The sequence below is a fragment of the Endozoicomonas sp. ALD040 genome, assembly GCF_049275945.1.
Taxonomy (GTDB): Bacteria; Pseudomonadota; Gammaproteobacteria; order Pseudomonadales; family Endozoicomonadaceae; genus Endozoicomonas_A.
In genome coordinates, this window is record NZ_CP184829.1 from 1,038,088 (window position 1) to 1,095,758 (window position 57,671).

The following is a 57,671-nucleotide window of genomic DNA, read 5'->3' on the forward strand; positions in this document are numbered from 1 at the left end:
TGGCAAGATGTGTTCGTCAGGCTTACCTCTGTGGAGAGAACCACCTGACTGGCAAGAACTACGAGCATCGCCGCCAATGGGTGGTGGATAAACTTCAGGAACTGGTTGCAGTCTTTGCTATCGAAGTTTGCGCTTACGCTGTCATGTCGAATCATTATCATGTGGTTTTGCACATCAATCAGTCATCTGCCAGGAGCTGGTCACGGAATGAAGTGCTGCATCGTTGGACGACCTTGTTCAGAGGTCCACCTCTGGTGCAAAGGCATCTGGCCGCTGACAAACTGGGCAGCGCTGAATTGGCCCGTATTGATGAATATGCTGAGGAATACCGGCGTCGTTTAACGGATATCAGCTGGTTTATGCGCTGCCTGAATGAACATCTTGCTCGTGAGGCCAATAAAGAAGACGAGTGTAAAGGACGCTTCTGGGAAGGTCGTTTTAAAAGCCAGGCATTGCTGGACGAAGCAGCCTTACTGACCTGCATGACCTATGTTGACTTGAATCCGATTCGGGCTGGAAAGGTGGAAACACCGGAAGCATCAGACTACACGTCGATTCAGGAACGCGTGGAGCAGGTTACACATTCTGAGACTAAAAAGCAGCCGCTGACCCTGAAACCTTTTTGTTCGCAGGGCCAGAATACGGACGTTGCCCTTCCCTACCTTCTTCACGACTATCTGGAACTGGTTGACTGGAGTGGTCGCATTGTCAGAACAGATAAGAAAGGTTCCATTCCGTCGCATATCCCTCGTATTCTTGAAAGACTGGAAATTGATCCGGATGAGTGGCTGAAAACCATGCAATGGAATAATCGTTTTTATCGGGCAGTTGGCCGTCTGGAGGCGATGAAGGCTTATGCAATTGAAGCCGGACAGAAGTGGCTTCGAGGTTTAAATGTCTGTAGTCGTTTGTATATGATAGGTTAGCGTAGAAGTCAGTTAAGACGTCAAAGACCCTCTCTTTATCTCTCTTCGACTCATGTCGGAATGAATTTGCATTGTCTGAATTATGGCTTGAACAGCCTCTTTTCGTTGGATGGCGATGTGTAGTTCGATGATACGCTACTTGAAGATAGATTTTCTGATCCTTTTTGGGAATACAATTTTTGAATGTCTTGTTTTTATTTTTATGGGTGTCTTATTTTTTCTGCGTGTTTTTATTTTTATGGGTGTCTTATTTTTTTCTGCGGGAACGTGCCGGGATGGTTCCTGCTGATCTGGCGAGAAAGCTAAAACAGAAGCCCGAAAAACTGCTTGAGTGGTAGCAGGGCAAAAGTCGGCCCAGTTTTGCCCAGGCTCAGAAGCTGGCGTGACAGCTCCGGGTAACTACTTATCGATATATGTCCATGCCCCGTAGTACGGCCCATGTCCATCATCACAACCAGCTGTACTGCGATGCGCCTCCGGATAATAATGATTCCACCAGAAGACTGCATCAAGATTCGCACTTATTTCAGTTTTCACAGCACATTTAAAAACTTTGTCGTGCCACTTATAATTAGAGAATACTTTTAACTTAATCTCTTTTTTAATATTTCTATTTTTGCATTCTGACAGTAAAAATACAGCATTTTGTTTTTCAGCTATATTGCCAAGAATGGCATATCCTTCGTTGTCAAGACGATAGGGCCAAACATCGTACCAGCGCAGTTTTTCTGAAGTTATGTCCCACACAGGAAGGAAATTGATAACCCTGTGTGAATCTCCAAGTTTGATATCTCTTCTTCCATTGACAACAACATAATACTCATTCTCAAATTGCTTAGAAAGCATTCTTTGCACTGCCATACGACCACAGTCGTACTGCCATTTTTTATCAGGCATCAAGCCACAATAATCAACAACACCAGGGATAATTTCATTCAATAAAAGTTTATCACCCACCGATTCCTTGCCAGCTCTGATGCCACCTACAACCTGCAGCAGTTGCTTTGTTGTCATTTGAGATAGCAGGTAGTACCTGGCATGAGCTAATATAACCTTGCTTCCCTTCTGTATTTTTTGTGCTCTTTGGTTCTCGAAGAAAGTTTTTTTATTCATAAATTCAAAAGCTGCTTTTTTACGAATGAACGAGAAAATCTGATAATCAACAACTCTGTAATTTTTATCGAGATCGCACAATGTCTGCAGTATATACCTATTTAATCCTGTGTAATCATCTAAATTAAGGCAAGGATTTTCTATGCCATCACTACCGGACTCCTGCATGTATTGTCGCGCCACGTAACCGCTTAGCTTGTAGCCTATAAAAACTGAAATACCTACCAAAAAAGCTCTGAGCCATGACCTTTTAGTCGGTTCATACTCATATCGTTCTGAGCTTTTTAATTTAGCTTTACGTCTGTTTTTTTTGCCGGTTAGCTTATTATTCTGGTCTAGTCGGTGGCTAACATTATTAATTGGATTTTTTAAATTTTTCGAGGTTTCATTATCGACTTCAAGGCATTTTTCATGTGTTTTTTTATACTCTGAAACTTCTTTTTTAAGCCTTTCATTATCTGCCTGCAATTCGTCACACCTGATATTTGATACTTCCAACTTTTTTTTAATATTGAGCACTTCAAGATCAAGCTGACTGATTTTTTCTTTATACCTATCAATCCCCTTTCTTTTATCTTGAGCTTGAACCAGATCTTGCTTTATTTTTTTTAGTTGTTGCTCAAGACTTTTTATTTCTTTATCAAGATTTACATTTTTTTCCTCATAGCTTTTATTCAGTTTATTTAATAACAATATTTTTTCACCCATTTTCTTATTAGCAGACTTCCTGTCAGCTATCTCTTTACCTTCCTTCGCCAGCTTCTGCTGAAATTCATGAAATAATTGCTTTCGCTCCTCTTCCTTTTTGGCAAGACTGATTTCATTAGCTTTTAAAGCATCCAAAACTTTTTGTTTCAAAATTTTTAATTGTTGTTCCTTATTATTTAATTCACAGGTCAGTTCATCAATGCGCTCCTTCATCACTTCAATCGTGGCTGACTTGGAATGAGTACTCCTGTGAGTTGGCTGTAATGGTAATTCACCTGTCTGCCGATCTATGTCGTCTAAAAGCATACTGAAGAAATAATTCTGTGAAAAAACCGATTTCAAATAGAGGGCACGGTCCCAATGCTTGCCCTGCTTACGAACAGAGGTATTGCGAACCAAGGCATCAGCGTTTAGCCCCCTGACGATGCTCTCATAAATAACCAGTTCCTCTGACTGAAAAGTCGCCTTTGATCCAGGAATCGCCATAGCGACATCCAGGCTTGGGAGGAAGGCGTTGATTGACCCGCTATCAACCTCGAAATCAAACACATACAGGTTATAGGCTTCAGGATCAGGCCTCTGTCCGGGAAAAGAAAACAACATTTTTTTACGGGGTTCTGATACTTTAAAACCAACCAGTTTTGTGTCCAGCCACTGTTTTAAATCGTCTACTTTGTCGTACCCAAGCAGCACATCAATATCATCCGTAACAGGCTCGTTATCCTTGAATTTAAGCTGATGTCCAAACCCGTATTTGGTTATGTACGCTCTTACAGACTCTCCTCCATACAAGCAGCTACCCGTTTCTTTCTCTACACAAAAGGCTTCGATAATATCCTTGAGGCCATCGCGCAGATTAATAATAGTCTGAGCAAACTGGTCATATTTATCAAGGCTATCAACGACACGATTAAACATATCTTGCGTCATGGGTACAACATACTCATCATAACGACTACGACTGTGATCAGAAAAAGCAGGCTGATCTGTATCACCTGCTGGACTTATGGGGTGATTGATATAACGAGCAAGACGCTTACTCACAACCATTGCCCAGTCTTTCATCGGCTGACCTTCAACAGGTAAAACCTGCAGCATGCCTGCATGGCTCATCTTGCGCATTAAGTCGTAGGCATCCTGAAGATCGACTTCGGGTGACTGCCCCACACTCAATCCACTGTTTAAAAAAAACTGCTCTGTCGCCTGCCACAGAAGACTCTCAGGTAACGCGACGGGTGACAAACGTGGCTTTTCAGAAAATGGGGAGCCTTCACCTTTGTCCTTATCTTTTCCACCTTCGGCTCCCTCACCCTCACCCACCCCGGAACCCTCTGGCTCCCTTTCTTCAGGTTTGTTGAGAGTGAAGCTTTCTCCGCTGCTGGAAAAACTATTTTCCTCTGCAGGTGCATCCATCATATGTGACTGTGGAACAACACCAGCAGAAAAACCTTGCGTGGTCATCCAGCCAAAACAATGCTGATTGTCGGAGTAGCAGGCAGGAACCACAGGAGACAGCCCTTGCAAGCCTGGTTTTTGATGTCGCCGGGACATCATAGCCTTCACCGGTTCAGACATTAAATAAGCCGACCAATACCAATTCAGAAACAACCGGCTGAACTTAGCTATAGTCTTTTCAGTGCTGACCGCCAGAAGCCGGTGAGTCAGCCAGGATGGCACCCTTAGTGCGAGTTGCAAGCCAGACTCATTTGCTTTCTCTGGAGCAATAAGCTGGGCGGTTAAACAAGCAGTAGTACTTCCTTCTTTCGGTTCGCTCCAAACAACCTGTTGATACCGCTCTACATTGATGTCATTAAATTTTTTTATCCAGAAAATGCCCTGATTACTCCCCACCTGATAAGTGCTGGTCGTGTTGTCACTGTTGGGTAGAATGATCGAAAATACAGTTGCAGTGGTATCCTGTTGCACAACCTGCAGTTGGGCTTTTCCATCACGACTTTTCACGACCGACTGACCGGGTGTGATCTGCTTATTAAGCTCGGTAACATAGGCCACAAGGCTGTGCAGGCTGGCAAAATTATCGTGCCGTAGCTGATAGTTTGGATCAGCTTCTGCCAGAGTCGAGTAGCCAAGCACCGGATTCAAGGTGCCAGCCTCAGCAGTGGCAGAATCGGGTATTCTCACGGGGTTCCACTGCGAACCAGAAAATACAAGCCACGAAGCCCATTGCCTGAAAGCATCAATCAAAAGAAAACGGTGCAGCAGACCAGCCGAAATAATGTAAACCTGCAAAAGAGGATAGATAACCGAACTACAGGGCACGGCATGACCCTGACAAACTAACGCTGATAACACGATTGCAGACGATACCGCCAGCTGCACAACCGCCGCAGCCCCGACATCTTCGAGGTTAAACGAAAAACTTACAGAGACACCGGGAACAGAAAACTGTGTACAATAAGATGAGCTATCTGGAATGGTATCACCGTACAAATCAGTAGAATACGCACAGAACACGGCCAGAAATAGCCAGGCCAAGCACAAGAAAGATATACCGGTTTTTATACTCAACAACTTCCACTCCATGACCCATTAAAAGATACCCAATATAAGTACCTAACCAGTTGGTTTCGCATATTCTGGACGGCGGCTTTCTCCATCCTTTTGCGTTCCAACTCTGGTTGCATAGCTATGGCTACGCGCCCGTCGTTACGCCTTGAAGGATGAAAAAATCCACTCGCCAGAATATGCGAGACCAACAGGCCTGGTACTTAGATACTGGGAAGCTGTCGTACTTAAAATGGTCCTGCTGCGGTTACGATAATTGAACACCAGGTATGCCCAGACATTCCCGGATCGCATTAACTGGCGCAGGGGAGAGCTTAGAATAAAATGCCAATCATTACTTGAATGTGGTGGCTGTACTCCAAAAAAAGCTAACATTTCGCATTATCAGGAAGCTTGCATAGAGGTTAGGGCTGCGAGAGGATGACCAGCTTCGATTAGCAACAAGTAAAAACAGGGAGTATCAACAACCACAGGCTCTCTTGTCATTAATCGGTCACCCAGTGTGTATCGAAACCATCGCACGGGTCGAGCCGATAATAACTGCGCTGGGCTATCAAACCCGCCATTTTATGATCACATATCCTTGGATACTTTATTCAGAAAGCTTTGATAGTCAGCGGGGTTCAGTCCCAGTTTTTGCAAGTATTCAACAGTATGATGAAGAACTTCTTCAGGAGTGTAATCTTTGCTGGCTTTAATGTCGTCAGGTACAGACTCAATCGGCTCATTTCGCATTCGACGCTCATGGATATATTCGAACAAGGCTTTTAAAAACTGATTAATCAATTTTAATTCCTGCATACTTTCTGGACAACGGAAAAAGCGAAACTCTATTGTGCCATAAGGATCAATTATCTCAGTTCCTGGAATGTGCAACAAAGATACAGCCATATATTTATCTAAAAACACATTACCAACTGCACCAAACATTTTTTGCAAAGGCGCCAATTGCACAAAATGACTGTATAATTTTGAGAACTGTTTAAGCTTTTCCAATTTCTCTGAATCCGTTAGCCAATAAGCACTCCCCTCTCCATAATTTACACCAGCCAACTTCTCATTGTACGTAGCAATCATCCAATTCATCCGTTCAATTGCCAGGCTTCTCAAAGCAGCATAGTCAGAAAACAATTTGTACCATTGACCCTCATCTTTTTTAACAATTCGGTCATTATTACCGAATGCTCTGGTTAGATAAGGATTGCTCTCAATCTCCCTCTGTAATTCCAGTAGAACGCCGGGGTTGCCATGGGTAGCAGAGAGTGCATCTACATGCTTGTGACCGGAGGCATGATCTATAAAGCCATCTTTAATCATTAAGTCAACGACTTTAAATACTTTTTTAAAGCATTTTTCCGCACCAGCGTCACCATCATGGTAAGGCGTACAATTCACCTCAAGCCATTTTTTAAAATCTACAAAAGGGGCTACATAGAAATGACCATCAAAAGTGTACCTCTTAGGATCATAAGCAGTTTCCTTATTGGCTCCTAATTTTTTCATATATTTATCTACTTTCGTAAGATAATAGTAACTTGGCCCGCCCCATTGATCTTCTTCTTTAGAAACCAAATCATATTCCAACTCTTCACCAAATTTGAGATTAATGGGATTATCAGGTAGAAGAGCCTGTCCGACTGAGTCTGGTTTTTCTTGAAACATATCATCAAGAATATCTAACCAGCGTCTATTAAACTCCCCCGCCATGACCTCTTCATTAAAAGCCATTCTGAGTTTGTCATTACCTCTAAGGACAGCGATAATTTCATTCTTGCAATCTATAAAGCTGAAACTCTTATTTAACTCTGTAATAATTTCTACCTTATATTGATCAGTAAAACTCATAAAACCAGCAAATTCTGAAAAATAGCCTTCCCCAAAAAGCATCTTTTCAAAGAATGGAAATATCGCATGCCCAACTGCCTGATAGCCATCAACATCACCAAAGCCTCTGTAATTCTCATAAAGGTAATCGGATAGTAATTCACGAAGATAATAGCGACGATATGAATGATTTCTATCTGACAACTGTTTATCTTTCCGAGCAAACATTTCTGAAAAAGTTGAATCTATTAGTTCAACTTGGTTATTAGTAATCTTTTGACCGGAACGATATTTATCGGCATCATCACTATAAACAAACTTCTGATCTCTTAACAACCCTTCCGTAAATAATATAAAATCTACAAATATCTCTTCAACATTCGCACTGCTAGTAATGTAACTACCATCGCTGAAATATATATAACCAGAACCCTTACACTTATTATTCCCGATTATTCTTTTGATGGATATATTATGTTCCCTCGCAAGTTGATTAACGGTATTCAGGAAGTGCTTGGCTGCATCTCGAGGTGATAAGTCCAGCACCTCAAAATCAAGTTCTTTTTCCTTTTTCCTCTTGCGCTTGCCTGGTTTAAATTGCATTGATGCTTCTTGGCTTTGATCCTTGGCCGATCTTCCGTTTTTTTCAGGCAACCGATCACCTTTGCCACCCGCTGCTCCGTTTTCATTTGAATTACCGAGGCTGACAATTCCGTGTATATCATCTGTATTACCTCTCAAAGAAACATTGTTAGCAGTATCAATTAATAAAGATAAAAAAGCACTCAAGACATGAGCACTATTGCCAGCCTCATTTTTGTCATAGACCAACTGGTAAAAGTTATCCTTTTCTTTTTTAGAAAGACCTGTACTTTTTTTGCGATCAAGTTCCTGGTACTCTTTTGTCACTTTATTTGTCTTGCTTTCAAGAAAGGGGTCTTTCCAGTCTTTAAGATTCGCTATAACTTTTTTCTTAAAAGCATTCAATAGCGTTTTTTCAGCGCTATCTCTTTCAAGAGGAAGTATTGGAGAAAATAATTTTCCAGTAAAACCCGGAATAAGAGCTGCCTGATAATGAAGAGAAGTAGAACCAAAAGCTTGAAAGTGCAAAGCAACCAAGAATAAGGATGAGAAAAATACTAATGATTTCATAGCCAGTTATAAAATTGAGTGTTAATCCATTTTCCATACTATAAAATTCGAATAATTTTTGTTCAGTTTTTCCTGATGCCATGCTGCTAAAAGTGCATTTTCAATACCCGAAATTTAACGTTCTAAGAGTCATTAATCCTTCAATATCCCAGTACTAAAAAGATATCCACTGTAAGTACTACTGTTCTTTTTTACGTTCAATTGTACAAACATTCAATCAATATGCACTCTAAAGTAGTTGCGATTTATTTATTAATCAACTGCACTGAAGAAATATTATTTAACCAAGAACAAAGCTTACAAGACCGTTTTCCCACTTCTCACAAAGAATCCGGAAACCGGTGACATTCACGTTTTGAGTCACCGCTCCGGCATCTTCAATAGCCAAGACTAAATTTCCGAATGAAACTTTCGTCCACTTCGAAGGTCATATCATAAGTACTCAACCATACGAAATCATATTTTCTGACTCATTGTTCAGGCACTCGCGGCAACTGCTCCTGCGTTGCTCTAGCTCCTGCATCCATGCAGTCGTGCTGTGTTGCAACTCTGGTCACATAGCTTGCTAGGAGGCTGACCGAGAATAGCGCCCGTAGCGAGGAGGGCAGAAAATTGAGGATGAAAATTCGGTTTTGTGAGGAGAATAGCGAGCTATTTGACGAACAAAAGCGGATTTTCAGACCAATTTGCTGCCGCCACACGACTGCATGGATGCAGGAGCTAGAGCAACGCAGGAGCAGTTGCCGCGTAGGGCAGACTATTCTCGGTCAGCCTCCTATCCCGTCGTTGCGCCTTGCAGAGCACCTGCCCAATAAGCCAGAAATATTCGATTCCGTATGCCTGAGTACTTAAAACATTTTAAATACAATCTTTCAGATGTCAGGAGAGAGATGGACTATGGATGCCCGGATTGATGGGAAACTACCCAAACCGGTTCTTGAGAGTCAAGAGCCTGATAGTCGTGTAACAGCCAAGAGAGCAACGCGGGATTTGTCGTCGAAGGAAAAGGGTGTAGGAATCTGCTCCGAAATAGAATCCAAACTGAAGATATCGCCATCTTCGGAGATATTGCCTGACAAAGCAAGAACTGTATCCTTAACGGACTCCTCGCTGCTAAAGTCCCCTTATTCCTTCGATTTTCGTTTTGTCGCCAATGATGATGAGGTTCGACAGCTTTTAATCACCCAGACCTGTGATGAAGGCCGGGATGTCTCTCTTATTTCCCATCCTGATGACCTCTTACAGGCTAATCTGGTGAGCCGGTTGAGCCTGTCCGGTGATGGTCGCCACACTCTGCATTCAGGCAAGCTTTTTGAAGGCTCGCAGCCATTGACCCTGGTGATCGATATCCGAAAGCTTACCGGCGTAGAACTGCCCAAATTGAACGATCTGCTGGACCCGGATAATCCCTGTCTATACGACAAAGTCAGCCAGAAAAAACGTCCTCTGGGCAAGCATGTTGCTCTGCTGGTTCTGGCAGATCGCGCACAGTTGGCATCGGTTGGCCAGCATGAAGAGGCACCGGCGGTCGGCGCTCCGGCGGCCGACGCACCGGGCGCTGATTTCTGGCGGCGAATTAATCGACCGGGCAATACCTGGCAGCTCAACGAAAAGACCGGCAATGCCTCATTGATGGATATCAACGAGGTTCAGGTATTGGCTGAACTCCCGGCTGCTGAAGGTGCTACGGATGACGAAAATACCCTTCTTATTAACTGCCACTTGCACAGCAACTGCCGGCAGTTGCTGCTGGGTGGCCCTGGAGTGGACCAACAAGGGCGAATCCGACACATCCCCGGCAAGCTTGAGTTATTGAAGGCCGGACAACGGGTGATTCTGAAAGGGGCCGACTGGCAGGATCTGGCCTTCGAGCAGACGGTTCGACAGATGCTCCAGCAACAGTGCTTTGAGAGCAACGGGAAGATCTGTCCATTACCCGACGATGTTCAGTTTTATCGGATGCCGTTAGGGAATGAAGAGCTTCATTCACTGTTCCAAAGTCTGTCTCATTCGAACAATAAAGAAGATGATAAAGAGCAAACACCAGGAAACCCGATCATCATTAACCAGAATAATATCAGGGAGTGGCTTAGCCCGATTGCCATTACCCCTGGAGGCTATTCAGTCCCAAATACCTGTCTGTTGGAACAAATTCGGGCAGGTGGTGTAGTCACCGTAACGTCCCCCCTCACTGAGGCACTCTGGTTTCGTTTGCTGGGTTCACTGCAGACGATTTGCGAGACGACAGATCTGGAGCCCCGACTTCAGGTGGCTGATTCAAGACGGCAGCCAAAAGCACTTGGATTGGCAGAAAGCGATGAACATCCAATCACAGATCACGCTACCTTCAATGCCGTCACTTATCGGCGACATGCCCAAACAAGTCATTGGCTAAATAATCAGCAGAGATCCCCTTTGGTCATTCAGGTCAGCGAACAGACCGGCTTCAGCCAGCTATTTGATAATACCCATATCACCTCGGAACAACAGGCGCATTTTGGACGATGTCAGAGTAAATTGCAGGAGGCATTGACCGCTGGCAAACCGGCTGTATTCCGGGGACTCGAGAGTAATCCAAGGCTTCAGCAGCTTCTGGAGCCACTGGTTATTGGGCAACCTCTGTTGGTGAACGGTCAATTGCAAGCCTACCCACAGGCTGATGTCACCTTACTCTGGCCTGAGTCTGCGAAAAGTACGTCTCCGGTCTTGCATTCGCTGGTCGCCAAGGGTAAACCCTGTCCTGAGGTTGATCTCTGGGCTATCAATGCCGACAGGCATGAAATCCCCCGGGCTGAGCTGCCTAAACAAGCGCTTAATAAACTTTACCAAGCGTTTAAAACCGTCCCTGCCGGCCTTTGTAATCCTTTGCCTGAAATAACCGAAGAGTTGTTGAATAACCTGATACTGGCTGCCCGTCGGGCACAACAGGTTGATCAGTCCTCAACGCTTTTACCCCGCCACTGGCGCAGGGCCGTTAATAGCGTCATCACCCATGGCACCCGGCAGAATCCGCTCGTCAGGGACTTTATGAAAGTGGCTTGCTGGTATTTGTTACCGGATAAGAAGCCGAATAAGGATCACCCTCCCTCGGTAGACCCGGATCAGATAACGGCCATCATCAACAGTGCCCCGCAGTTAGATAGAGCGTTTTTGGAGCAGAACCTGTGGCCACTGGCCAGAGCCACTGACCCGACAATTTTCAAGGGCACTAAATCTAAAGGGTTACTACTATCCTATGAAAATCCACTTCCAAGGTGGGGTAAAAAAGAAGCTCTCGACAAACTCTGCGCCCTGATCGTGGCCCACGGGCCTGAGGAGCATCGTCAGGCCATGGCGTATCAGTTGAAAGTCGATCCGGAGACAGCGAAACAACATCCACCGTTGGCCATCAGGCCATCAAGACAAATTAGACGTTTGCAAGATGCACTGGCTTCTGGCTGGCAGTTACTTTTGCCATTAGTGCAGACGCGATCCGATGTCATTCACGCGCTAGCCAGCGATTGTTTTCATATAGCCAGAACAGCGAATTCTGAGGCAGAAGGCATTGAACGCATTGAACATCGGCTGGCTGAATCACTGAAATGGCGAGGTTCCGCTGATACGTTCTGGTCAGCACTGGCCCTGGATCTTTATCACGGCGAGATGAGTCAGCGGGATCGTGAAAGCCGTCGATTGTCCCGACTCCACGACCGGCTTAAGGATTCTCCCGTTATATTCCTGCAGGGAGAAACCGGCACCGGGAAAAGTTACTTTTCTGCCAAAATGGCCAGGGCTTCGGGACAAGCTTCAGTCATTTCCCTTGGACCTTCTGATAGCGAACAGACCCTGATGAAACGCTGGCAGTGGCAACAACACGCCGACGGCGACCGCTCTATGGTGCAGCAAAACCGGGCGTTGATGGAATGGGCCAATACCGAACCTGACAAAAAAGACGGAGAATACATCACCCTGGTTCTGGATGAGGCTAACCTCACCAAAACCGGATTACTGGCATCATTGAACGGCTTATGGGAACCGCAACCCTGCATCTATGTGAATGGTCATCCTGTCAGGGTCAGCGAAAAACACCGGGTGATTCTCACCGGCAACCCGGATCATTACACCGGGCGCCAAATGGACCCGGCCCTGAAAGAGAAACTGCCCAGAGCTTATTACCCACGCCTGGATCAGGCTTTCCTTCGAGACAGAGTAGTGGAACCAGCTTTGCTCAATCAGTTGCAACGGCATCAAATAAACGACATTGCCCACAGTGCCACCAAGAGTGTGATGGCACTCTGGCAATATTATCAGGAGCTGTTGCCAGACCATGATTTTACCCCCAGGGATTTAACCGACATCTGCAGCTGGGTGGGTTGGTATCTGGATCGTGCGTTATCCGAAGACGACAGTGCCAGCTGCGAGCAAGTGAACAGTTTGATCCAACAAAGTTTTCGGGATGTGTTGGGTCCCGAAATCAACGAGACTCAGCAGGATGCCCTCTCGGCACTGGAAATCTGGTTTGCTGCCCGCTACCACCCGGACCATACCCTACGCGACAGGGTTCATAACCACACCCTGCCAGATATGCTGCAGGGCTTCAGAACACTGACCAAAGAAATCCGACCTGAGTTTGATACCTGCGGATCGGCAGTCATTGATCTGGTGCAACGGCTTTGGCAGGATTTAAGCCGCTGTCAGCAAGCTTATCATCACGACAGAAAACACGACGGCCGTCAGGCGACCCTGATTCAAGGCCCGGCGGGTCGGGGCAAGGATGTCACTCTCAACCTAGTGATTGAAAGCGTCAAACGGCAGGCTAAACAACAGCAAGAATCCATGCCGGAAGTCTTGCTCCTGAATGCCTGTGATTGTTCCTGGGAGAAACTGTGTGAAAAGATCCAGACGGCAAGAATCCAGGGCGCCATCGTGGTGATTTCGGAAATGAATCTGATCGATAGCCAGCATCTGGAAGGCGAGTTAAACGATATTCTGGCTGGTGACGCCTATCCGGGTTTCCACCTGTTTGCCACCATCAACCCACCTGAGTACAGCGGGCGAAAACCCTTATCACCAGCGCTGAAAGGACGTTTTCGACATTTGCCGATCCGACAGTATAACCCGACCGAATTGCAGACCATTGCCGAAAAAGTGTTGCCAAAGTCCTCAGAAGGGACATTCGTCGCCAACAAGCTAACAGAAAAACATTGTCTTTTAAGGGCTCACCTGCAACAGAAAAACCTGCCCTTGCAGCCCACCAGCCTTGATTTACAGAATGTTGCCAGGGCTGTCTTCAGAGGAGGCGATTTTACCGAAAAAGCCGTTCATCAATGTCTTAATCAGCACTACCGGCTTTATCTGATGGCCGTCAACCTGGCGCTGGAGGAACTGCCCGAGTCTTCGGCTATTGCCATGGGGAAAAGTGAATTTGATTCCGGACTTTGCCATTGGTTCAATGAAACGGTATCGGGCATTGATCGGCCGTGGTTAATAAGACGCAGTGATCGCAGCGCTATTGATGAAAAACACCATGAAATTCGTTTTAAGGCTTGTCCAACTGAAGAGCAAGCAAAAACGGAGATCATCAGGGAGGTGGCTCAGGCCAGGTGGCAGGCATCCGGTCTTTCCCTGAAGCCGGACGAGTCGGACGATATTCTCACCGGGGCACTTTACCGGCACTGGCAGCAACGCTGGTTTGCTGGTGATTTTGGCCGGACGGGCGTGGACGCTAACAGCGTATTTCCCCTGACGGAAGAACAGCAACAAACGTTGAAAATGTTGACTAACCAGCCCTATCTTCAGGCGGTTGATCAACGGATAAAGGCGTGGAAAGCCGATAAAGTCCAATGGTGGCCGGCGTTCTGGCATCAGATCAGTGATCTGCTGAACCATCTGGTAGGCGATTTTATCAACCAGACATCCGTTTTTACTGGCAGTGATAAGGCACCTGAAAAGTACATACCGGAAGCCCACGAGAAAAAGGCTCCGGCATTGGACCAGATAACGAACTACGAGAACGAGGGGGAGCCACAACGTGAATATCAAATTATTTTTGACAGGCCGAACCATTTCCCCGGGATTTATCGATGGTGGGCAGAAGATATTTGCGTGTCTGCTGAGGGCGATGTCAAAAAGATCAGTATTAATGATCAACAATTGCAGGGGGCCGAAGTCCTTTTACCGGCGCGTTTACCAGGGCGTGACCAGCCAGTGACATTAGCCAGAAACCAAACGCTGGCAACCTTTGAGATGTCATCAAACAATAGTCGATATGCCTTACCCAGCCTGACGCCTGACGACTATATCGTGGCCCTGCGCACAGAGCCCGAATTACGATTTACCCTGGTCAGGGACCGATATACCGGGCTTCATACGCTGTCTGTTGCAGAGGCCGAAGCCAGTCAGAACATTCAATTTGCTTATATCGTAGAACACCGGGAACCGGGCGAAAAAACATCTGCTGCAGAAGCACGGTCAGAAGCATCAGGACGTTTTGACGCCCGCTGTTCAGAAGGTATGGAACAAGTACTGAAGGAAGTGTTAACGCATATTAATCAACAACCATCCAAAGTACAGGTACCTTTGCAGAGAATAAAAAACGCTACAAAAACAACGCAACGCATTGAGGCGATCAGAGACTATTGTCTGGAGTTTTCCGGTACTGCAATACCAGAAGAGAATGAAAACTTCTTTCAATTCCTGGTAACAGAGCGGCAGGGTAGCTGTCGTCATCGTGTGCCTGTTTTTATCGCTTTTTGTCGTTACTTCGGGATTCCATGTCGGCAAATCACTAACCGTATCCACGCCTTTGCAGAGTGCTCCATGGATGGAGGCCAAACCTGGAAGTCAGTGGATTTGGGCGGGGCACCCTTCGAGGCAAAAGAAGTCTCCTCTGGTTTTCAGCTGACAAAAAGGGTCGGTGGTTCTGGCACTGAGTTAAGAAAGACCAGGGATATCTTGCAGGGGCTCCTGGAGGGTGCTGATTTAGCACAACAGCAAACTCTGGCTGAAGCCTTTGGTATGAATCTTGAGGAACTGAATCAAACCCTCAAGACAGACTGTGAATTGCCAGAAATCCATCTAAGCACTCTCGAGATGGTAAAGAACCTTTGGGGAAGAAAAGATTTAACAGGATTTTTCATGGGTGTCTCAATATTGGAATCACTGGAGACAAAAGCATTGGGCGCTGGTGAGATGCAAATGGTGGGTGATGTCTATGACGACAGTGGACAGAAATATAAACCGATGTCGGAGGCTGTCCGACAAATCCTGTCTGACAGTGATGGAGGTCAGGTCACTGAACAACTCAAGTTATTGCACTCAAGAGCGGTTGTTCAGGGTGGCGCAAACCCTCTCGAGTGGTTGAGTTCAATAGTGCATATTCTGCAAAACAGTAACCTGGCCAAACCTTCGGTGATTCACTTTGCCCGGGAAGCCCTGTCACTGGGTTGGCTGGACCCACTGCCAGCCTATGCAGGCCATATCATAGAGGCCCATGAACACCATCAGCTGTTGGCGCTTCTGAACAGTGTTGATGAACTCAAGGTTAAAGCCAGCCACTGCCTGAAAAAGTGGTATAAGCAATTTTTGTCCAGAGGAAACAATAGCCAGATATGGCGGATGCCTTATAGAAGCTTCCAGGCAGTCAATGCTAATAGTTTTTTTGTCACTCATGGCCATGATGGTTTCTCGCCATCTCTGGAAAAGAACATTCTCAGCTTATCTATGCAGAAAGCCTGGACAGACGAACCTGAGGGCATTCCGAATATAGAACGAATGCTGGTGCATCATCCTGCATTCCCAAAGTTCATCCCGGGCAAGGCTAACCACCTTCCGGTGATTATCGTCGGGGCGCCTGAGTGGAACATAAAAGTGAGAAATTTAAAAAACAAATGCAGGGAAGCTCTTCGGCAAGCCTTCAGTCATTATCTTTATGGAATAACACACTCGAAAGGCGGTTGCTTAACCTATTGCTGGGGTAATGCCCGAGTATATGGATACTCGGAGGAAAACAACTACGGCGCTCATGACCCATCCTCACCGGAAGAGCTCCATGCCATGATGACTGTCATTGAAAGCTCTTGCCAGTTTCAGAAATCTCTTCAGGCTGACTACTTGCAGGAGGCATGTTACGCCAGTCATGCGCTGGTGCTCAAATCCGATGAGCTGACAACCATTGCCAGAGAGTTTTTGAGCAGCGTGAATTTGAATTCGATTTACGAGTCACTGGATACCTGATCATGGTTTGGTCATGGTGATTTTTTCGAGGTTCGTGACTTCCCTCAATGGCAACGAATAATTCTCCAAATGGAACTTTAAGCCCGTTCTAAAGTCCAATCATCAAACAATTAATTTCAATGCAGTCCTTCAAATAGCAGTAGGGAGAGAGATTGACTATGGATGGTCGGATTGATGGGAAAATAAAGAGGCCCTTTTTTAAGAGCGCAGAGCCTGATCGCAGCGTGCCAGCCAAAAAAGCAAGACAGGATTCACCTTCGGTAGCAGAGGTCTGTGACGTAACAGCCCAACTCAGCCTATCGTCACCTGCCATTGCTTTGCCTGACAAGGCGAGAAGGGTATCCTCAACAGATTCCCCGCTCCAAAAGGCCGCTCATGCCTTCGATTTTCGTTTTGTCACCAGTGATGATGAGATTCGACAACTTTTAGTTGCCCAGACCTGCGATGAAAATCGCGATGTTACCCTTATTTCCCACCCCAATGACCTCTCACAAGCTAACCTGGTGAGCCGCTTGAGCATTTCCGGCGATGGTCGCCACACTTTGCGCTCAGGCAAGCTCTTTGAAGGGTCGCAGCCATTGACCCTGGTGATGGATATCCGAAAACTCACCAGCGAGGATCTGCCAAAATTTAACGATCTGCTGGACCCGGATAACCCCTGCCTTTATGACAAAGTCAGCCGGAAGAAACGCCCCCTGGGAGCGCATGTTTCTCTGCTGGTCCTGGCGGCCCCTGGACAATTGGCCTCGGTTGGCCAACATGACGAGGCACCTGCGGTCGGCGCTCCGGGCGCTGATTTCTGGCGGCGAATCAATCGACCGGGCAATACCTGGCAGTTCGACGCACAGACCGGCGACGACCCAGCGGAGATCGACAAGGTTCCTCCGTTATTGGCTGAACTCCCCTCTGCCGAAAGTGCTATGGATGACGACAATACCGTTCTTATCGACTGCCACTTACACAGTCACTGGCGACAGTTGCTACTGGGCGGTCCTGGCGTGAATCAACAAGGGCAAATCCAGCACATCCCCGGCAAACTTGAGTCTCTGCGAGCCGGACAACGTGTGATTTTGAAAGGAGCCAACTGGCAGGACCTGGCCTTTGAACAGACGATTCGTCAGATGCTGGCGCAACAATGTTTTGAAAGCAACGGGAAGATCTGTCAGTTACCCAACAATGTTCAGTTTTATCAGACGCCGGTAGGGAAGGACGAGCTTTATTCACTGTTCCAAAGTCTGTCCAGCTCTGGTGATGCACCAGGAAATCCGATCATCATCAACCAGAGTAATATCAGCGATTGGCTGAACCCGATTGCCATTGCCCCGGAAGGCTATGCAGTCCCTAATACCTCCCTGTTGGAACAAGTTCAGGCAGGTGATACGGTCACCGTAACCTCTCCACTCACTGAAGTTCTTTGGTTCCGTTTGCTGGGTTCGTTGCAGACTATTCGCGAGACCACAGACCTGAAGCCGCAACTTCAGGTAGCTCATCCAATCAAGCAGCCAAAAGCCCTGGGATTGACAAAAAAAGATGAGCACACATCACTGTCCGGACTACAAGAAAAAATTAGTCATCACGCCACCCTTAATACCATCAATACCGTCGCTTATCAGCAACCTGCTGAGGCAAGTTATTGGCTCAATCATCAAGAGGAAGCTCCTTTGGTCATTCAGGTCAATGGGCAGACCCGTTGCAGCCAGTTGTTTGATAATATCCGTATCACCTCGGAACAAAAGGCGTATTTTGGACGTCACCAAAGTGAATTGCAGGAGGCATTAATCGCTGGCAAGCCGGTTGTCTTCCGGGGGCTGGAAAGCAATCCAACACTTCAGCAACAGTTGGAATCCCTGTTTGTCGGGCAAACTCTGCTGGTCAATGGCCAATTACAGGAGTACCCAAAGGCTCACATCACAATTCTCTGGCCTGAGTCTGTGGAAAGCCCATCTCCCATATTTCGTTCAATGGTTGCCACGGGCAGTCCGTGTCCTGAAGTCGATCTTTGGACTATCACTGCCTCCAAACATGGTATCCCCCGGACTGAGCTACCAGAAAAAGCGCTTCATGAACTCTACAAAGCGTTTAAAACCGTACCTGACGACCTTTGTAACCCTTTGCCTGAAATGACCGAAGGGCTGTTAAATAACCTGATACAGGCTGCCCGGCGGGCACAGCAGGTTGACCGGTCTCCACAGCTCCTGCCTCGGCACTGGCGCAAAGCCATCGACAGCGTCATCACCCATGGTGCCAGACAGAATCCGTCAGTGCGTGATTTTGTCAAGGTAGCCTGTTGGCAGCTACTGCCGGATGCTCATGAGAAACCGGATAAGCATCAAGCCGCCTGGGTAGACCCGGACCGGTTAAATGCCATCATCAATAGCTCCCAGCGCTTGGATAGAGCATTTTTGCAGCAGAACCTGTGGCAACTGGCCAGAGCCTTTGACCCGGCATTCTTTAACGACGGGCAATTTTCGTTCTCTGCGGAACAACCATTTGAAGGACTACAACTGTCCTATAAAAGACCATTTCCAAAACATAGTGAAAAAGAAGCCCTGGACAGGCTCTGTAACATGATTCTGGCCCATACGCCTGAAAAACAACGACCTGCAATGGCGTATCAGTTGGAAGTCACAGAGTCGAAAGTCAGGCCATATCATCCGTTAACCATAAGACCAACACGGCAGATTAAACGTTTGCAGGATGCACTGACGTCTGGCTGGCAGTTATATGTGCCATCAGAGCAGACCCGATCCGATGTCATTCACTCTCTGGCCAGCGATTGTTTTCATAGTGCCAGAACAGCGAATTCTGACGCAGAGGGTATCGAGCGCATAGAACATCGACTGTCTGAATCACTGCAATGGCAAGGTTCCTCTGATAAGCCCCTGTCAGCACTGGCCCGGGATCTTTATCACGGCGAGATGAGTCAGCAGGATCGTGAAAGCCGTCGATTATCCCGACTCCATGAACGCTTTGCGGACTCTCCCGTCCTATTCCTGCAGGGGGAAACCGGCACCGGGAAAAGCTATTTTTCCGCCCGGATGGCAGAGGCTTCCGGACAGGCTTCAATCATTTCTCTTGGACCTTCTGACAGTGAACAGACACTGATGAAACGCTGGCAGTGGCAAAAACACGCCGATGGCGACCGTTCTATGGAGCAGCAAAACCGGGCGCTGATGGAATGGGCCAGTACCCCTTCCGACAATGTTGGAGGAAAATATATCACCCTGATTCTGGATGAAGCCAACCTGACCCAAGCCGGATTGCTGGCGTCATTGAATGGCTTATGGGAGCCGCAACCCTGCATCTATGTGAATGGACATCCTGTCAGGGTCAGCGAAAAACACCGGGTGATTCTCACCGGCAACCCCGATCATTACGCCGGGCGCCAAATGGACCCGGCCCTGAAAGAGAAATTGCCCAGGGCTTACTACCCACGTCTGGATCAGGCTTTCCTTCGGGACAGAGTGGTCGAACCAGCCCTACTCAATCAGTTACAACGGCATCAAATAAACGACATTGCACACATTGCCACCAAGAGTGTGATGGCACTCTGGCAATATTACCAGGAGCTGTTGCCCGAGCATGAGTTTACTCCCAGGGATTTAACCGATATCTGCAGTTGGGTGGGCTGGTATCTTGGTCGTGCGCAGCCCGCAGTTGGCAGTGTGACTCCTGAGCAAATCAACAGTTTGATCCAGCAAAGTTTCCGGGATCTACTGGGTCCCGAAATCAGCGAGACTCACCAGGATGCCCTCTTGGCATTGGAAATCTGGTTTGCAGCCCGTTACCACCCGGACAACACCCTGCGCGACAGAGTTCATAACCACACCCTGCCCGATATGCTGCAGGACTTTAGAACATTGACCAAAGAAATCCGACCTGAGTTTGATACCTCCGGATTGGCAGTCATTGAACTGGTGCAAGGGCTGGGACAGGATTTAAGCCGCGCTCAGCAGGCTTATCATCACGACATAAAACACGGCGGTCGTCAGGCAACGCTGATTGAAGGTCCGGCCGGGCGGGGTAAAGATGCCACGCTGAACCTGATGATTGAAAGTGTCAGACAGCAGGCCAGGCAACGGGGAGAATCCATGCCGGAAGTCTTTCCCCTGAATGCCTGTGACTGTTCCTGGGACAGACTGTGTGAGGCTATCCAGAAGGCAAAAATAGAGGGCGGCATCGTAGTTATTTCGGAAATGAATCTGATCGACAGCCAGCATCTGGAAGGTGAGTTAAACGATATTCTGGCCGGTGACGCCCATCCGGGTTTCCACCTGTTTGCTACCGTCAACCCGCCTGAATACAGCGGGCGAAAAACCTTGTCACCGGCGCTGAAAGGACGTTTCCGACATTTGCCGATCCGGCAGTATAACCAGAAAGAATTGCAGACCATTGCCGAAAAAGTGTTGCCTCAGACCCCGCAAGGAAAAAACACGGCTAAACAGCTGACTGAGAAACATTGTCGTTTAAGGGCTTACCTGCAACGGAAAAACCTGCCGTTGCAGCCCACCAGCCTTGACTTACAGAATGTCGCCAGGGCGGTTGACAGAGGGGGTGATTTTACCGAAAAAACACTTCATCAATACCTCAATCAGCACTACCGGCTTTATCTGATGGCAGCCAAAATATCGTTGCAGAAACTGCCAAAGTCATCCGGTTCCGCCATGGGCGAAGGAGTCCTTGCTGATAAACTGAGCCGTTGGTTCAACGAAACGTTACCGGACATTGGTCGTCCCTGGTTGATACGAAGCAGTGATAACAACAGCATTGATGAAAAAAACCATGAAATTTGTTTTAAGGCTGACCCGAGTAAAGAGGATGCCAAAACAGAAATCATCAAAAGGGTCGCTCAGGCCCAATGGCAGGCGTCCGGACTTTCCCTAAGGCCGGATGAGTCTGACAATGTTCTCACCCGGGCACTGTACCGACACTGGCAGAAAAGCTGGTTTAATCGTGAGTTTGGCCAGACAGGCGTGGACGCCAATAGTGTATTCTCCATGACGAAAGAAGAGGAGCAGGCACTGAAGACGCCGGCTTCCCTGCCTTATCTTCAGGAGGCCGATAAGCGAATAAGGTTATGGAACGCCAAGGCAGTTCAATGGTGGCCAGCGTTCTGGCATGAGATAAGTAATCTGCCGAACCATTCGCTGTACGAATTTATTAAGGAAGCATCAGCTGATAGTGCTTTTGAACAATACGATCCGGAAGTCGAAGAGAAAAAGACCAGGGCATTGGACCAGATAACGAACTACGACTCTCTGGCGGGGTCAAAACTTAGGGATTATAAAGTTTTTAAAACGGAGAAACTTCCTTCCCAGATGTATCGACTTAGAGTACAGGATATATTTGTAACGGCTGGGGGCAATATCAAGAGGATCGAAATTGGTGATAAGTACCTTCAGGGGATGGAACTGCTCACACCTGAGCTGTTACCAGAGCATGACCAGCCAGTGACATTAGCTAAAAATCAAACCCTGGCAACCTTTGAGATGCAATTAAAGTACGGTCAATGTGCATTGCCAAGCCTGACGCCTGACGACTATATCGTGGCCTTGCGCATAGAACCTGATTGGCCATACACCCTGGTCAGGGATCGATATACCGGGCTGCACAAACTGTTTATTACCGGGGACAGAACCAACCAGAGTATAAAGGTTGCCTATGTCGTAGAGTCCAGGGAACCGGGCCAAAAAGTCCAACCAGCAGGTTTTGACACCCGCTGTTCAGAAGGGATGAAAGCCGTACTGGACAAACTGTTTGAAAACATCGAGCAGCAGCCAACGGAAATACAGGTGCCTTTGCTGAAAATCATAAAGGCTGAAAACAGGTCGCAACGCATTGAGGCGATCAAGGACTATTGCAAACAGTTTTCCGGTAAAACCAAACCAGAGAGAGACGAAAATTTCTTTCACTTTCTGGTAACACAGCGGCAAGGTTACTGTAAACATCGTACACCTGTTTTTGTCGCTTTTTGTCGTTATTTTGGGATTCCATGTCGGAGCATTACAAACTTTATCCACAGCTTTGCTGAGTATTCCGAAGATGGGGGCCAAACCTGGAAGTCAGCAAATTTGGGCGGGGGGCCTGCACGGGTAACAGAAATCAAATCTGAATTCCAGCCCATCAGCAGGGGCATTGATCTTAATACTCAGTCAAACAAGATTAAGAAACTCCTGAAGAGTCTTCTGAAAGAAGCTGATTTAACACAACAGCAAGCTCTGTCTAAAGCCATTGGCATCAACCTTGAAGCACTGAACAAAGCCATTGAGACATTCGGGGCATTGGCAAACAAAGATCTACATCCTTTCAACATTGTAAAGAACCTTTGGAAAGAAAAAGATTTAGCCAGTTTTTCCATGGGCGTCTCAGTTATAACGTCGAGACAGGCACATCAGTATCAAATGAGGGAGTTGGTTCGTACTGAGCGCTCTGGCAACCACCCTCACCGCAATTCGATGTCAGAGGCAGTCGTGCAAATATTGTCCAACAGCGATGAAGATCAGGTCACCAAACAACTTAAGTTACTCCATCCAATAATGATTAATCATACCAATGCAAGCCATCTCGAATGGTCGTGTTCAATGGTAAAAATACTGAAAAACAGTCACTTGGCCAAACCATCGGTTATTCACTTTGCCCGTGAGGCCCTGGCATCGGGTTGGCTGGACCCAGTGCCGGTTTATGATAACGCGATTATGGGAGCCGATGAACATTATCAGTTATTAATGCGCCTGAGAGACATCGATGAACTGAAGGCTCAAGCCACTAATTGCCTGAAAAAGTGGTATCGGACTGTGTTGTCCGGGGAAAAAATCAGCCAGAGATGGCAGTTAAGTTATGAGCTTTTCATGAGGGAAGAAAATAGTGCCCTGTTAGTCACTCATTCTCATGGTGGGTTTTCGCGATTCCTTGAAGATAAAATTGCCCGCTCAATCCTGGACTACAACTGGACAGACGTACCTGAGGGAGTTCCGAATATAGAACGAATGTTGCTGCAAGAACCTGCATTTATGCAGTTAACCTCGGTCAACGCAAACCACCGTCCGGTGATTACCCTGGGGCGGCCTTCGTGGGGAGTCACAGTCTTCAATAAAAAACACAGAGCCCTGATGGAAGTAAAAGCAGAGAATAGCCCGGACTTGAAGCGGTTATGGGAACAATACAAGCAATATGAGGCGATGGAAAAACAACTCCGGGACGCTCTGAAGGCATTGGATGAGCAATGCCTGACTCAAGAAGAACGTAAGCAAAAAAAGCATGATATCGAAAGCAAGTACCAGCCCATTATAAAGTCCCTTAAGTTGTCACCGAGGGACTATTTGTCTTTCTGTGATTTACATATGAAATGCTGCGAGGCGATTGAGCAGGCCTTCAGTCATTACCTGTATGGAGTGACACACTCAAAAGGTGGTCGTTTAACACATTGTTGGGGCAATATTTCCATACATGCTAACCCTCATAAGGACTATGGCGCTCATGATCCATCTTCACCCCATGAACTGTATGCAATGATGTCCAGAATCATAGGTCCTGATAGTTTTGAGAAATCTATTGAGAATTCTTACTTACGGCAGGCACTCAATGCCAGTGACGCTCTGGTGCTCAAATCCGACGAGCTGACAACCATTGCCGAAGAGTTTTTGAACACTGTGAATTTGAATTCGTTGTGTGAATCATTGGATACCTGATAAACGTTTGTTTTCGAGACCGTTGACTTCCCACAATAGCAACCAGCCAGTATCCAAATTGAACTTTCCCGGCCTTTGAAAGTCCCATCATACTTGAATGGCATCGTAATAGCTTTTCACAGGGTGAGTTATAAAATTTGGGGAACTTCTTTGCCGGTTTTTTATCTCATTATTAACTATTAACAAGGGTGGAGTTTACTTTATGACAATAGGTGTTGTGGATGAGTGTCTAATCTGTTACAGATCTTTTGATGATAATGAAGCTCTTCGATGTAATGATAAAGTAGTTCTCCCGTGTCATGAAACTCATGTCTTTGGAAGAAAATGTATTGTCAGATGGTTTGAGCAATCCATGACCTGTCCTGTTTGCAGGTCTAAAATGCCGTTATCTTTTTCTGCTCCTTTTTTGCGTGATCGGGTAGTCAGAATCGTTACTAATACTATTGTCGGTGCTGCTGCCTCTGCTCTAACTGCGGCAACTCTTATTGGTTCCTATGGCATTATTAATGTTGGCCGTGGCTTGGCTGGGACTGATAATGTCATGACTGCTTTGGCTGCTGGTGTACATACAGCTATTGTATCTGGAGCTTTTTTTGGATTGGGAAATAGCCTGGCTGACTTAAGACCTCTCGCGTTCTTTGGTGGGGCTATTTGCTTTTACGGTGTGCCTATAGCTTTTGAAACTTATGGCTACATTGCTGCTTCTCATGTTGCTGGTTTTTTGGCTAGTTCATTCGTTGGCTTTGGTTGTCCTTTCATGAATATTGATGGTGAGTTTACGATTTGAACTGTATTCAGGCTCTGTGCCATGATCGTGGCCCATGCACCTGAAGTCTGACTCATTGGACAGCTGATAACCGTTAGCTCCTGATGAGTTTTTCGAGACCGTTGACTCCCCACAATGGCAACGGACCAATATCCAAATTGAACTTTCCCGGGCTCTGAAAGTCTCATTACAAAAGAGTTTCAATTCAGTCCTTCAGATGCTAATAGGGAGATTAACAGTGGATGGTCAGATGGTTGGAGAAATTAACAAACCCGTTCCGGCTGGTAGCATGCCTGATCGTGGCGCGCGTGATAGTAACCCGTCTTATACTGGCATGCCAGCCAAGAGGCCAAGGCTGGATTTAGATTTACCGCCAAAAGTTGAAGCTGTCTGCTCTGGTTTCGCTTACCAACTGAATCTATCGTCATCTCAGATTATGACACCTGACAGGGCGAGAGCCGTATCCTTAACGGATTCCCCGCTCCAAAATAACCCTCACGCCTTCGATTTCCGTTTTGTCGCCAGTGATGATGAGGTTCGACAGCTTTTGGCTGACCAGACCCGCGATAAAAATCGCGATGTCACGCTTATTTCCCAACCCGATGACCTTGCACAGGCTAACCTGGTGAGCCGGTTGACCATTGCCGACAATGGTCGCCACGCTTTGCGCCCAGGCAAGCTCTTTGAAGGTTCACTGCCATTGACCCTGGTGATAGATATCCGAAAACTCACCAGTGAGGATCTGCCAAAATTTAACGATCTGCTGGACCCGGATAACCCCTGTCTATACGACAAGGTCAGCCAGAAGAAACGCCCTCTGGGAGAGCATGTTTCTCTGCTGGTTCTGGCAGCCCCTGCACAGCTGGCAGCGGTAGGCCAGTGTGACGACGCGCCTGCGGTCGGCGCTCCGGGCGCTGATTTCTGGCGGCGAATTAACCGACCGGGCAATAGCTGGCAGTTCCAGGCTGAGACTGGCAACGACCCATCGATGGACATTGACGGGGCTCCCCCGCTATTGCCTGAATTCCCCAGTGCCGAAAATGCTATGGACGACGACACTACTGTTGTTATTGACTGCCACTTGCACAACAACTGGCGGCAGTTACTGCTGGGTGGTCCCGGTGTCGATCAACAGGGGCGAATCCAGCACATTCCTGGCAGGCTTGAACAGTTGACATCCGGACAACGGGTGATACTGAAAGGCGCCGACTGGCAGAATCTGACCTTTGAACAGACCATACGACAGATGCTGGCGCAACAGTGCTTTGAGAGCAATGGGGAAGTCTGTCCGTTACCCGACGATGTTCAGTTTTATCAGATGCCGGTGGGGAAGGACGAGCTTCATTCGCTGTTCCAAAGCCAGCCTAAAGAGCACGCCGCAGAAAACCCGATCATCATTAACCAGGGGAATATCACAGAATGGCTGAGCCCCATTGCCATTACGCCTGAAGGCTATGCAATCCCTAACACCTGCCTGTTGGAACAGATCAGGGCGGGGGGGGTCGTCACCGTAACGTCTCCACTTACTGAAGCTCTCTGGTTTCATTTGCTGGGTTCATTGCAAACCCTTCGCGAGACCACCGGTCTGGAGCCCCGACTCCAGGTGGCCCATTCAAGACGGCAGCCGAAAGCCCTGGGATTGGCAGAAAACGATGGGCGCTTTCTGTCCAACCCACATAAAAAAGTCACAGGTTACGCCACCTTTAATACCTTCACTTATCAGCAACATGCCCAGGCCAGTCATTGGATTAATCATCAGCCACAAACCCCTCTGGTCATTCGGGTTAACGAACAGACTGGCTTCAGCCAGCTATTTGATAATATCCATATTACCTCGGAACAAAAGGCGCATTTCGGACGAAGTCTGAGTCAGTTGCAGGAGGCATTGATCGCTGGCAAACCGGTGGTATTTCGGGGGCTGGAAACTAATCCAGGTCTTCAGCAGCTCCTGGAACCCCTGGTTGTCGGGCAACCGCTGTTGGTCAATGGCCAGTTACAGGCCTTCCCGCACGCTCATGTCACAATGCTCTGGCCTGGGTCTGCGAAAACCCCATCTTCAGTATTCACTTCATTGGTTGCTGCGGGTAAGCCGTGCCCTGTAATCAACCTCTGGGACATCAATGCCCGCAGACATGAAATCCCTCGGAATGAACTACCAAAACGAGCACTTAATGAACTTTACGAGGCATTTAAAACCGTACCTGAAGACCTTTGTAACCCTCTGCCTGAAGTGACCGAAGGTTTGTTGAATAACCTGATACTGGCCGCCCGGCGGGCACAAAAGGTGGACCAGTCCCCACAAATCCTGCCCTGCCACTGGCGCAAGGCCATTGATAGCGTTATCACTCATGGCACCCGTCAGCATCGGCCCGTGCGGGATTTTATGAAAGTGGCTTGTTGGCACTTGTTACCGGATAAAACACCTGATGCTCACAGGAAGCCGGATCAAGCCGCCTCGGTAGACTCGGATCACTTGAATGGCATCCTCAATAGTGTCTCGCAGTTGGATAGAACGGTTGTAGAACACAACTTTTGGGCACTGGCCCGAGCCTTTGACCCGGCAGTATTTAATGGAGAATTACAACTGTCCTATGGAAGCCCATTTCCACTATGGGGTAACGAAGACCTTCTCAACAGGTTCTGTGCCATGATCGTGGCCCATGCAGCTGAAGAACAACGAGATGCTATAGCGTACCAGTTGAAAGTCGATCTGGCGGCAGCAGAGCCCTGGCAATCCTTAGCCATCAGACCAGCAAGACAGATTAAACGTTTGCAGGATGCACTGGCTTCTGGCTGGCAGTTAGCTTTGTCATCAGGGCAGACCCGAGCCGATGCCATCCACGGCCTCGCCAGCGATTGTTTTCATATTGCCAGAACAGCGAATTCTGAGGCAGAACGCATAGAACATCGACTGTCTGAATCACTCAAATGGGCGGGTTCCGCTGATGAGCCCCTGTCAGCACTGGCCCGGGATCTTTATCACGGTGAGATGAATCAAAAGGATCGTGAAAGCCGTCGCTTATCCCGACTCCATCACCGGCTTAGCGACTCTCCCGTTATCTTTCTGCAGGGAGAAACCGGCACCGGAAAAAGTTACTTTTCTGCCAAAATAGCCAGGGCTTCAGGACAAGCTTCAGTCATTTCCATCGGACCTTCTGACAGCGAACAGACCCTGATGAAACGCTGGCAGTGGCAACAACACGCCGATGGCGACCGCTCTATGGCGCAACAAAACCGGACATTGATGGAATGGGCCAAGACCGAACCCGATAAAGACAGTGGCTATGTTGGAGGTAACTACATCACTCTGGTGCTGGATGAGGCTAATCTGGCCCAGGCCGGACTGCTGGCATCACTGAACGGCTTGTGGGAACCGGAACCCTGCATCTATGTGAATGGTCATCCTGTCAAGGTCAGCGAAAAACACCGGGTGATTCTCACCGGCAACCCCGATCATTACTCCGGACGCCAAATGGACCCGGCCCTGAAAGAGAAATTGCCCGGGGCTTACTACCCTCGGTTAGACCGGGCATTCCTTCGAGACAGAGTGGTGGAACCGGCTCTGGTCAATCAGTTACAACGGCATCTGTCAGGGCAACCAATAAACGACATTGTAAAAAGTGCTACCGAGAGTGTGATGACACTCTGGCAATATTATCCGGAACTCTTGCCAGACCATGAGTTTACCCCCAGGGATTTAACGGATATCTGCAGCTGGGTGGGCTGGTATCTGGATCGTGCGCTGCCCGAAGGTGACAATGTTACCCCTCAGCAAATAAACAGTTTGATCCAGCAAAGTTTTCGGGATGTACTAGGTCCCGAAATCACCGAGACTCATCAGGATGCACAGCTGGCACTGGAAATCTGGTTTGTTGCCCGTTACCACCCGGACAACACTCTGCGCGACAGAGTTCACAACTACACCCTGCCAGCTATTCAGCAGGCCTTCAGTACATTCAGCAAAGAAATCCGGCCTGAGTTTGATACCTCCGGATCGGCAGTCTGTGAACTGGTGCAGCAGCTTGGGCAGGATTTAAGCCGCAGTCAGCAGGCTTATCATCACAACAGAAAACACGGCGGTCGTCAGGCAACGCTGATTGAAGGCCCGGCTGGACGGGGTAAAGATGCCACGCTGAACCTGGTGATTGAAAGCGTCAGAAAGCAGGCTAAGCAACAGGGAGAGTCCATGCCGGAAGTTTTTCTCCTGAATGCCTGTGATTGTTCCTGGGACAAAGTGTGTGAAGCGATCCAGAAGGCAAAAGTCGATGGCGGTATCCTGGTCATTTCGGAAATGAATCTGATCGACAGCCAGCATCTGGAAGGTGAGTTAAACGATATTCTGGCCGGTGACGCTCATCCGGGTTTTCACCTTTTCGCCACCATCAACCCACCTGAATACAGCGGGCGAAAACCCTTATCACCGGCGCTGAAAGGTCGTTTCAGACATTTGCCGATCCGCCAGTATAACCCAACCGAATTGCAGACCATTGCCGAAAAAGTGTTGCCACAGACCACGGAAGGGAAATTTGCGGCTGAAAAGCTGGCTCAGCTACATTGTCGATTGAGGGCTGACCTGAAACGGAAAAACCTGCCGTTACAGCCCACCAGCCTTGATTTACAGAATGTCGCAAAAGCTGTTACCAGAGGGCGCGATTTTTCTGAAGACAGCCTTCATCAATGCCTCAATCAGCACTACCGGCTTTATCTGATGGCTGCCAGCCTGTCGCTGGAGGAACTGCCCGGGTTATCAAGGCTTGCCATGGGTGAAGGGGCGCTGGCTCCTGATTTGTGCCACTGGCTCAACGAAACAGTACCTAAGATAGGACGCCCGTGGTTGATACGACTCAGTCATCGCAACAGTACAGATGAAAAAAACCATGAAATTTGTATTAACACTCAATTAAGCGAAGAGGCAGCCAAAACAGAAATCATCAGGCAGGTGGCCCAGGCCCGGTGGCAGGCATCCGGTCTTTCCCTGAAGCCAGACAGGTCGGACAATATGCTCACCCAGTCAATATACCGACGCTGGCAGCATTGCTGGTTTGCTCGTGAGTTTCACAAGACGGGCGTGGACGCCAACCAAGTATTTCATCTTTGGCAAGCACAGGAACAAATGCTGAAATTATCGGCTCACGAGCCTTGTCTCAGGGAAGCTGATCGGCAAATAGCGGCATGGAACGCCAATGCAGTTCAATGTTGGCCTGCGTTCTGGCACCGGTTGAAGGATACGCTGGACCATATTAACGAAGCCTTGGCTGTTGACCCTGATAACAAAGCCGGACAGTACAATCCGGAAGTCATCGAGAAAGAGACAGAGGCATTAGACCGGAACACTGACGAAGACCATCAGGAAGTACAACACCATTACGATTATATAGTTTTTAATACCAGGAATGTTCCTTGCCACATGTATCGTTATTGGGCCAAAGATATTCATGTGACCGTCGAGGGTGATGTCAAACGAATCGATCTTAGTGATAACCGCACGCTGGGGGTCGAAATACTCAGGCCGACCCTGTTAAAGCAGAACCAGCCAGTGACAGTAGCCAAGGGTCAGACGATGGGGGCCCTCGACTTAAAACCGGGCAACAGTCATCATGCATTGCCCAGCATGACGCCAGACGACTATATTGTGGCACTGCGTCTGGAACCCGAGTTACCCTTTGCCCTGGTCAGAGACAAATATACCGGGCTTCACACACTCTCTATTCCTGAGGCCGAAGCCAAACAGAATATTAAAGTGGATTATGTCGTAGAACCCAGGAAAACGGAGCCCCGTGCAAAAGAATTAACATGGTTTGACACCCATTGTTCAGAAGGTATGAAAGCAGTACTGAACGAAGTGTTTAATAACATTGGCAAACAACCAGCCGAAATACGCTTTCCTTTGTGGAAAATAAAACACTCTGAAAACACCAGCCAACGAATTGAGGCGATCACGGAGTATTGCCGACGGTTTTCCGGCCAGAGCAAACCAGAGCCCGGTAAAAATTTCTTTGAATTCCTCGTAACACAGCGGCAAGGTAGCTGTCGTCATCGTAGTTCTGTTTTTGTGGCTTTTTGTCGTTATTTTGGGATTCCATCCCGGCAAATCAGAAGCCTTTTACACAGCTTTGTTGAATATTGCCCGGATGGAGACCAGACTTGGAAGTCGGTGGATTTGGGTGGGTCATATCTTCCGTTCACAGTAATTGCCCCTGACTTCCAGGGGAATGACTGTCAGCCCACCTTGGAAGAAAGCGTTTACAACATTGAGATCAGGGGACTCCTGAAGGATCTTTTTAAAGGGGCTGATTTAGCACAACAACAAGCTCTTGCTAAAGCCTGTGGTATAAGCCTTGAGGAGTTGAACAAAGCCGTTGAGACAGACAGTGCATTGCCAGAAGCCAATATAAGTCTTTTTGAAGCAGTACAGAAACTTTGGCAGGAAAAAGATTTGCCCGGTTTTTCCATGGGCGTGTCAACGTTAAAGGCCTCGGGGACGAGAGCCCTGAGACATTGTGAGAAGCGATTGATCGGAGTTATCTATGACCATGAGGGGAATGCCTGTAAACCGATGTCGGAAGCAGTAAGGGCAATATTGTCCAACGGTCATTCCGATCAGGCCATTGAACAACTCAGGTTATTGCACTCAAAAATGATTGTTCAGGGCGGAGCAAGCCCTCTTGAGTGGTTGAGTTCTATAGTGGAAATAATCGAGAACAGTGACTTGGCCAACCCTTCGGTTATTCACTTTGTCCACGAAGCCCTGAAATTGGGTTGGCTGGAGCCACTGCCGACCTATAAGAGCCCTATTATGAAGGCCGATCATCATTATAAGCTATTGGTGCGTCTCGCAGGTGTCCACAAACTCAGGGCTGAAGCCACCCATCAGCTGAAAAAGTGGTATCAGACACTCTTGTCCAGGGAAAAAAATAGCCAGGTATGGCGGGTGGCTTATAGAGACCTTCAGGGAAGAAAAAGTGATGCCATGTTCGTCACTCATTGTCATGATGGGGTTTCGTCATCCCTTGAAAAAAATATGCTCAATCCATCTGTACAGATCGACTGGGTGCACGAACCTGAGGGTGTTCCGAATATAGAACGAATGCTGGTGCATCAGCCGGCATTTGTGAAGTTAAACTCGGGCAAGGCTGGCTATCGTCCGGTGATTACCATGGGGCAACCTTCCTGGGACAGCGAGGTGTTTAATGAAAAAGTTGAAGCCCTGTTGCAACGAAAAATTGAGAACAGCCCGGAATTGAAGGCGCTGTTGGAAGACATTAAACAATATAAGAAAAGACGTTTTGCTACCACAGGCAGTCACGAACCCATTTTAAAGTGCCTTGAGCTGTCATGGGATGACGAAAGCTTTTTGGGTACTTTAAAAAACCAATGCAGGCAGGCGATTCAGCAGGCGTTCAGTCATTACCTTTATGAAGTGACGCACTTAAAAGGCAGTCGTTTAACCTATTGTTGGGCTGACGCTTCCATCGCAGACTCCATGAATTCAGACTACTACGGCGCTCATGATCCATCTTCACCAGAAGAGCTGCATGCAATGATATGTAAAATTGAGAGCTCTTTCTGTTTTCAGCAGCCAGTGAAGGATGCCCGCCTGCTGCAGCAGGCACACAACGCCAGCAACGCACTGGTGCTCAAATCCGATGAGCTGACAACCATCGCCGAAGAGTTTTTGAACAGTGTGAATTTGAACTCGCTGTGTGAGTCATTGGATACGTGATAAACGTTTGGTTTCAAGACCGTTGACTTCCCACTATAGCAACGGACCAGTACCCAAATTGAACTTTCCCGGCCTCTGAAGGTCTTATCATTAAAGGGATTCAATTCAGTCCTTCAGATGGTTGTAGGGAGATTGACTATGGATGGTCAGATTGGTGGAGAAATTAACAAACCTGTTCCGGCTAGTGGCTTGCCAGCCAAGAGGTCAGGGCAGGATTCAGATTTAATATCAAACGTCAAAGCTGTCTGCTCTGGTCTCAATTACCAACTGAATCTATCGTCATCTCAGATTATGACACCTGACAGGGCGAGAACCGTATCCTCAACGGACTCCCTGCTCCAAAAAAAACCTCATGCCTTCGATTTCCGTTTTGTCGCCAGTGATGATGAAGTTCGACAGCTTTTGGCTGACCAGACCCGCGATAAAAATCGCGATGTCACGCTTATTTCCCACCCCGATGACCTCTCACAGGCTAACCTGGTGAGCCGTCTGAGCATTGCCGACAATGGTCGTCACACTTTGCGCTCAGGCAAGCTCTTTGAAGGTTCACAGCCATTGACCCTGGTGATAGATATCCGAAAACTCACCAATGAGGATCTGCCAAAATTTAACGATCTGCTGGACCCGGATAACCCCTGTCTATACGACAAGGTCAGCCAGAAGAAACGCCCTCTGGGAGAGCATGTTTCTCTGCTGGTTCTGGCAGCCCCTGAACAATTGACATCGGTTGGCCAGCATGGCGGCGCGCCTGCGGCCAGCGCACCGGCGGCCGACGCTCCGGGCGCTGATTTCTGGCGGCGAATTAACCGACCGGGCAATACATGGCAGTTCGAGGCTGAGACTGGCAATGAACCATTGATGGACATTGACGGGGCTCCCCCGCTATTGCCTGAATTTCCCAGTGACGAAAATGCTATGGACGACGACACTATCCTGGTTATTGACTGCCACTTGCACAACAACTGGCGACAGTTACTGCTGGGTGGTCCCGGTGTCGATCAACAGGGGCGAATCCAGCACATCCCTGGCAGGCTTGAACGATTGACGTCGGGACAACGGGTGGTACTGAAAGGCGCCGACTGGCAGGACCTGACCTTTGAACAGACCATTCGACAGATGCTGGCGCAACAGTGCTTTGAGAGCAATGGGGAAGTCTGTCCGTTACCCGACGATGTTCAGTTTTATCAGATGCCGGCGGGGAAGGACGAGCTTCATTCGCTGTTCCAAAGCCAGTCTAAAGAGCACGCCGCAGAACACCCAATCATCATTAACCAGGGGAATATCACAGAATGGCTGAGCCCCATTGCCATTACGCCTGAAGGCTATGCAATCCCTAACACCTGCCTGTTGGAACAGATCAGGGCGGGGGGTGTCGTCACCGTAACGTCTCCACTCACTGAAGCCCTCTGGTTTCGTTTGCTGGGTTCATTGCAAACCCTTCGCGAGACCACCGGCCTGGAGCCCCGACTCCAGGTGGCTCATACAAGACAGCAGCCGAAAGCCCTGGGATTGGCAGAAGACGATGGGCGCTTTCTGTCCAGCCCACAAAGTAAAGTCACTGGTCACGCCACCTTTAATACCATCACTTATCAGCAACATGCCCAGGCCAGTCATTGGATTAATCATCAACCACAAACCCCTCTGGTCATTCAGGTTAACGAACAGACTGGCTTCAGCCAGCTATTTGATAACATCCATATCGCCTCGGAACAAAAGGCGCATTTCAGACGATCTCAGAGTGATTTGCAGGCGGCATTAACCGCTGGCAAGCCGGTGGTATTCAGAGGGCTGGAAAGTAATCCAAGGCTTCAGCAGCTTCTGGAACCCCTGGTTATTGGGCAACCTCTGTTGGTGAATGGTCAATTACAGGCCTACCCACAAGCCCATGTCACAATACTCTGGCCTGAGTCTGTGAAAAGCGCCTCTTCAGTATTTAATTCGATGGTTGCCACGGGTAGCCGGTGTCCCGAGATTGATCTCTGGGATATCAATACCCTCAGGCATAAAATCTCCCGGGCAGAGCTGCCAGAACAAGCACTTCACTCACTTTACGAAGCCTTTAAAACCGTACCCGGTGGCCTTTGTAATGCTCTGCCTGAAGTGACCGAAGGGTTGTTGAATAATCTGATACTGGCTGCCCGGAGGGCACAGCAGTTTGACCACTCCCCTCAGCTCCTGCCATGCCACTGGCGCAAGGCCATCAATAGCGTCATCACCCATGGCACCCGACAACATCCGTCCGTCCATGATTTTATGAAAGTGGCCTGTTTGCAGTTACTGCCGGATGAAGATCAAGCCGCCTCCGTAGACCGGGATCAGTTAGCTGCCATCATCAGTAGCACCCCTCGACTGGATAGAAACTTTGTCAAGCGAAACCTGTGGCAACTGGCCCGAGCCTTTGAGCCGACAGTATTTATAGCTACCGAATTAAAACTGTCCTATGAAAATCCATTTCCAGAGTGGGGTAAGAAAGAAGTTATGGACAGGCTCTGTGCCATGATCCTGGCCCACGCGCCTGAAAAACAACGAGATGCCATATCGTATCAGTTAGCAGTCGATCCGGCGGCAACAAAGCCTTGGCAATCCTTGGCCATCGAGCCAACAAGACAGATTAAACGTTTGCAAGATGCACTGGCTTCTGGCTGGCAGTTACCTTTGCACTCAGGGCAGACCCGATCCGATGCCATCCACGGTCTGGCCAGCGATTGTTTTCATAGGGCCAGAACAGCGAGCTCTGAGGCAGACGGCATTGAACGCATAGAAAATCGGCTGTCTGAATCACTGAAATGGACGGGTTCCGCTGATGAGCCTCTGTCTGCACTGGCCCGGGATCTTTATCATGGCAAGATGAGTCAGGAGGATCGTGAAAGCCGTCGCTTATCCCGACTCCATGACCGGCTGACAGACTCTCCCGTTATATTCCTTGAGGGGGAAACCGGCACTGGTAAAAGCTACTTTTCCGCCAAAATGGCAAAGGCTTCAGGACAGGCAACGGTGCTCTCCCTGGGACCTTCTGACAGCGAACAGACCCTGATGAAACGCTGGCAGTGGCAGCAACACGCTGATGGCGACCGCTCTATGGCGCAGCAAAACCGGGCATTGATGAAATGGGCCAATACCGAATCCAACAAAGACGGAGAATACATCACCCTGGTGCTGGATGAGGCTAACCTGACCCAAGCCGGATTGCTGGCGTCATTGAACGGCCTGTGGGAACCGCAACCCTGCATCTATGTGAATGGTCATCCTGTCAAGGTCAGCGAAAAACACCGGGTAATTCTCACCGGCAACCCGGATCATTACGTCGGGCGCCAAATGGACCCGACCCTGAAAGAGAAACTGCCCAGAGCTTATTACCCACGTTTGGATGAGGCGTTCCTTCGGGACAGAGTGGTGGAACCAGCTCTACTCAATCAGTTACAACGGCATCAAATAAACGACATTGCACACAGTGCCAGCAAGAGTGTGATGGCACTGTGGCAATATTATCAGGAGCTTTTGCCCGAACATGAGTTTACTCCCAGGGATTTAACGGATATCTGCAGCTGGGTGGGTTGGTATCTGGATCGTGCGTTATCCAAAGGCGACAGTGCCAGCTGTAAGCAAGTGAACAGTTTGATCCAGCAAAGCTTCCGGGATGTACTGGGTCCCGAAATCAGCGAGACTCAACAGGATGCCCTTTCGGCACTGGAAATCTGGTTTGCTGCCCGTTACGAACTGGACAACACCCTGCGAGACAGAGTTCATAACCACACCCTGCCAGATATTCTGCAGGACTTCAGAACATTGACCAAAGAAATCCGACCTGAGTTTGATACCTCCGGATCGGCAGTCATTGATCTGGCGCAAGGGCTGGGACAGGATTTAAGCCGCTGTCAGCAGGCTTATCATCACGACAGAAAACACGGCGGTCGTCAGGCAACACTGATTGAAGGCCCGGCCGGACGGGGTAAAGATGCCACGTTGAACCTGTTGATTGAAAGTGTCAGACAGCAGGCTCTACAACGGGGAGAGTCCATGCCGGAAGTCTTTCTCCTGAATGCCTGTGATTGTTCCTGGGACCAAGTGTGTGAAAAGATCCAGAAAGCAAAAGTCGATGGTGGCATCGTGGTGATTTCGGAAATGAATCTGATCGACAGCCAGCATCTGGAAGGCGAGTTAAACGATATTCTGGCCGGTGACGCCCATCCGGGCTTCCACCTGTTTGCCACCATTAACCCGCCTGAGTACAGCGGGCGAAAACCCTTATCACCGGCACTGAAAGGGCGTTTTCGACATTTGCCGATCCGGCAGTACAGCCCGACCGAATTGCAGGCCATTGCCGGGAAAGTCTTGCCAGAGAATGAGCAGGGAAAAATCACGGCTAAACGGCTGACTGAAAAACATTGTCGTTTAAGGGCCTGCCTGCAACGCAAAGACCTGCCATTACAGCCCACCAGTCGCGATTTACAGAATGTCGCCATGGCTGTCAAAAGAAGAGGCGATTTTAGCGAAAAAGCACTTCATCAATGCTTCAATCAGCACTACCGGCTTTACCTGATGGCCGCCAACCTGTCGCTGGAGGAACTGCCGGAGTCATCGACTCATGCCATGGGCAAAGGAGCGCTTGCTTCTGATCTGAGCCATTGGCTCTATCAAAAGGTACCGAACATTGATCGTCCGTGGTTGATACGACAGAGTGATCGCAACAGTATTGATGAAAAAGGCCACGAAATTCTTGTTGAGGCTGGTCTGGATAAAAAGCAAGCCAGGACTGAAATCATCAAGAGGGTGGCTCAGGCGAGGTGGCAGGCATCCGGTTTTTCACTGGCGCCGGATCAGTATAACGATATCCTCACCCGGGCACTGTACCGATACTGGCAGCATCGCTGGTTTCATCGTGAGTTCGGCCTGACGGGCGAGGACGCCAATTGCTTATTTCCCCTGACCAAAGAAGAGAAACAAACGCTGAAAATGTCGACCTCCCAGCCTTTTCTCCGGGAGGCTGATAAGTTGATTGGTGCATGGAAAGCCGACGCAGTTCAATGGTGGCCTGCCTTTTGGCATCAGATAAGTAACCTGCCGAACCATTGGCTTGACGATTACATGGATGAAAAGTTAGCGACTGACTCTGGTAATGCGCCTGATAAACACTGTCTAAACGCTCCCTCGAAAAAAGATAAGGTACTGGACCGGAGAACAAACTATGAGTGCCTGAGATTGCCACTACTATACGATTTACCCGTTTTTAAAACGCAGAGACCCACTTCCCGTATGTATCGTTGGGAGGCAAAGGATATTTGTGTGACTGCCAGGGGCGATATCATACGGACCGATCTTAATGATCCACGCATTCAAGGTTTCGTAACCCTCATGCCGGACCGGTTACCAGGGCCTGACCAAGAAGTGATATTAACCAGCAACCAAACCCTGGCGTCCTTTAAGTGGACATCGAAGAAAGGTCAATTTGTGTTACCCAGCCTGACGCCTGACGACTATATCGTGGCCCTGCGTACAGAACCCGATTTGCCATTTAAACTGATCAGGCATCGGTATACCGGGCTTCACATACTGATTATTCCAGAAGCCAACACCGAACAGACTATTCAATTTACTTATGTCGTAGAGCCCAAAAAACCGGACGACAGTGTTTCGGCTGAAGAAGCCCGGCCAAAACAATCAATACGTTTTGACACCCACTGTTCAGAAGGTATTAAAACCGTGCTGGACGAACTGTTTTCGCCCGTAAAAGAGCACCCGGCCAAACTACAGATGAGTTTGCAGAAAATAAAAAACGCCAGACACACCCGGCAACGAATTGAGGCGATCACGGAGTATTGCCGACAGTTTTCGGGTAAGACTGAACCGAAGCCGGAAGAAAATTTCTTTAGATTCCTCGTCACTCAGCAGCAGGGTAGCTGCCGTCATCGCGCGCCTGTTTTTGTTGCTTTTTGTCGTTATTTCGGGATTCCCAGTCGGCAAATTCATAGCCTTACCCACGAGTTTCCCGAGTATTCACTGGATAGAGGTCAAACCTGGGAATCGGTGGATTTGGGCGGGGGGCCCGCACAGGTAAGAGAAATCAAATCTGAATTCCAGCCCACCAGGCAGCTCAGTAGTTCCGGCAGTGAGTCAAAGAGGTTTAAGGATCTTCTGAAAGGGGCTGATTCAGCGCAACAAGAAGCTCTGGCACAAGCCATTGACAAGAATCCTGAGAGACAGAACACAGCCCTTGAAAGAGGTAGTGCCTCATCAAATCCATTTAAAGTCACCTCCAAAATGGTGAGGGAACTTTGGAAGAGAAAAGATTTGACCGGATTTTCCATGGGCGTCTCAATTTTACTGGATATAAAAGCATTGAACAATTACGAGCTGGCATTGGTTGGTGCTGTGCATATAAAACACGGGGCGAGTACCTATAAACCCATGGTGGAGGCAGTAGCAAAAATATTGTCCGACAGTGATGAGGACCAGGTCACTGAACAACTCAAGTTACTCCATTCAAAAGTGATTGTTCAGGCCGGAGAGAGACCTCAGCAGTGGATGAGTTCCATGGTGGATATACTGAACGGCAGTGACTTAACCAGGCCTTCGGTTATTCAACTTGCCCTCGCAGCCCTGGAATCAGGTTGGCTGGATCCACTGCCGGAATACGACCACAAGATTAACGGGGTCCGTGAACAGCATGAGCTATTGTTACGCCTTGAAGGCGTTGATGAATTAAAAGTTAAAGCCACCCATTGCCTGAAAAATTTATACAAGCAGTTGTTTTCCAGAGAAAAAAACAGTCAGGAATGGCGGCTGAGCTATGAAGACTTCCAAACGAGAGAAGATGCCTGCCTGATGACCCATTGTCATGGTGGCTTTTCGCCATACCTGGAAGAGCTGATTGTCCGTAAAGCTTTACAAGACGCCTGGACGGACGAACCTGAAGGCATTCCGAATATAGAGCGGTTGCTGGTACACCATCCCGCGTTTGTGCGATTAAACTCTGGCAGGACGCTCCACCGACCGGTGGTTATCCTGGGGCAACCTCGCTGGTACAGCGAAGCAATGAGTGAAAAAACCGAAGCTCTGCTTCAACTAAAAGTTGAGAGCAGCCCGGAATTGAAGCGGTCGTTTGAAAAAGTCAAACAGTACAGGGAGATTGATAATGAATACGACAAAGCTCTGGCTGACCTGGATAATTGGTACAGTGATCATTCAAGCCATGAACAATCAATGCTTCCTGATCAGCAATGCCAGACTCGAAAAGAACAATATGAGAAACAAAAACTTGCTATCAAAAGTCATTACAAACCCCTTCTGGATTCCATTGGGCTGCAACACCGGGAAAAAGGGCTTGTACGTGATCTAAAAATCAAATGCAGGCAAGCGATTGGGCAGGCCTTCAGTCATTACCTGTATGGTTTGACGCACTCGAAAGGCGGTTCCTTGACCTATTGTTGGGCCGAAGCAATTGTCAGTGACCAGATACTTAGAATAAAATGGTATGGCACTCATGATCCATCCTCACCGGAAGAGCTGTATGCCATGATGCAATTAATTGAATCTTACGAATTTCCGTCATCTGCCAAGGATGCCTATTTAAAACAGGCACTCAACATCAGTAACGCTCTGATACTCAGGTCCGATGATCTGACCAAAATTAATGAAGAGTTTTTGAGCAGCGTGGATTTGAATTCGATTTGTGAGTCATTGGATACCTGATAACCGTTTGGTCATGATCAGTTTTTCGAGATCGGTGACTTCCGGAGAGGATGTCGCCATTCTGGATCGGGTATTTTCCAGGTAGGGTTTTCCTGGTCTTTGCTAATTGATGCCATTGCCCTGTGGGTCCCAGCGTGGGGACACATAACTTATCTCAGATGTAGAGTCAGTTTGTCAGGGGAGGTATGCATTGCCACGCGGAGTGGGTGTCGCAAAACTCCATGTAATCCTCTACCTGAAATGACCGAAGGGTTGTTGAATAATCTGATACTGGCTGCCCGGCTTGCACAGCAGGTTGACCACTCCCTTCAGCTCCTGCCCTGCCACTGGCGCAAGGCCATCAATAGTGTCATCACCCATGGCACCCGACAACATCCGTCCGTGCGGGATTTTATGAAAGTGGCTTGTTGGCACTTGTTAGCGGATAAGACAGGCTCTGTGCCATGATCCTGGCCCACGCACCAGAAAAACACCGAGATGCTAACGCTTAGTTTTTTAATAAATTTGAATCCTCGGTCAGGTGCCTGTGCGCTTCCGAGATTTTTTGAAAAAGTTGATTGCTCTCTAAGTTCCCGGGATTTTTATCCGGATGATGCGTCATTGCCAATTTTCTAAAGGCTTTTTTTACATCATTCAGGCTGACATCTTTCGTCAATCCCAGGGTTTCCAGTGCCTCTTTATTGCGCTGTTCCATCTCATCTGCCGGTACCTGCGGTCTGGCACCTTTCGGGCGAATTTCCTGGACAGATTGGCGCAGTTCATCCACATTTCCGGTGGATATTTTTATTAAGTTATCCGCCACGGCTTGCGCCTCTGCCGGGGCAAAGCCTTTTTTCTCAATTTCCTGAATCATCCAGGGACGCAGTTCGTTTTTAATGTATTCCGGGCTTGCCACTGCGCTACCACGGACATCAGGAGCAGCAACAACCCACCGCTGAAAATCCGTCAGATTAGTGCCTGCCATGCTCAGAGCACGGGTAATAGCCTGGCGGGCATCATCAGGATCATAGCCTTTGACGGTAAATTGCCCCATTGCCCACTGATAATTTTTCTGCTGTTCTTGCCTGAAGGCGGCCTGTGGGCTCAATGGTGTGCTGTTTACCATGACTTCCACTGCTCGATAATCAGAGCCACACCGGGATAACACCGTATCGGCCATTGTTTTGGCAACATGGGGGGCATACCCTTTGCCTTGAAATTGCTTGGCACTCCAGTCAAACCATTGCCCACGAAGGGGGTCTTTGGCCACCGGCTGGTCAACCTTGCTACTGTTGTTGACTGGCTGTTGCTGAGGTTGATTGCCTCGTAACCCCGGAACCTGACGAGGCTGTTCCGAAGATTTGGTGATTCTCCTCGAATGCAAAGGTCTGGTTGTGGCTCTCATTTTCTCCGTGCTTTCATGCCCCAATCTCCTCATAAACCCCGTGCTTTCACGCCCCAATCTCCTCATAAACCCCGTGCTTTTATGCCCCAATCTCCTCATAAACCCCGTGCTTTCATGCCCCAATTCCCTCGCAAATGTACGAGCCATGTGGCAGTAAGCATTTTTAAATTCTTGAACTTTTCGTCCGGACCTGGTTTTTCCCGTAGGCACCTGAGCGGGTTGTGTATTATCTTCTACAGGGTATTTATTATGTCCGTTTATGCCCCCAACACCATCCATTGATCGCTCCCTTTCCTGATGATCAGAGCATGAAATTTGCTTTTCAGGCAATTCCTCAAGCTTTATTCAGCCCGAAATCAAGAAAATATCTATGATTTCATTTGATGATTTACTTAGTCAGGTTATCGGGGTAATTGATGATAGTCTTAACTCCCTGCAGGCAGTAATAACTGCGGGAAATATTCTTCTTGAGAATTCTATACCGGGGCTCACCAGCCCGAGCCCGTATAGCGTATCAGTTAACAGTCGATCCGGCGGCAACAAAGCCCTTGCAATCCTTAGCCATTGAGCCAACAAGACAGATTAAACGTTTGCAAGACGCACTGGCTTCTGGCTGGCAGTTACCTTTGCATTCAGGGCAGACCCGATCCGATGCCATCCACGGTCTGGCCAGCGATTGTTTTCATAGGGCCAGAACAGCGAGTTCTGAGGCAGACGGCATTGAACGTATAGAACGTCGACTGTCAGAATCACTGAAATGGCAGGGTTCTGCTGATGAGCCTCTGTCTGCACTGGCCCGGGATCTTTATCATGGTGAGATAAGTCAGAAGGATCGTGAAAGTCGTCGCTTATCCCGACTCCATGACCGGCTTACGGACTCTCCCGTTATATTCCTTGAGGGGGAAACCGGAACCGGGAAAAGTTACTTTTCCGCCAAAATGGCAAAGGCTTCAGGACAGGCAACGGTGCTTTCCCTGAGACCTTCTGACAGCGAACAGCAACACGCTGATGGCGACCGCTCTATGGCGCAGCAAAACCGGGCATTGATGGAATGGGCCAATAGCGAATTTCACAAAGACGGAGAATACATCACCCTGGTGCTGGATGAGGCTAACTTAACCAGTTTTCAAACTGATCAAGATGGGTCACCAGCAAATAAACCGATCCCACAAAAAACAGCAAAGCGATGCTTGAAAGCAGGATGTTGACAGTCATAGTTCTTCTCCCTTGAGTTCCAGAATAACCGCAGTATAGAGAAACAGGATGGTAAACCCTAACCCGAATACCACATAAGCCCAAGAAAAATGGTCATTAACCAGGGGTTTAAAAACCACTGCCAGAACAGGCACTTTGACCATATCGTAGAACATCACTGAAAGACTTTGAAATACCTTTTTTTTCTTGTTCGTTTCACTCAGTGACACTCCCCGCCTTGTCAGGCGAGGCTTCTGACTTCACGGGCTACAGCCAGCCTATAGCGACTGGACTTACACAGAAGCCTCCATCAGCAGTAACCGGGTGCCCCTCGGTTATTATTGGTCTTTTGTTTGATTTGCCGCAGCCTTAACGGGTCACTCAGGTATGGGCTCGTCTGGTTCTTCAAGGGCGGTTGGGCAGTTGTCTCTGCCTTAATTTTTTGTTAACAGTGCTTGGTTTTCGTCACCGTGAGTCTCTGCATAGAGACAGACCGATGGAAAATATAACCAACTACGTACAAATACTCAACCGGAACGCTCTGCGTTCCCGTCTTATATCCCCGCCCGGTTGAGGGTGTCGCAAAAGGTCAATTAAAACGCTTCAAGCTTCAAACCGTCATCTCCGCGAAGGCGGAGATCCACTGTTCGTGGTGGGTTCCCGCCTGCGCGGGAACGACGATCTTGATATATCCTGCTGACCATACCCTTTTGCGACACCCTCGATTGGGCGAGGGTTTACGACGATTTTGCTAAACCAATGGAACTTCCCTCCCGTCTGAAGGTCACATAATCAAACCATTTCAATGCAGTCCTTCAAATAACAGGAGCGAGATTTACCGTGGATGGCCAGATTGGCTGGAGAAATAAACAACCCTTACCTGATTGCAGCGTGCCAGACAAGAGAGCAAAGCTGGATGCACCGTCAAAGATTGCAAAGGTCTGCTCAGATGTAACTCCCATGCTCAATAGATCATCAGCTCCGGGGGTCTCGCCTCACCAGACGAGAAGCGTATCCTCAGCGGATTCCCCGCTCCAAAAGACCACCCATGCCTTCGATTTTCGTTTTGTCGCCAGTGATGATGAAGTTCGACAGCTTTTAGTGGCGCAAACCTGCGATGAACAACGGGATGTTATCCTTATTTCCCGCCCCGATGACCTCTCACAGGCCAATCTGGTGAGACGGTTGAGTATTTCTGTCGATGGCCACCACACTCTGGGTTCTGGCAAGCTGTTCGAAAGTCCACAGCCACTGACTCTGGTGCTGGATATCCGAAAACTCAGCAGCGAAGATTTGCCAAAATTTAACGATCTGCTGGACCCGGATACCCCCTGTCTATACGACAAAGTCAGCCAAAACAAACGCCCTCTGGGCGAGCATGTTTCTCTATTGGTCGTGGCAGATCCTGAACAGTTGGCATCGGTTGGTCATCGTGACGACGCACCCGGCGCTGATTTCTGGCGGCGAATTAATCGACCGGAAAATAGCTGGCAGTTCCAGGCCCAGACTGGTAATGACCCATCGATGGACATAGACGAGATTGCTCCATTATTGGTTGAACTCCCCCCTGCCGAAAGCGCCATGGACGACGACGTTACCGTTCTTATTAACTGCCACTTGCACAACGACTGGCGACAGTTGTTGTTGGGGGGCCCCGGTGTGGATCAGCAGGGACGAATTCAGCATCTCCCCGGCAGGATTGAGTTATTGAGGGCCGGACAAAGGGTGATTCTGAAAGGGGCCAACTGGCAGGATCTGGCCTTTGAGCAGACGATTCGACAGATGCTGGCGCAACAGTGTTTTGAGAGCAATGGGAAGGTCTGTCAGTTACCGGACGAGGTTCAGTTTTATCAGATGCCGGTGGGTGAGGATGAGCTTTATTCACTGTTTCAGAGCCTGTCTCAAGAGCACGCACCAGGAAACCCGGTCATCATTAACCAGAGTAATATCACAGAATGGCTGAACCCCATTGCCATTGCTCCGGAAGGCTACGCAGTCCCTAACAGCTGTCTGTTGGAACAGGTTCGAGCAGGTGGTACGGTCACCGTCACGTCTCCCCTCACTGAGTCGGCCTGGTTTCGTTTGCTGGGTTCATTGCAGACTATTCGAGAGACAACGGACCTGGAGCCGCGACTTCTGGTAGCCCATTCAAGACAGCAGCCGAAAGCTCTGGGATTAGAAGAAAGCGATGAACAGTCTGTGCCCAACCTGCAGGAAAAAATCAGAGATCAGGCCACCTTTAGAACCGTCACTTATCAGCAACACGTCCAGGCAAGTCGTTGGATAAATAAACACCAGCCAGCACCGTTGGTCATTCAGGTCAATGGACAGACCGGCTTCAGCCAGCTATTTGATAATATCTATATCACTTCGGAACAAAAGGCCCTTTTTGGACGAGATCAGAGTGACTTGCAAAAGGCATTAACCGCTGGCACGCAGGTTGTAATTTGCGGGCTCGAAAGTAATCCAACACTTCAACAACTCCTGGAACCCCTGATTGTTGGCCAACCTCTGTTGGTCAATGGCCAGTTACAGGCCTACCCACAAGCTCATGTCACAATACTCTGGCCTCAATCTGCGAAAAGCCAATCTGCAGTCTTTAATTCGATGGTTGCCACAGGTAAACCCTGCCCTGAGGTCAATATCTGGGATATCAATGCCCTCAAGCATGATATCCCCCGGACTGAGCTGCCAGAACGAGCCCTTAACTTGCTTTACGAAGTGTTTAAAACCGTACCTGCCAACTGTTGTAACCCTCTGCCTGAAATGTCCGCAGGCTTGTTGAATAACCTGATACTGGCTGCCCGGCGAGCACAGCAGGTTGACCGCTCACTTCAGCTCCTGCCCTGCCACTGGCGCAAGGCCGTCGATAGTGTCATCACCCATGGCCTGCGGCAGAGTCTGCCGGTGCGTAATTTTATGAAAGTAGCTTGTTGGATGTTGCTGCCAGATGCTCCCGGGAAGCGGGATGAGGATCAAACTGCCTCGGTCGATCCGGATCAGTTAAATGAGATCATCAATAGTGCCCCACGGTTAGACAGAGAGTTTGTGAAGCAGAACCTGTGGCCGCTGATCAGAGCAGCCTCTGACCCTGGAGTCTTAAAGCAATTGCAACTGTCCTATTGCGATCCATTTCCAGAGCAGAGCAAAGAAGACGCTCTGGACAGACTCTGTGCCCTGATCGTGAGCCATACCCCTGAAAAACATCGACAGGCAATGGCCTGTCAGTTGGCAGTCGATCCGCAGGCAGCAGAACACTATCAAACCTTAGCCTTAAGGCCATCAAGACAGATTAAACGTTTACAGGATGCACTGGCCTCCGGCTGGCAGTTACCTCTGCCCTCAGGGCAGACCCGATCCGAAGCCATTAAATCACTGGCTGCTGATTGTTTTCAGATGGCCAGAACCGCGAATTCTGAAACAGAAGGCATTGAACGTATAAAACATCGACTGTCTGGATCACTGGCATGGCAGGGCTCGACTTATGAGCCCTGGTCAGCACTGGCCCGGGATCTTTATCACGGCGAGACGAGTCAGAGGGATCGTGAAAACCGTCGTTTATCCCGACTCCATGACCGGCTTACAGACTCTCCTGTTATATTCCTGCAGGGGGAAACCGGCACCGGGAAAAGTTACTTTTCAGCGAAAATAGCAAAAGCTTCAGGATCGGCTGTGGTGCTGTCCCTTGGACCTTCTGACAGCGAGCAGACCCTGATGAAACGCTGGCAGTGGCAGCAACACGCTGATGGCGACCGCTCTATGGCACAGCAAAACCGGGCGCTGATGGAATGGGCCAAGACCTCACACCCCAGAGATGGAGGCTATGTTGAAGGAAAATATATCACTCTGGTTCTGGATGAAGCCAACCTGGCCAAAACCGGATTGCTGGCGTCATTGAACGGCTTATGGGAACCGGAACCCTGCATTTATGTGAATGGTCATCCTGTCCCGGTCAGCAAAGAACACCGGGTGATTCTCACCGGTAACCCCATTCATTACGGCGGACGCCAGTTGGATTCTGCCCTGAAAGAGAAACTGCCCAGGGCTTACTATCCTCGTCTGGACCAGGCTTTTCTTCGGGACAGAGTGGTGGAGCCGGCTCTGCTCAATCATTTACAACGGCATCTGCCGGAGTCTCGGCAAATAGACGACATGGCACGCATTGCCACCGAGAGCGTCATGCTACTCTGGCAGTATTATCAGGAACTGTTGCCAGAACATGAGTTTACCCCCAGGGATCTGACGGATATCTGCAGCTGGGTGGGTTGGTATCTTGATCGTTCGTTATCCGCAGGTGACAGGGTTAACTGCAAGCAAGTACAAGGTTTAATCCAACAAGGTTTTCGGGATGTGCTGGTGCCCGAAATCACCGAAACTCATCGGGATGCCCTGTCAGCACTGGAAATCTGGTTTGCTGCCCGTTACCAACCGGAGAATACCCTGAGTGACAGAGTTCGCAAAAAGACCCTGTCAGATATTCAGCAGACTTTCAGTACAGTCACCCAAAAAATCCGACCTGAGTTTGACACCTCCGGAACAGCAGTCATTGAACTGGTGCAACAACTTGGACAGGATTTAAGCCGCTGTCAGCAGGCTTATCACCTCGACAGGAAACACGGCGGACGACAGGCGACGCTGATCGAAGGTCCAGCCGGACGGGGTAAGGATGCCACGCTAAACCTGGTGATTGAAAGTGTCAGAAAGGAGGCTAAGCGACGGGGAGAATCCATGCCGGAAGTCTTTTACCTGAATGCCTGTGATTGTTCCTGGGACAGAGTGTGTGAAGCGATCCAGAAAGCAAAAGTGGAAGGCGGCATCGTGGTGATTTCGGAAATGAATCTGATCGACAGCCAGCATCTGGAAGGTGAGTTAAACGATATTCTGGCCGGTGACGCCCACCCGGGCTTCCACCTCTTTGCCACCATTAGCCCGCCAGAGTACAGCGGACGAAAACCCTTATCACCGGCGCTGAAAGGGCGCTTCAGACATTTGCACATCCGGCAGTACAACCCGACAGAATTACAGACCATTGCCGGGAAAGTGTTGCCAGAGTCCTTAGAAGGGACATTCGCCGCTAAAAAGCTAACAGAAAAACATTGTCTTTTAAGGGCTCACCTGCAACGCAAAAAACTGCCGTTACAGCCAACCAGTCGTGATTTACAAAACGTCGCCAGGGCTGTTATCAGAGCAAGGGATTTTACCGAAAACGGACTGAATCAATGCTTCCAACGGCACTACCGGCTTTACCTGATGGCAGCCAGGCTGACGCTGGAAGAACTGCCCGGGTCATCGGCTATTGCCATAAGTAACGAAGCACTTGATACCAGACTTTGCGAATGGTTTAACCAAAGGGTACCAGGCATTGATCGACCCTGGTTGATACGACGCAGTGATTGCCAGAGTATGGATGAAAAACGCCATGAAATTCGTATCAAAACTGATCTGAATAGAGAGGAAGCCAGAACGGAAATCATCAGGATGCTGGCACGAACCCGCTGGCAGGCATCGGGTCTTTCAGTGAAACCGGATAAGTCCGACGATATTCTCACCCAGACACTTTACCGACACTGGCAGCAACGCTGGTTTGACCGTGAGTATGGCCAGTTGGGCGTGGACGCTGATAGCGTATTTCCCCTCACGAATGCACAGAAACAAACGCTGAAAACGTCAACCAACCTGCCTTATCTCGAGGCGGCTGACCAGCAGATAAGGGCGTGGAAAGCCAGTGAAGTTCAATTTTGGCCTGGGTTCTGGCATCAGATCAGTGATCTGCTGAACCATTGTGCGCACGATTATACTCATCAGGATATAGTGATCGACAGTGACAAGGCTCCTGAGGAATGCATTTCAGAAGTTCGCAGGAAACAGGCCAATGCCCTGGACCGGGCCACGGACTATCAGCGCCAGAAGAAGAGAGTATTCGACAATTATAAAATTTTTGACACGAACTACCCTTTCAACATGTATCGCTTGCGCGCGAGGGATATTAATGTATCTGCCAGGGGTGAGGTCGAGCTGACCGATATGGGTGATCAACACCTGCAGGGGATCGAAATCCTTATACCCGAACAGTTACCGGGGTATAACCAGGAGCTGACGTTAGCCAAAAACCAGACACTGGCAAACTACAAAGCGTCATCAAACAATGGTCAATATGCATTGCCCAGTCTGACACCTGAAGACTATATCGTGGCCCTGCGTATAGAACCCGTTTTGCCATGTACCCTGCTCAGGGATCGATATACCGGGCTGCACACACTGTCTGTTCCCGAAGCCAAAGCCGGTCAGATTATTCAATTTACTTATGTCGTGGAACCCAGAGCGCCGAGCAAAAAAACACTGGCTAAAAAAGTCCAGCCAGCACAATCAATACGTTTTGACGCCCGCTGTTCCAAAGGTATAGAAGCAGTATTGAACAAACTGTTTGCTGAGGTTGAACAACAACTGCCTGAAATAAAGGTGCCTTTGCAGGCAATAATGAACGCAAAAAACACGACGCAACGCATCAGGGCGATCAAGGACTATTGCCTGAAGTTTTCCGGAGGTGCTGAACCAGCAGGGCATCATCTGAATTTCTTTCACTTCCTCGTAACACGGCGACAAGGCAGTTGTCGTCATCGGACGCCTGTTTTTATTGCTTTTTGTCGCTATTTTGGGATTCCATGTCGGGAAATGATCAACCATATCCACGCCTTTGCAGAGTATTCTGTGGATAGAGGCCAAACCTGGGAGTCAGTGGATTTAGGCGGGGCGCCTGGTGAGCTAAAAAAAATCCCATCTGACTTCCAGCGCACCAATAAAGTCAGTAGTGAGTCAAAGAAGGCGAGGGATCTCTTGCGGGGTCTTCTGGTGGGTGCTGATTCAGCACAACAACAAACTCTGGCTAAAACCTATGGTATGAGCCTTGAGGAACTTAACAGGATCATTGAGACAGGCGGTACATTACCAGGAAAAATCCAGAGTATCTGCAAAACGGTATTGAAGCTTTGGAAAGGAAAAGATTTAACCGGTTTCTCCATGGGTGTCTCAATGATAGAGTCGCTGGAGACAGAGGCATTGGGCTATTTCGAGCAGCAACTGGTCGGTAAGTTTATTTCTTGCGACTGGAGTTTCTGGCCGATGTCGGCGGTTGTCATAAACATATTATCTGACGGTGATGAAGTCCGGGTCATCGAACAACTCCAATCACTGCACTCAAAAATGATTGTTGAGGCTAAAGCACGCCCCCTGGAGTGGTTGGGTTCAATGGTGAATATACTTGAGCACAGTGACCTGGCCAACCCCTCGGTTATTCGCTTTGCCCTTAAAGTTCTGAAATTGGGTTGGCTGAAGCCACTGCCAAGGTACAGCGACGAAATTATTATGCCCCTTCAACATCACGAACTGTTGATGCATCTGAAAGGTATCGAAGAACTGAAGATTGAAGCTTCGAATTGCCTGAAAGAGTGGTATCAGTCTGTTCTGAAAAGGGGAAAACAAAGCAAGAGCTGGTGGTCGATTTATGAACACTTTCTGAGGAGAAAAGGGAATGACATGCTGGTCAGTCATTGTCACGAAGGGGCTTCGCCATCCCTTAATGATAAAATTGCCAATCCATCTTTAGATACCGCCTGGACGGATGACCCTGAGGGTGTTCCGAATATAGAACGAATGCTGGTGAACCAGCCCGCATTTGTGCAGTTGCACTCGGTCAGAGCCAGACACCGTCCGCTGATTATCTTGGGCCACCCTTTCCTGAGCAGCACATTAATTGATAAAAAAGCCCAGGACCTGTTGCAACTGAAAGCTAAGAAAAACCCTGATTTAAAGCGGTTATTGGAAAAAGTCAAACAAGATAATGGGGTCTCAAACCGAGGCTACATGATTGGTATTTACAACCGCTACAGACCCACTCCTGAGTCTGGTGACATTTCACGGAAGGACGCAGAGTTTGCCAGTGATATAGAGGACAAATGCAAACAAGCGATTCTTCAGGCCTTCTGTCAGTACCTGTATGAATTGACACACTCGAAGGGTGGTCGTTTAACCTATTGTTGGGGCGATGCTCTTGTCCGGTTTGTGAGCAATCGGAACTCCTATGGCGCCCATGACCCATCTTCCCCGGAAGAGCTGTATGCCATGTTCTCTGAAATTGATCGATCCGAGTGGTTTGAGAAATCCGTTGATGATACCTACTTACGACAGACACTGGGCGACAGTAACGCCCTGGTGCTCAGATCCGCAGAGCTGATAAAAATTACCGAAGAATTTTTGAATAGTGTGAATTTGAATTCGCTTTGTGAGTCACTGAATACTTGTTAAAGGTTTGATCATGATGAGTTTTTCTAGACTGTTGACTTCCCACAATGGCAACGAGCCAGTACCAAAATGAAACTTTTGTATTATTTGAAGGTCGAATAATTAAACAGTTTTAATGCAATCCTTCAGATGCAATCCTTCAGATGGTAGTAGTGAGGTTAACTATGGATGGTCAGATTGGTGGAGAAATTAACAAATCCGTTCCGGCTAGGCCAGCCAGGAGGTCAGGGCAGGATTTAGATTTACCATCAAACGTCAAAGCTGTCTGCTCTGGTCTCAATTACCAACTGAATCTATCGTCATCTCAGATTATGACACCTGACAGGACGAGAACCGTATCCTCAACGGATTCCTTGCTCCAAAAAAAACCTCATGCCTTCGATTTCCGTTTTGTCGCCAGTGATGATGAGGTTCGTCAGCTTTTGGCTGACCAGACCTGCGATAAAAATCGCGATGTCACGCTTATTTCCCACCCTGATGACCTTGCACAGGCTAACCTGGTGAGCCGGTTGACCATTGCCGGCAATGGTCGCCACGCTTTGCGCCCAGGCAAGCTCTTTGAAGGTTCACAGCCATTGACCCTGGTGATAGATATCCGAAAACTCACCAGTGAGGATCTGCCAAAATTTAACGATCTGCTGGACCCGGATAACCCCTGTCTATACGACAAGGTCAGCCAGAAGAAACGCCCTCTGGGAGAGCATGTTTCTCTGCTGGTTCTGGCAGCCCCTGAACAATTGACATCGGTTGGCCAGCATGACGAGGCACCTGCGGCCGGCGCTCCGGGCGCTGACTTCTGGCGGCGAATTAACCGACCGGGCAATACCTGGCAGTTCGAGGCTGAGACTGGCAATGAACCATCGATGGACATTGACCGGGCCGCACCGCTATTGCCTGAATTCCCCAGTGCCGAAAACGCCATGGACGACGACACTATCCTGGTTATTGACTGCCACTTGCACAACAACTGGCGACAATTACTGCTGGGTGCTCCCGGTGTCGATCAACAGGGGCGAATCCAGCACATTCCTGGCAGGCTTGAACAGTTGACATCCGGACAACGGGTGATACTGAAAGGCGCCGACTGGCAGGATCTGACCTTTGAACAGACCATTCGACAGATGCTGGCGCAACAGTGCTTTGAGAGCAATGGGGAAGTCTGTCCATTACCCGACGATGTTCAGTTTTATCAGATGCCGGTGGGGAAGGACGAGCTTCATTCGCTGTTCCAAAGTCAGCCTAAAGAGCACGCAGCAGAAAACCCGATCATCATTAACCAGCGGAATATCACAGAATGGCTGAGCCCGATTGCCATTACGCCTGAAGGCTATGCAATCCCTAACACCTGCCTGTTGGAACAGGTTAAGACGGGGCGTGTCGTCACCGTAACATCTCCACTTACTGAAGCCCTCTGGTTTCGTTTGCTGAGTTCATTGCAAACCCTTCGCGAGACCACCGGCCTGGAGCCCCGACTTCAGGTGGCTCATACAAGACAGCAGCCAAAAGCCCTGGGATTGGCAGAAAACGATGGGCGCTTTCTGTCCAACCTGCATGAAAAAGCCAGAGCCCATGCCACCTTTGATACCATCACTTACCAGCAACATGCCCAGGCCAGTCATTGGATTAATCGTCAGCCACAAGCCCCTCTGGTCATTCAGGTCAATGAACAGACTGGCTTCACTCAGCTCTTTGATAATATCCATATCGCCTCGGAACAAAAGGCGCATTTCAGACGATCTCAGAGTGAGTTGCAGGAGGCATTAACCGCTGGCAAACCCGTGGTATTCAGGGGACTGGAAAGTAATCCAACGCTTCAGCAGCTTCTGGAACCCCTGGTTATTGGGCAACCTCTGTTGGTGAATGGCCAGTTGCAGGCCTATCCACGAGCTCATGTCACAATACTCTGGCCTGAGTCTGTGAAAAGCGCCTCTTCAGTATTTCATGGGATGGTCGCCACGGGTAAGTCCTGTCCTGAGCTCGATCTCTGGGATATCAATGCCCGCAGGCATGGTATCGTCCGGACTGAGCTGCCAGAACAAGCGCTTAAACAGCTTTACAAAGCGTTTAAAACCGTACCTGACCTCCTTTGCAGCCCTCTGCCTGAAATGACCGAAGGGCTGTTGAATAATCTGATACTGGCTGCTCGTCGAGCACAGCAGGTTGACCACTCCCTGCAGCTCCTGCCCCGCCACTGGCGCAAGGCCATCAATAGTGTCATCACCCATGGCATCCGGCAGCATCCGTCCGTGCGGGATTTTATGAAAGTGGCCTGTTGGCACTTGTTACCGGATAAGATGCCGGACGAGGATCAAGCCGCCTCCGCAGACCCGGATCAGTTAGCTGCCATCATCAATAGCGACCCGCGACTGGATAGAGAGTTTGTCAAACGGAACCTGTGGCAACTGGCCCGAGCCTTTGACCCGGCAGTATTTATAGGTACCGAATTACAACTGTCCTATGAAAGTCCATTTCCAGAGTCGGGTGAAAAAGAAGTTATGGACAGGCTCTGTGCCATGATCCTGGCCCACGCGCCTGAAAAACAACGAGATGCCATAGCGTATCAGTTAGCAGTCGATCCGGCGGCAACAAAGCCCTGGCAATCCTTGGCCATAGAGCCAACAAGACAGATTAAACGTTTGCAAGATGCACTGGCTTCTGGCTGGCAGTTACCTTTACATTCAGGGCAGACCCGATCCGATGCCATCCACGGTCTGGCCAGCGATTGTTTTCATAGGGCCAGAACAGCGAGTTCTGAGGCAGACGGCATTGAACGCATAGAAAATCGGCTGTCTGAATCACTGAAATGGACGGGTTCCGCTGATGAGACTCTGTCTGCGCTGGCCCGGGATCTTTATCATGGCAAGATGAGTCAGGAGGATCGTGAAAGTCGTCGCTTATCCCGACTCCATGACCGGCTTACGGACTCTCCCGTTATATTCCTTGAGGGGGAAACCGGAACCGGGAAAAGCTACTTTTCCGCCAAAATGGCAAAGGCTTCAGGACAGGCAACGGTGCTTTCCCTTGGACCTTCTGACAGCGAACAAACCCTGATGAAACGCTGGCAGTGGCAAAAGCACGCCGATGGCGACCGCTCTATGGCGCAGCAAAACCGGGCGTTGATGGAATGGGCCAATACCGAATCCAACAAAGACGGAGGATACATCACTCTGGTGCTGGATGAGGCTAACCTGACCCAAGCCGGATTGCTGGCGTCATTGAACGGCCTGTGGGAACCGCAACCCTGCATCTATGTGAATGGTCATCCTGTCAAGGTCAGCGAAAAACACCGGGTAATTCTCACCGGCAACCCCGATCATTACGCCGGGCGCCAAATGGATCAGACCCTGAAAGAGAAACTGCCCAGAGCTTATTACCCGCGTTTGGATCAGGCTTTCCTTCGGGACAGAGTAGTGGAACCGGCTTTGCTCAGTCAGTTACAACGGCATCAAATAAACGACATTGCACACATTGCCAGCAAGAGTGTGATGGCACTGTGGCAATATTACCAGGAGCTGTTGCCCGAGCATGAGTTTACTCCCAGGGATTTAACAGATATCTGCAGCTGGGTGGGTTGGTATCTGGATCGTGCGTTATCCAAAGGCGACAGTGCCAACTGTAAGCAAGTGAACAGTTTGATCCAGCAAAGTTTCCGGGATGTCTTGGGTCCCGAAATCAGCGAGACTCAACAGGATGCCCTTTCGGCACTGGAAATCTGGTTTGCTGCCCGTTACGAACTGGACAACACCCTGCGAGACAGAGTTCATAACCACACCCTGCCAGATATTCTGCAGGACTTCAGAACATTGACCAAAGAAATCCGACCTGAGTTTGATACCTCCGGATCGGCAGTCATTGATCTGGCGCAAGGGCTGGGACAGGATTTAAGCCGCTGTCAGCAGGCTTATCATCACGACAGAAAACACGGCGGTCGTCAGGCAACGCTGATTGAAGGTCCGGCCGGACGGGGTAAGGATGCCACGCTGAATCTGATGATCGAAAGTGTCAAACAGCAAGCTAAAGAACGGGAAGAAACCATGCCAAAGGTCTTTCCCCTGAATGCCTGTGATTGTTCCTGGGAGCAACTGTGTGAAGTGATCCAGAAAGCAAAAGTAGAGGGCGGCATCGTGGTAATTTCAGAAATGAACCTGATCGACAGCCAGCATCTGGAAGGTGAGTTAAACGACATTCTGGCCGGTGATGCCCATCCGGGTTTCCACCTGTTTGCCACCATCAACCCGCCTGAGTACAGCGGGCGAAAACCTTTGTCACCGGCGCTGAAAGGGCGCTTCAGACATTTGCCCATCCGGCAGTATAACCCGACAGAATTACAGACCATTGCCGGGAAAGTGTTGCCAGAGTCCTTAGAAGGGACATTCGCCGCTAAAAAGCTAACAGAAAAACATTGTCTTTTAAGGGCTCACCTGCAACGCAAAAAACTGCCGTTACAGCCAACCAGTCGTGATTTACAAAACGTCGCCAGGGCTGTTATCAGAGCATGGGATTTTACCGAAAACGGACTGAATCAATGCTTCCAACGGCACTACCGGCTTTACCTGATGGCAGCCAGGCTGACGCTGGAAGAACTGCCCGGGTCATCGGCTATTGCCATGAGTAACGAAGCACTTGATACCAGACTTTGCGAATGGTTCAACCAAAGGGTATCAGGTATTGATCGACCCTGGTTGATACGACGCAGTTATTGCAACAGTACGGATGAAAAACGCCATGAAATTCGTATCAAAACTGATCTGAATGGTGAGGAAGCCAGAACGGAAATTATCAGGATGCTGGCACGTACCCGCTGGCAGACATCGGGTCTTTCAGTGAAACCGGATGAATCCGACGATATTCTCACCCAGACACTTTACCGACACTGGCAGCAACGCTGGTTTGATCGCGAGTATGGCCAGTTGGGCGTGGACGCTAATAGCGTATTTCCACTGACGAATGCACAGAAACAAACGCTGAAAACGTCAACCAACCAGCCTTATCTCGAGGCGGCTGACCAGCAGATAAGGGCGTGGAAAGCCAGTGAAGTTCAATGGTGGCCTGGGTTCTGGCATCAGATCAGTGATCTGCTGAACCATTGTGTGAACGATCAGACTCACGAAGATATAACGATTGACGGTGATAACGCTCCTGAAGAATACATCTCAAAAGCTCGCGGGAAACAGGGTAAGACCCTGGACCGTGACACGGACTATGAGTGCAGTAAGAAGTCAAAAGTCGACGACTATAAAATTTTTGACACGGATTACCCTCGCCATATGTATCGCCTGCAGGCTGAGGATATTAGTGTATCTGCCGGGGGTGAGGTCGTGCTGACCGAAATGAGTGATCAACACCTTCAGGGGACCGAAACCCTTATACCCGAAGAGTTACCGGGGCGTAACCAGGAACTGACGTTAGCCAACAACCAAACACTGGCAAACTACAAAGCGCCATCAAGCAATGGTCAATATGCATTGCCCAGTCTGACGCCTGAAGACTATGTCGTGGCCCTGCGTATTGAACCCGCTTTGCCGTATACACTGCTCAGGGATCGATATACCGGGCTGCACACACTGTCAGTTCCCGAAGCCAAAGCCGGTCAGATTATTGAATTTACTTATGTCGTGGAACCCAGAGAGGCGAGCAAAAAAACACTGACTAAAAAAGTCCAGCCAGCACAATCAATAGGTTTTGACGCCCGCTGCTCCAAAGGTATGGAAGCAGTATTGAACAAACTGTTTGATGAGGTTGAACAACAACTGCCTGAAATAAAGGTGCCTTTGCAGGCAATAATGAACGCAAAAAACACGACGCAACGCATTGAGGCGATCAAGGACTATTGCCAACAGTTCTCCGGTACCGCCGTAGCAGAGAGCAATGAAAATTTCTTTCAATTCCTGGTAACAAAACGGCAAGGAAGCTGTCGTCATCGTGTGCCTGTTTTTGTCGCTTTATGTCGCTACTTCGGGATTCCGTGTCGGCAAATTGGCAACCCTTCTCACGCCTTTGCCGAGTGTTCCATAGATAGAGGCCAAACCTGGAAGTCAGTGGATTTGGGCGGGGTGCCTTTAGAGGTAAGAAAATTCCCATCTGACTTTCAGCACAACAAAAAAGTCAGTAGTGATTTAAAGAAGGCGAGGGATCTCCTGCAGGGTCTTCTGAAGGGTGCTGATTCAGCACAACAACAAACTTTGGCTAAGACCTATGGTCTGAGCCTTGAGGAACTTAACAAGGTCATTGAGACAGGCGGGGCATTACCGGAAAAAAACCTGGATATCCGCGAAACAGTATTGAAGCTTTGGGAAGGAAAAGATTTAACCGGTTTCTCCCTTGGGATCTCAATTTTAGAGTCGCTGGAGACAAAAGCATTGACCTTTCGCGAGTGGCAACTGGTCGGTAAGTTTTTTTATCGCGATTGGCCTTCCAGGCCGATGTCGGCGGTTGTCAAAAAAATATTATCTAACGGTGATGAAGT

The 57,671-nt window shown here is 48.8% G+C and carries 13 protein-coding genes (2 of these 13 only partly in view); 10 read left to right on the forward strand and 3 right to left on the reverse strand.

The window, feature by feature from the left end; all coding sequences use genetic code 11:
- Window positions 1-926: the 3' portion of a transposase gene (locus ACOJUN_RS03760; RefSeq protein WP_422135331.1), read on the forward strand. The gene continues 58 nt to the left of window position 1, outside the view; 926 of the gene's 984 nt are visible here — the last part of the coding sequence; its start codon lies beyond the left edge, outside the window; its stop codon occupies window positions 924-926.
- 399 nt (window positions 927-1,325) lie between these two features.
- Here the strand turns inward: ACOJUN_RS03760 and ACOJUN_RS03765 are convergent, their stop codons facing one another.
- Complete coding sequence (locus ACOJUN_RS03765; RefSeq protein WP_422135332.1) at window positions 1,326-5,276, reverse strand: hypothetical protein; 3,951 nt, start codon at window positions 5,274-5,276, stop codon at window positions 1,326-1,328.
- A 570-nt stretch (window positions 5,277-5,846) separates the two neighbouring features.
- Complete coding sequence (locus tag ACOJUN_RS03770; RefSeq protein ID WP_422135333.1) at window positions 5,847-8,249, reverse strand: hypothetical protein; 2,403 nt, start codon at window positions 8,247-8,249, stop codon at window positions 5,847-5,849.
- A gap of 897 nt (window positions 8,250-9,146) precedes the next feature.
- Here ACOJUN_RS03770 and ACOJUN_RS03775 point away from each other — a divergent pair.
- The 6 genes from ACOJUN_RS03775 to ACOJUN_RS03800 all read left to right on the forward strand — a co-directional run bounded on the left by ACOJUN_RS03775 (window position 9,147) and on the right by ACOJUN_RS03800 (window position 40,776).
- Window positions 9,147-16,463 carry an AAA family ATPase gene (locus ACOJUN_RS03775; RefSeq protein WP_422135334.1) on the forward strand — a complete coding sequence of 2,439 codons (7,317 nt, stop codon included), beginning with the start codon at window positions 9,147-9,149 and terminating at the stop codon, window positions 16,461-16,463.
- A gap of 158 nt (window positions 16,464-16,621) precedes the next feature.
- A complete protein-coding gene (locus ACOJUN_RS03780) occupies window positions 16,622-24,151 on the forward strand; it encodes an AAA family ATPase (protein WP_422135335.1) in 7,530 nt (2,509 codons plus the stop codon).
- 202 nt (window positions 24,152-24,353) lie between these two features.
- The gene (locus ACOJUN_RS03785) at window positions 24,354-24,938 is read left to right on the forward strand and encodes an RING finger domain-containing protein (RefSeq protein ID WP_422135336.1); all 585 of its coding nucleotides are present in this window, start codon (window positions 24,354-24,356) and stop codon (window positions 24,936-24,938) included.
- 217 nt (window positions 24,939-25,155) lie between these two features.
- Window positions 25,156-32,640, forward strand: coding sequence for an AAA family ATPase (locus ACOJUN_RS03790; RefSeq protein WP_422135337.1), 7,485 nt, complete (start codon window positions 25,156-25,158; stop codon window positions 32,638-32,640).
- A gap of 138 nt (window positions 32,641-32,778) precedes the next feature.
- A complete protein-coding gene (locus tag ACOJUN_RS03795; RefSeq protein ID WP_422135338.1) occupies window positions 32,779-40,329 on the forward strand; it encodes an AAA family ATPase in 7,551 nt (2,516 codons plus the stop codon).
- Window positions 40,330-40,584: 255 nt separating this feature from the next.
- Window positions 40,585-40,776: a hypothetical protein gene (locus ACOJUN_RS03800; RefSeq protein ID WP_422135339.1), complete on the forward strand. Its 192-nt coding sequence runs from the start codon at window positions 40,585-40,587 to the stop codon at window positions 40,774-40,776.
- Window positions 40,777-40,816: 40 nt separating this feature from the next.
- On the opposite strand, the gene ACOJUN_RS03805 is transcribed toward ACOJUN_RS03800, so the two are convergent.
- Window positions 40,817-41,713 carry a J domain-containing protein gene (locus tag ACOJUN_RS03805; RefSeq protein WP_422135340.1) on the reverse strand — a complete coding sequence of 299 codons (897 nt, stop codon included), beginning with the start codon at window positions 41,711-41,713 and terminating at the stop codon, window positions 40,817-40,819.
- Between the two features lie 467 nt (window positions 41,714-42,180).
- On the opposite strand from ACOJUN_RS03805, the gene ACOJUN_RS03810 reads away from it, so the two are divergent.
- From ACOJUN_RS03810 to ACOJUN_RS03820, 3 genes are all read left to right on the forward strand, one after another.
- Window positions 42,181-42,921, forward strand: coding sequence for a hypothetical protein (locus ACOJUN_RS03810; protein WP_422135341.1), 741 nt, complete (start codon window positions 42,181-42,183; stop codon window positions 42,919-42,921).
- An 826-nt stretch (window positions 42,922-43,747) separates the two neighbouring features.
- Window positions 43,748-51,208 carry an AAA family ATPase gene (locus ACOJUN_RS03815; protein ID WP_422135342.1) on the forward strand — a complete coding sequence of 2,487 codons (7,461 nt, stop codon included), beginning with the start codon at window positions 43,748-43,750 and terminating at the stop codon, window positions 51,206-51,208.
- A 161-nt stretch (window positions 51,209-51,369) separates the two neighbouring features.
- Window positions 51,370-57,671: the 5' portion of an AAA family ATPase gene (locus tag ACOJUN_RS03820; protein ID WP_422135343.1), read on the forward strand. The gene runs 1,144 nt beyond the window's last position; the window shows 6,302 of its 7,446 coding nt (coding positions 1-6,302); it begins with the start codon at window positions 51,370-51,372; the stop codon falls past the right edge of the window.

Coding starts and splice junctions, on each gene's coding strand:
- ACOJUN_RS03780 (WP_422135335.1), top strand. CDS start 16,622: ATGGATGGTCGGATTGATGGGAAAATAAAGAGGCCCTTTTTTAAGAGC.
- ACOJUN_RS03775 (WP_422135334.1), top strand. CDS start 9,147: ATGGATGCCCGGATTGATGGGAAACTACCCAAACCGGTTCTTGAGAGT.
- ACOJUN_RS03795 (WP_422135338.1), top strand. CDS start 32,779: ATGGATGGTCAGATTGGTGGAGAAATTAACAAACCTGTTCCGGCTAGT.
- ACOJUN_RS03785 (WP_422135336.1), top strand. CDS start 24,354: ATGACAATAGGTGTTGTGGATGAGTGTCTAATCTGTTACAGATCTTTT.
- ACOJUN_RS03770 (WP_422135333.1), bottom strand. CDS start 8,249: ATGAAATCATTAGTATTTTTCTCATCCTTATTCTTGGTTGCTTTGCAC.
- ACOJUN_RS03805 (WP_422135340.1), bottom strand. CDS start 41,713: ATGAGAGCCACAACCAGACCTTTGCATTCGAGGAGAATCACCAAATCT.